This is a genomic window from Ensifer sp. ENS11 (assembly GCF_014851895.1).
Lineage (GTDB): Bacteria > Pseudomonadota > Alphaproteobacteria > Rhizobiales > Rhizobiaceae > Ensifer > Ensifer canadensis.
Window position 1 is genome coordinate 115,125 of record NZ_JACVAN010000008.1, and the last position, 55,253, is coordinate 170,377.

At 62.7% G+C, this 55,253-nt stretch carries 60 protein-coding genes and 1 tRNA gene (2 of these 61 cut by a window edge); 28 read left to right on the forward strand and 33 right to left on the reverse strand.

What is annotated here, in order from left to right; all coding sequences use genetic code 11:
- On the reverse strand, nt 1-104 hold the 5' end (the start) of the coding sequence (locus IB264_RS17285) for a GNAT family N-acetyltransferase (RefSeq protein ID WP_025425072.1). Its footprint begins 820 nt before the window's first position; only the first 104 of its 924 coding nucleotides appear in the window; its start codon is at nt 102-104; the stop codon falls past the left edge of the window.
- Between the two features lie 134 nt (nt 105-238).
- On the opposite strand from IB264_RS17285, the gene IB264_RS17290 reads away from it, so the two are divergent.
- Both IB264_RS17290 and IB264_RS17295 read left to right on the forward strand, forming a co-directional pair.
- The gene (locus tag IB264_RS17290; protein ID WP_025425073.1) at nt 239-1,174 is read left to right on the forward strand and encodes a tyrosine recombinase XerC; all 936 of its coding nucleotides are present in this window, start codon (nt 239-241) and stop codon (nt 1,172-1,174) included.
- Nucleotides 1,175-1,271: 97 nt separating this feature from the next.
- Nucleotides 1,272-2,351 (forward strand): TraB/GumN family protein, encoded by a 1,080-nt coding sequence (locus tag IB264_RS17295; protein ID WP_025425074.1) that lies wholly within the window; start codon nt 1,272-1,274, stop codon nt 2,349-2,351.
- A 233-nt stretch (nt 2,352-2,584) separates the two neighbouring features.
- Here IB264_RS17295 and IB264_RS17300 read toward each other — a convergent pair whose 3' ends face one another.
- The 18 genes from IB264_RS17300 to sdhC all read right to left on the reverse strand — a co-directional run bounded on the left by IB264_RS17300 (nt 2,585) and on the right by sdhC (nt 21,028).
- A complete protein-coding gene (locus tag IB264_RS17300; protein ID WP_025425075.1) occupies nt 2,585-3,064 on the reverse strand; it encodes a DUF2867 domain-containing protein in 480 nt (159 codons plus the stop codon).
- A 173-nt stretch (nt 3,065-3,237) separates the two neighbouring features.
- Nucleotides 3,238-4,644 (reverse strand): dihydrolipoyl dehydrogenase, encoded by a 1,407-nt coding sequence (gene lpdA, locus IB264_RS17305; RefSeq protein WP_025425076.1) that lies wholly within the window; start codon nt 4,642-4,644, stop codon nt 3,238-3,240.
- Nucleotides 4,645-4,669: 25 nt separating this feature from the next.
- Nucleotides 4,670-5,422: an SDR family oxidoreductase gene (locus tag IB264_RS17310; RefSeq protein WP_025425077.1), complete on the reverse strand. Its 753-nt coding sequence runs from the start codon at nt 5,420-5,422 to the stop codon at nt 4,670-4,672.
- Nucleotides 5,419-5,922, reverse strand: a complete 504-nt coding sequence (locus IB264_RS17315; RefSeq protein ID WP_025425078.1) for a hypothetical protein — start codon at nt 5,920-5,922, stop codon at nt 5,419-5,421. The genes IB264_RS17310 and IB264_RS17315 overlap by 4 nt, the downstream gene beginning before the upstream one ends.
- A gap of 2 nt (nt 5,923-5,924) precedes the next feature.
- A complete protein-coding gene (locus IB264_RS17320) occupies nt 5,925-6,566 on the reverse strand; it encodes a LysE family translocator (RefSeq protein ID WP_025425079.1) in 642 nt (213 codons plus the stop codon).
- Nucleotides 6,563-6,988, reverse strand: a complete 426-nt coding sequence (locus tag IB264_RS17325; protein WP_025425080.1) for a VOC family protein — start codon at nt 6,986-6,988, stop codon at nt 6,563-6,565. The genes IB264_RS17320 and IB264_RS17325 overlap by 4 nt, the downstream gene beginning before the upstream one ends.
- A gap of 116 nt (nt 6,989-7,104) precedes the next feature.
- Complete coding sequence (locus IB264_RS17330; protein ID WP_025425081.1) at nt 7,105-7,494, reverse strand: MAPEG family protein; 390 nt, start codon at nt 7,492-7,494, stop codon at nt 7,105-7,107.
- A 66-nt stretch (nt 7,495-7,560) separates the two neighbouring features.
- Nucleotides 7,561-8,802, reverse strand: coding sequence for a 2-oxoglutarate dehydrogenase complex dihydrolipoyllysine-residue succinyltransferase (odhB, locus tag IB264_RS17335; protein ID WP_025425082.1), 1,242 nt, complete (start codon nt 8,800-8,802; stop codon nt 7,561-7,563).
- A gap of 63 nt (nt 8,803-8,865) precedes the next feature.
- Nucleotides 8,866-11,862 carry a 2-oxoglutarate dehydrogenase E1 component gene (locus tag IB264_RS17340; RefSeq protein ID WP_025425083.1) on the reverse strand — a complete coding sequence of 999 codons (2,997 nt, stop codon included), beginning with the start codon at nt 11,860-11,862 and terminating at the stop codon, nt 8,866-8,868.
- A 270-nt stretch (nt 11,863-12,132) separates the two neighbouring features.
- Complete coding sequence (gene sucD, locus IB264_RS17345) at nt 12,133-13,035, reverse strand: succinate--CoA ligase subunit alpha (protein ID WP_025425084.1); 903 nt, start codon at nt 13,033-13,035, stop codon at nt 12,133-12,135.
- A gap of 17 nt (nt 13,036-13,052) precedes the next feature.
- Entirely contained in the window at nt 13,053-14,246 is a 1,194-nt protein-coding gene (gene sucC / locus IB264_RS17350) for an ADP-forming succinate--CoA ligase subunit beta (RefSeq protein WP_025425085.1), read from the reverse strand.
- A 109-nt stretch (nt 14,247-14,355) separates the two neighbouring features.
- Complete coding sequence (mdh, locus tag IB264_RS17355; protein ID WP_025425086.1) at nt 14,356-15,321, reverse strand: malate dehydrogenase; 966 nt, start codon at nt 15,319-15,321, stop codon at nt 14,356-14,358.
- A gap of 183 nt (nt 15,322-15,504) precedes the next feature.
- On the reverse strand, nt 15,505-16,659 hold the full coding sequence (gene zapE / locus IB264_RS17360) for a cell division protein ZapE (protein ID WP_025425087.1): 1,155 nt from the start codon (nt 16,657-16,659) through the stop codon (nt 15,505-15,507).
- 62 nt (nt 16,660-16,721) lie between these two features.
- Nucleotides 16,722-17,261, reverse strand: coding sequence for a protease inhibitor Inh/omp19 family protein (locus tag IB264_RS17365; protein ID WP_025425088.1), 540 nt, complete (start codon nt 17,259-17,261; stop codon nt 16,722-16,724).
- Between the two features lie 331 nt (nt 17,262-17,592).
- Nucleotides 17,593-18,372: a succinate dehydrogenase iron-sulfur subunit gene (locus tag IB264_RS17370; protein WP_025425089.1), complete on the reverse strand. Its 780-nt coding sequence runs from the start codon at nt 18,370-18,372 to the stop codon at nt 17,593-17,595.
- 18 nt (nt 18,373-18,390) lie between these two features.
- The gene (gene sdhA, locus IB264_RS17375) at nt 18,391-20,232 is read right to left on the reverse strand and encodes a succinate dehydrogenase flavoprotein subunit (protein ID WP_025425090.1); all 1,842 of its coding nucleotides are present in this window, start codon (nt 20,230-20,232) and stop codon (nt 18,391-18,393) included.
- 7 nt (nt 20,233-20,239) lie between these two features.
- Nucleotides 20,240-20,620: a succinate dehydrogenase, hydrophobic membrane anchor protein gene (gene sdhD / locus IB264_RS17380; protein ID WP_025425091.1), complete on the reverse strand. Its 381-nt coding sequence runs from the start codon at nt 20,618-20,620 to the stop codon at nt 20,240-20,242.
- 12 nt (nt 20,621-20,632) lie between these two features.
- Nucleotides 20,633-21,028 (reverse strand): succinate dehydrogenase, cytochrome b556 subunit, encoded by a 396-nt coding sequence (gene sdhC / locus IB264_RS17385; RefSeq protein ID WP_025425092.1) that lies wholly within the window; start codon nt 21,026-21,028, stop codon nt 20,633-20,635.
- Nucleotides 21,029-21,334: 306 nt separating this feature from the next.
- On the opposite strand from sdhC, the gene IB264_RS17390 reads away from it, so the two are divergent.
- A complete protein-coding gene (locus IB264_RS17390; protein ID WP_025425093.1) occupies nt 21,335-22,012 on the forward strand; it encodes a hypothetical protein in 678 nt (225 codons plus the stop codon).
- A 42-nt stretch (nt 22,013-22,054) separates the two neighbouring features.
- Here the strand turns inward: IB264_RS17390 and IB264_RS17395 are convergent, their stop codons facing one another.
- The 6 genes from IB264_RS17395 to tsaD form a co-directional block, all read right to left on the reverse strand.
- Entirely contained in the window at nt 22,055-22,462 is a 408-nt protein-coding gene (locus IB264_RS17395; protein ID WP_025425094.1) for a DUF1761 domain-containing protein, read from the reverse strand.
- Between the two features lie 60 nt (nt 22,463-22,522).
- A complete protein-coding gene (locus IB264_RS17400) occupies nt 22,523-23,194 on the reverse strand; it encodes a methyltransferase (protein ID WP_025425095.1) in 672 nt (223 codons plus the stop codon).
- Between the two features lie 67 nt (nt 23,195-23,261).
- The gene (locus tag IB264_RS17405; protein WP_025425096.1) at nt 23,262-23,693 is read right to left on the reverse strand and encodes an EVE domain-containing protein; all 432 of its coding nucleotides are present in this window, start codon (nt 23,691-23,693) and stop codon (nt 23,262-23,264) included.
- A gap of 6 nt (nt 23,694-23,699) precedes the next feature.
- Nucleotides 23,700-23,993, reverse strand: a complete 294-nt coding sequence (locus IB264_RS17410; protein WP_025425097.1) for a YciI-like protein — start codon at nt 23,991-23,993, stop codon at nt 23,700-23,702.
- A 17-nt stretch (nt 23,994-24,010) separates the two neighbouring features.
- Nucleotides 24,011-25,000, reverse strand: coding sequence for an NAD(P)H-dependent glycerol-3-phosphate dehydrogenase (locus IB264_RS17415; RefSeq protein ID WP_025425098.1), 990 nt, complete (start codon nt 24,998-25,000; stop codon nt 24,011-24,013).
- Nucleotides 25,001-25,031: 31 nt separating this feature from the next.
- The gene (gene tsaD, locus IB264_RS17420; RefSeq protein WP_025425099.1) at nt 25,032-26,126 is read right to left on the reverse strand and encodes a tRNA (adenosine(37)-N6)-threonylcarbamoyltransferase complex transferase subunit TsaD; all 1,095 of its coding nucleotides are present in this window, start codon (nt 26,124-26,126) and stop codon (nt 25,032-25,034) included.
- Nucleotides 26,127-26,200: 74 nt separating this feature from the next.
- Between tsaD and hemC the strand changes: the two genes are divergently transcribed.
- The 6 genes from hemC (at nt 26,201) to IB264_RS17450 (ending at nt 32,081) form a co-directional block, all read left to right on the forward strand.
- Nucleotides 26,201-27,130 (forward strand): hydroxymethylbilane synthase, encoded by a 930-nt coding sequence (hemC, locus tag IB264_RS17425; protein ID WP_025425100.1) that lies wholly within the window; start codon nt 26,201-26,203, stop codon nt 27,128-27,130.
- Between the two features lie 3 nt (nt 27,131-27,133).
- On the forward strand, nt 27,134-27,844 hold the full coding sequence (locus tag IB264_RS17430; protein WP_025425101.1) for a uroporphyrinogen-III synthase: 711 nt from the start codon (nt 27,134-27,136) through the stop codon (nt 27,842-27,844).
- A gap of 102 nt (nt 27,845-27,946) precedes the next feature.
- Nucleotides 27,947-29,185 carry a COG4223 family protein gene (locus IB264_RS17435; protein ID WP_025425102.1) on the forward strand — a complete coding sequence of 413 codons (1,239 nt, stop codon included), beginning with the start codon at nt 27,947-27,949 and terminating at the stop codon, nt 29,183-29,185.
- Nucleotides 29,186-29,196: 11 nt separating this feature from the next.
- Nucleotides 29,197-30,843 carry a heme biosynthesis protein HemY gene (locus tag IB264_RS17440; protein WP_025425103.1) on the forward strand — a complete coding sequence of 549 codons (1,647 nt, stop codon included), beginning with the start codon at nt 29,197-29,199 and terminating at the stop codon, nt 30,841-30,843.
- Nucleotides 30,844-30,868: 25 nt separating this feature from the next.
- On the forward strand, nt 30,869-31,351 hold the full coding sequence (locus IB264_RS17445) for a TerB family tellurite resistance protein (protein ID WP_025425104.1): 483 nt from the start codon (nt 30,869-30,871) through the stop codon (nt 31,349-31,351).
- Nucleotide 31,352: 1 nt separating this feature from the next.
- A complete protein-coding gene (locus IB264_RS17450) occupies nt 31,353-32,081 on the forward strand; it encodes a glutamine amidotransferase (protein ID WP_025425105.1) in 729 nt (242 codons plus the stop codon).
- A gap of 44 nt (nt 32,082-32,125) precedes the next feature.
- Here the strand turns inward: IB264_RS17450 and IB264_RS17455 are convergent, their stop codons facing one another.
- Entirely contained in the window at nt 32,126-33,367 is a 1,242-nt protein-coding gene (locus IB264_RS17455; RefSeq protein WP_192433867.1) for an MFS transporter, read from the reverse strand.
- Between the two features lie 133 nt (nt 33,368-33,500).
- Here IB264_RS17455 and IB264_RS17460 point away from each other — a divergent pair, with 133 nt between their 5' ends.
- Together IB264_RS17460 and IB264_RS17465 are read left to right on the forward strand one after the other, a co-directional pair.
- Nucleotides 33,501-33,794 (forward strand): YggT family protein, encoded by a 294-nt coding sequence (locus IB264_RS17460; RefSeq protein ID WP_025425107.1) that lies wholly within the window; start codon nt 33,501-33,503, stop codon nt 33,792-33,794.
- 4 nt (nt 33,795-33,798) lie between these two features.
- Nucleotides 33,799-34,116, forward strand: a complete 318-nt coding sequence (locus IB264_RS17465) for a DUF167 domain-containing protein (RefSeq protein ID WP_025425108.1) — start codon at nt 33,799-33,801, stop codon at nt 34,114-34,116.
- An 8-nt stretch (nt 34,117-34,124) separates the two neighbouring features.
- Here IB264_RS17465 and ppa read toward each other — a convergent pair whose 3' ends face one another.
- A complete protein-coding gene (gene ppa / locus IB264_RS17470; protein WP_025425109.1) occupies nt 34,125-34,661 on the reverse strand; it encodes an inorganic diphosphatase in 537 nt (178 codons plus the stop codon).
- 159 nt (nt 34,662-34,820) lie between these two features.
- On the opposite strand from ppa, the gene IB264_RS17475 reads away from it, so the two are divergent.
- Nucleotides 34,821-35,438 carry a hypothetical protein gene (locus tag IB264_RS17475; protein ID WP_025425110.1) on the forward strand — a complete coding sequence of 206 codons (618 nt, stop codon included), beginning with the start codon at nt 34,821-34,823 and terminating at the stop codon, nt 35,436-35,438.
- Nucleotides 35,439-35,552: 114 nt separating this feature from the next.
- Here the strand turns inward: IB264_RS17475 and IB264_RS17480 are convergent, their stop codons facing one another.
- From IB264_RS17480 to IB264_RS17490, 3 genes are all read right to left on the reverse strand, one after another.
- Nucleotides 35,553-36,059, reverse strand: a complete 507-nt coding sequence (locus IB264_RS17480) for a GNAT family N-acetyltransferase (protein WP_025425111.1) — start codon at nt 36,057-36,059, stop codon at nt 35,553-35,555.
- A gap of 207 nt (nt 36,060-36,266) precedes the next feature.
- Nucleotides 36,267-38,093 (reverse strand): translational GTPase TypA, encoded by a 1,827-nt coding sequence (typA, locus tag IB264_RS17485; protein WP_025425112.1) that lies wholly within the window; start codon nt 38,091-38,093, stop codon nt 36,267-36,269.
- Between the two features lie 201 nt (nt 38,094-38,294).
- The gene (locus IB264_RS17490; protein ID WP_025425113.1) at nt 38,295-39,857 is read right to left on the reverse strand and encodes an alkaline phosphatase; all 1,563 of its coding nucleotides are present in this window, start codon (nt 39,855-39,857) and stop codon (nt 38,295-38,297) included.
- 523 nt (nt 39,858-40,380) lie between these two features.
- Between IB264_RS17490 and IB264_RS17495 the strand changes: the two genes are divergently transcribed.
- Nucleotides 40,381-41,688 carry an amidase gene (locus IB264_RS17495; RefSeq protein WP_025425115.1) on the forward strand — a complete coding sequence of 436 codons (1,308 nt, stop codon included), beginning with the start codon at nt 40,381-40,383 and terminating at the stop codon, nt 41,686-41,688.
- A gap of 178 nt (nt 41,689-41,866) precedes the next feature.
- Here IB264_RS17495 and IB264_RS17500 read toward each other — a convergent pair whose 3' ends face one another.
- Complete coding sequence (locus tag IB264_RS17500) at nt 41,867-42,028, reverse strand: hypothetical protein (RefSeq protein WP_164474930.1); 162 nt, start codon at nt 42,026-42,028, stop codon at nt 41,867-41,869.
- Between the two features lie 237 nt (nt 42,029-42,265).
- Here IB264_RS17500 and IB264_RS17505 point away from each other — a divergent pair, with 237 nt between their 5' ends.
- The 4 genes from IB264_RS17505 to IB264_RS34660 all read left to right on the forward strand — a co-directional run bounded on the left by IB264_RS17505 (nt 42,266) and on the right by IB264_RS34660 (nt 45,120).
- The gene (locus tag IB264_RS17505) at nt 42,266-42,775 is read left to right on the forward strand and encodes a hypothetical protein (RefSeq protein ID WP_025425116.1); all 510 of its coding nucleotides are present in this window, start codon (nt 42,266-42,268) and stop codon (nt 42,773-42,775) included.
- Between the two features lie 648 nt (nt 42,776-43,423).
- On the forward strand, nt 43,424-44,536 hold the full coding sequence (locus IB264_RS17510; protein WP_025425117.1) for a DUF937 domain-containing protein: 1,113 nt from the start codon (nt 43,424-43,426) through the stop codon (nt 44,534-44,536).
- Between the two features lie 87 nt (nt 44,537-44,623).
- On the forward strand, nt 44,624-44,839 hold the full coding sequence (locus IB264_RS34655) for a hypothetical protein (protein WP_225906506.1): 216 nt from the start codon (nt 44,624-44,626) through the stop codon (nt 44,837-44,839).
- Between the two features lie 59 nt (nt 44,840-44,898).
- Nucleotides 44,899-45,120, forward strand: a complete 222-nt coding sequence (locus IB264_RS34660) for a hypothetical protein (RefSeq protein WP_225906505.1) — start codon at nt 44,899-44,901, stop codon at nt 45,118-45,120.
- 87 nt (nt 45,121-45,207) lie between these two features.
- Here IB264_RS34660 and IB264_RS17520 read toward each other — a convergent pair.
- Nucleotides 45,208-45,297: transfer RNA gene (locus IB264_RS17520), tRNA-Ser, on the reverse strand.
- A 302-nt stretch (nt 45,298-45,599) separates the two neighbouring features.
- On the opposite strand from IB264_RS17520, the gene rplU reads away from it, so the two are divergent.
- From rplU to IB264_RS17540, 4 genes are all read left to right on the forward strand, one after another.
- Nucleotides 45,600-45,971: a 50S ribosomal protein L21 gene (rplU, locus tag IB264_RS17525; RefSeq protein ID WP_025425118.1), complete on the forward strand. Its 372-nt coding sequence runs from the start codon at nt 45,600-45,602 to the stop codon at nt 45,969-45,971.
- Nucleotides 45,972-46,004: 33 nt separating this feature from the next.
- On the forward strand, nt 46,005-46,274 hold the full coding sequence (gene rpmA, locus IB264_RS17530) for a 50S ribosomal protein L27 (protein WP_025425119.1): 270 nt from the start codon (nt 46,005-46,007) through the stop codon (nt 46,272-46,274).
- 131 nt (nt 46,275-46,405) lie between these two features.
- Nucleotides 46,406-47,038 carry a GNAT family N-acetyltransferase gene (locus IB264_RS17535; protein ID WP_025425120.1) on the forward strand — a complete coding sequence of 211 codons (633 nt, stop codon included), beginning with the start codon at nt 46,406-46,408 and terminating at the stop codon, nt 47,036-47,038.
- Nucleotides 47,035-47,619, forward strand: coding sequence for a GNAT family N-acetyltransferase (locus tag IB264_RS17540; RefSeq protein ID WP_025425121.1), 585 nt, complete (start codon nt 47,035-47,037; stop codon nt 47,617-47,619). Before IB264_RS17535 ends, IB264_RS17540 begins: the two co-directional genes overlap by 4 nt.
- 42 nt (nt 47,620-47,661) lie before the next feature.
- Here the strand turns inward: IB264_RS17540 and IB264_RS17545 are convergent, their stop codons facing one another.
- On the reverse strand, nt 47,662-48,522 hold the full coding sequence (locus tag IB264_RS17545; protein WP_025425122.1) for an endonuclease/exonuclease/phosphatase family protein: 861 nt from the start codon (nt 48,520-48,522) through the stop codon (nt 47,662-47,664).
- Nucleotides 48,523-48,607: 85 nt separating this feature from the next.
- Here IB264_RS17545 and obgE point away from each other — a divergent pair, with 85 nt between their 5' ends.
- From obgE to IB264_RS17580, 7 genes are all read left to right on the forward strand, one after another.
- Nucleotides 48,608-49,618, forward strand: coding sequence for a GTPase ObgE (gene obgE, locus IB264_RS17550; protein ID WP_057210849.1), 1,011 nt, complete (start codon nt 48,608-48,610; stop codon nt 49,616-49,618).
- A gap of 1 nt (nt 49,619) precedes the next feature.
- Nucleotides 49,620-50,789: a glutamate 5-kinase gene (gene proB, locus IB264_RS17555; RefSeq protein ID WP_025425124.1), complete on the forward strand. Its 1,170-nt coding sequence runs from the start codon at nt 49,620-49,622 to the stop codon at nt 50,787-50,789.
- On the forward strand, nt 50,782-52,065 hold the full coding sequence (locus tag IB264_RS17560; protein WP_025425125.1) for a glutamate-5-semialdehyde dehydrogenase: 1,284 nt from the start codon (nt 50,782-50,784) through the stop codon (nt 52,063-52,065). Before proB ends, IB264_RS17560 begins: the two co-directional genes overlap by 8 nt.
- A 16-nt stretch (nt 52,066-52,081) precedes the next feature.
- Nucleotides 52,082-52,690: a nicotinate-nucleotide adenylyltransferase gene (locus IB264_RS17565; RefSeq protein WP_025425126.1), complete on the forward strand. Its 609-nt coding sequence runs from the start codon at nt 52,082-52,084 to the stop codon at nt 52,688-52,690.
- A gap of 44 nt (nt 52,691-52,734) precedes the next feature.
- The gene (gene rsfS / locus IB264_RS17570; protein WP_025425127.1) at nt 52,735-53,226 is read left to right on the forward strand and encodes a ribosome silencing factor; all 492 of its coding nucleotides are present in this window, start codon (nt 52,735-52,737) and stop codon (nt 53,224-53,226) included.
- A gap of 265 nt (nt 53,227-53,491) precedes the next feature.
- On the forward strand, nt 53,492-53,974 hold the full coding sequence (gene rlmH, locus IB264_RS17575; RefSeq protein ID WP_025425128.1) for a 23S rRNA (pseudouridine(1915)-N(3))-methyltransferase RlmH: 483 nt from the start codon (nt 53,492-53,494) through the stop codon (nt 53,972-53,974).
- Nucleotides 53,975-54,199: 225 nt separating this feature from the next.
- Nucleotides 54,200-55,253: the 5' portion of a murein hydrolase activator EnvC gene (locus tag IB264_RS17580; RefSeq protein ID WP_246811782.1), read on the forward strand. It continues 362 nt past the right edge of the window; only the first 1,054 of its 1,416 coding nucleotides appear in the window; its start codon is at nt 54,200-54,202; the stop codon falls past the right edge of the window.

The following is a 55,253-nucleotide window of genomic DNA, read 5'->3' on the forward strand; positions in this document are numbered from 1 at the left end:
TCGGCAATGAGTGTATCGACGATGTGGCCGGGCTGCCCTTGCGAGACCAGGGCGATCACTTCAGCAAAATGCGCGAATCCGTTCACCGAATCCCGTCCCGCCATGGTTTCATCCGATTCTTTGCGGCTGAACATCGCAACTCAATATGATCGAAGGATGACAAAATCCAAGGCTACGTTAGCAAAAACATAAGAGGCTTCAGGGCATTGTCGATGACCGACCACCTTGGAAAGCGACAATGAACGAGCTGCTCGTCATCGGCCATCCAGACCTGCTTGCAGAGCGCCAGAGATGGCTGCAAGGGCTCTTGCAGGAGCGCCGCCTGTCCGACAATACCGTCGACGCCTATGAGCGCGACACGCGACAATTCCTCACATTCCTCACCGGCCATCTCGCCGGCCCGCCCCGTCTTTCAGACATCAGCACATTGCGGCCGGCCGACCTTCGCGGCTTTCTCGCCCAGCGTCGCAAGGGCGGTGCGGGCGCGCGCACGCTCGGCCGGGGCCTAGCCGGCCTGCGCTCCTTTCTGCGCTATCTCGAACGCATCGGACTTGCCAATGCCGCCGGTGCCGCGGCCGTCCGTTCGCCGAAGCAGCCGAAATCGCTGCCTAAGCCGCTGACGGACCGCGAGGCACTCAATGTCGTCACGACGGACGCGCAGCTTGCCGAAGAGCCGTGGGTGGCCGCGCGCAACGCCGCCGTGCTGACGCTGCTCTACGGCTGCGGCTTGCGCATTTCCGAGGCGCTCGATCTGACGCCGGGCGATTTCGCCGGCACGCCATCCTCGCTGCGCGTCACCGGCAAGGGCGGCAAGACCCGCATCGTGCCGCTCATGGCTGTGGCGCGCGACGCGGTCGCGACCTATCTCAAGCTCTGCCCCTACCATGCCGGCGCCGGCGAGCCGATGTTCCGCGGCACGCGCGGGGCGAAACTTCAGCCGGCCATCATCCAGCGCGAGATGCAGAAGCTGCGCGGCGCCCTCGGCCTGCCCGACACGGCCACGCCGCATGCGCTGCGCCACTCCTTCGCCACGCATCTGCTGGCCGGCGGCGGCGATCTCAGAACCATCCAGGAACTGCTGGGCCACGCCAGCCTGTCAACGACACAGGTCTATACCGGCGTCGACTCGACGCGGCTGCTGGAGATCTACGACCGGGCTCATCCGCGCGCCTGAATTTGGGCGGAGGGGCAGGTTAACCATACCTATTAAGGAAGCCGTGACCAACGAAGCGTAGGGTCCGCTAGACTCGGCAGAACATTAGGAAGTGATCATGTATTCGATCGCCAAGCCCGCCCGTAACCTCGCGGCCAGGGCCGCCGATATGGCCCTCTGGCTGATCGCGCTTATCCATCTGCTGCTCGCGGCCAGCCTCATTGCGATGGTCGCCTCGATCTCGCAGGCGCACGCCGCGACCGAAGCCATCTGCGGCGGTACGAACATCATCACCGGTCTCGAAAAAACCGACCCCGCAAAACTCGCCAGGCTGAAAGCCGAAGCCGACGCCATCCCGAACGGCAAGGGCATATTCTGGAAGATCGAGAAGGATGGCATCGCCCCCTCCTGGCTGCTCGGCACCATGCATGTCACCGATCCGCGCGTACTGGCGATGCCAACGGGTGCCGCCGATGCCTTCGCCACGGCATCGACCGTCATCATCGAATCGGACGAGATCATCGACGAGAAAAAGTCGGCCGCCGCCATCCTGATGCGGCCCGACCTCACCATGTTTGCCGATAACAAGACCATCAACGATTTTCTCAACCCTGAAGACCGCGAGCGGCTCGAACGCGGCCTCAAGGAGCGCGGCATACCGCTGACGCTGGTTGCCAAGATGAAGCCCTGGATGATTGCGAGCTTCGTCGCGCTGCCCGCCTGCGAGATGACCCGCAAGGCCGCCGGCGCATCCTTCCTCGACAAGAAGCTTGCCGAAGACGCCGTCAGCCACGGCAAGACGCTGAAGGGGCTTGAAACCCTCATCGAGCAGTTGGCCGCAATGGATTCGCTGCCGACCGAACTGCACCTGCGCGCCCTCATCGAGACGCTCGCCCTTGGCAAGACGATCGACGACGTGCTCGCCACCACCACCGACCTCTACCTCTCCGGCGACACCGGCATGATCATGCCGATGATGAAGGCCGTTTCTGAAGATGTGGCAAGCGAAGACGCCAGCTACGCCGACTTCGAACAGCGCATCATTATCGATCGCAACAAGACGATGGCGACGCGCGCCGAACCGATCCTCGGCAACGGCAACGCCTTCATGGCGGTCGGTGCCCTGCATCTTGCCGGCGACGAGGGCCTGGTCGAACTGCTTAAGCGCCAGGGCTTCTCCGTCACCCGCGCCAACTGACGGACCGGCCGGCAGGGATGCCGGCCACGGGCGCGTTCCGTCTTCAAGCTCCTGAATGTTTCCTTAAATCCTATTCGATTTAAGGAAACATGCAGAAATTCAAAGTGCTACAGCGACCTTTGCGCGTCTAATAAGACGCGCGGCGCTGTGGTGTTGACACAAGAGCCGGTCCCCAAGTCTGCCGCCGCGGCATGATCGGTCTCTATCCTCGACAGGCGCGGCGGTGTTGCCGCTCAGCCAGGCGGGCTCGCTGCGCCTGCCAGCAGCGTCGGCACGATGACCTTGTGAAACGGCATGACGGCCGCCAGGTAGACGCGCCCGAGCGTGTTGTGACGCCGGATCAGTGTCGTCATGCCGATGATCTGGTTGACGGCCGATCCCGCCCTGACGTCAACGACGATGCGAAAATCGAGATGGGCATCGTTGAAGCCGAGCACGACCTCATCGTCGCTTCGAGACAGAACCGGAAACGGGCCGATAAGGCCAAACTTGCCCGGTGAAGGCGCCTCCGACTTGAGGCCGACCACCGATACCACCCGGTTGCGAAGCTTAAGCAGGGTGCGGACCCAGGCGGGCGAATTGCCGAGCGAGCGCTCGGCCACCTCGATCGCCGTCAGCCCCTTTCCGTTCAGGGCAAGCTCGAAACGATCAGCCCAATCGGCATCCGGCAGATGCGGGCTCGGCAAAAGAACGGTGGCGGGTCTAGGTTTCATGATCCCTCGTGGCGGCAGCCAGAGCAATTCCAGGAAACGTGTGAAACGGTTTTCCCGGGAATTGCGCAATTGCCAAGAGCGACGGCTTTCCGTCGCAAGCGCATGGGGTCGATGATCGCGCCTAATGTCGGCGCAAGACAGGGGGCCGCTTGTCGCAGCCCCCTGCCAAATCGTCACATATGGATCGGCTTGAAGAAGGTCGACAGCGCCGCTTCCTTGACCGCTTCCGACATGGTCGGATGCGCATGGCAGGTGCGGCCGAGATCTTCCGACGAGCCACCGAATTCCATCAGAACGGCAATCTCGTGGATCATCTCGCCGGCGCCGAAGCCGACGATGTGGCCGCCGAGAACCCGGTCGGTTTCCTTGTCGGCGAGGATCTTGACGAAACCATCGGTCGCCTGCATCGCCCGCGCACGGCCATTTGCCGTGAACGGGAACTTGCCGACCTTGTAGGCGACGCCCGCTGCCTTCAGTTCTTCCTCGGTCTTGCCCACGGAAGCGACTTCCGGCTGGGTGTAGACGACGCTGGGGATGACGTCGTAGTTCACGTGGCCGGCCTGACCTGCGAGGATCTCGGCAACCGCAACGCCTTCGTCTTCGGCCTTGTGCGCCAGCATCGGGCCGCGCACGACGTCGCCGATGGCGTAGACGCCGACAACGCTCGTCTGGAAATGGTTGTCGATCTCGACGCGGCCGTGCTTGTCCATGACGACACCGGCTTTGGCAAGGCCAAGACCGTCGGTGTAGGGCTTGCGGCCGGTGGCAATCAGAACGACATCGGCATCGAGCGTCACGGCGTCACCGCCCTTGACAGGCTCGTACGTCACCTTGGCGCCCTTGCCGTCCTTGACGACGCCGGTCACCTTGGCACCGAGCTTGAACTCCATGCCCTGCTTCGCGAGCATGCGCTGGAACTGCTTGGAGACTTCGCCGTCCATGCCGCCGAGGATCGCGTCGAGATATTCGACCACGGTCACCTTGGAGCCGAGACGGGCCCAGACCGAGCCGAGCTCGAGGCCGATGACACCGCCGCCGACGACGATCATGTTCGCCGGCACCTTTTCGAGCGCGATGCCGCCGGTCGACGAGATGATCACCTTCTCGTCGATCTCGACCGACACGCCCGGGATGCCAGCAACGTCGGAGCCGGTGGCGATGACGATGTTCTTCGTCTCCAGGACCTGCTCTTCGCCCTTGTCGTTGGTCACCGAGACCTTACCCTGGCCGAGCACCTTGCCGGTGCCCTGGATGCCGTCGATCTTGTTCTTCTTGAACAGGAAGGAAACGCCCTCGACGTTGGACTTAACCGTCGCGTCCTTGTGCGCCATCATCTTTTCGAGGTTGAGCTTCGGCGCGCCGACTTCGACGCCGAGCGTATCCAGGCCGTGGCCGGCCTGGTGGAACATTTCCGAAGCGTGCAGCAGGGCCTTCGACGGAATGCAGCCGATGTTGAGGCAGGTGCCGCCATAGGTGGCGCGCTTTTCAACGACGCCAACCTTCAGGCCGAGCTGTGCCGCCTTGATAGCGCAGACATAGCCGCCCGGGCCGCTGCCGATAACGATGAGATCATAAGCCATTGGATTATCCTTCCTTCAGGGACGGTTACCGTCCGCCGCTGACATTGAGAATGGCTCCCGTCACGTAAGTCGCCTTATCGGACAGGAGGTAAAGAACCGCATCCGCCACTTCCTCGGCCGTGCCGGGTCGCTGGACGGGGATGGTTGACGCGAGATCGCGTGCCCGGTCCGGCAGGCCGCCGGACGCGTGGATTTCGGTGTCGATGATGCCGGGGCGAACCGCGTTGACGCGCACGTTCTCGGTGGCGACTTCGCGCGCAAGACCGATCGTGAACGTGTCGATCGCGCCCTTCGAGGCGGCATAGTCGACATATTGCGCCGGGGAGCCGAGTTCGGCCGCAACCGACGAGATATTGACGATCACGCCGCCCTTGCCGCCGTGACGCGTCGACATGCGGCGAACGGCTTCTGCGGCGCACAGGATCGAACCGGTCACGTTGATGCGGAACATCCGCTCGAGCCGCTCAACCGACATTTCGTCGATGCGCTGGGTCGGGCCGACGATTCCGGCATTGTTGACCAGCCCGTCGAGCCGGCCGAAAGCCTTGTCGACGGCGGCGAACATCGATTTGATGTCCGCATCGGACCCGACGTCGCCCCTGACCGCGACCGCCGAGCCGCCGCCCTTCCGGATCGTGGCCACGACCGCATCTGCCGCCTCGGCGTTCGATGCGTAGTTCACGACGACGGACCAGCCGGCTCTGGCGGCGCCGAGGCAGACAGCTGCCCCGATGCCACGGCTGCCGCCGGTGACGAGAACAACGGGCGCAGCACTCATGCGGCGCACCCCTTGAGAGTGAAGGCGTCCCAGCTGTCTGTTTCGGCCTTGCCCTTGCCCCAGGCGCTCGACGCGCGAAGGGCGGGGCCGAAATCCGGCAGCAGGATCTGGTGTGCAGCCGGCGCGGTTTCGGCCGGAATCGCGTCGATCGCACCCGTCTTGCCGACGGAATAGACAGGCCCCTGCCAGACGGTGCATTTGCGAAGCTCTTCGCCGGTGACGTCACCGGTGGGGCACTTGTGCATGACGATGCCGGTCGCGCGTTCCGGCTCGCCGGAAGGCATGACGACACCGTCGAGCAACAGGCCCGGTTTCAGAACCGCGATCTTGAAAAGATTGCTCGTCACCGCACTTTCCGATCCCACCGGCTCGAAGCGCAGTTCATAGGCGCCGTCGCGGTCGCCATAGATGGCGCGCGCCTGGCTGCATTCCTGGCCAAGCGCCGGCGTGGCGACCACGGCGCCGAGTGCAGCGACGAGCAGAGAGCGGACAATGACCATGATCAGACGGCCTTCTCGGTCGCGAGCTTCAGGCCGAGCGCGATGAACACCAGGCCGCTGGTGCGGTCGATCCACTTGCTGGCGCGGGTGAAGGCGGTGCGCATGCGCGGCGTGGTCATGAACAGGCTGACGCCGACGAACCACAGGATGAGGCAGGTTGCCATCACCAGTCCGTAGCCAAACTTGATCATGATCGGCGTGTGGGCGCCAACGACCGTCGAGAAGATCGACAGGAAGAAGAACACCGCTTTCGGATTGAGCGCATTGGCCGCAAAGCCGAGGCCGAACGCCTTGATCGCGGACTGGCTCCTTGCCGGTTCGCCTGATGGTGCGGCGTCGACCGAAATCTCCGTCTGGCCGGCCCGCAGCGCCTTGATCCCGATATAGATCAGGTAAGCCACACCGCACCATTTGACGATGTTGAACAGATAGATCGACTGCGAAATGATCAGCCCGAGACCGAGGATCGTATAGGTCACGTGGAACATCAGCGAGCTGCCGATACCGAAGGATGTGATGATCGCCTGACGGCGGCCATGGACGATCGACTGGCGCATGACCATCGCCAGATCGGCGCCGGGCGAGACGATGGCGAAGGTGAAGATCGCCATCAGCGATGCGAGTTCGAAAAGATATTGGCTCATGATTGTGCGACCGGTGCGTTGAAGGCCCAGACGTGGCCGAAGGGATCCCTGATGCGCGCATAACGCGCCTGCCAGAACGTATCCTGCGGCTCCAGAACTGTCGATGCCCCGGCCGCCATGGCCCGGACATAGGCCGCATCGACATCGCCCGCTTGAGGCAGGTTGATGCTGATCGCCACGCCGGTGCCGCCGACGGTCAGCGGCGACAGCACGCTGCCGCCGAATTCGGGAAACTCGTCATGCATCATGACCTCGCCGCCGAACAGCGCCAGGTTGGCGTGCATCACGCGCTTGCCGTCTTCGGCCATCTGATGGAACGTGTTCACCGCACCGAATGCCTTCTCGTAGAAGGCGATTGCCGCCAACCCGTCCCTGACGCAGATGTGTGCCTGGATAGGCGGTACGTCGGATCCGAATGCCATGTCGTGCTCCTCCGTCTAGAGCATTTCCAGGAAAAGTACGAAGCGATTCCGTCAGGAAATGCGTAAAAACAAATAGATAGAGCGTTTCCAAGACTCCGTTGAAAAACGGAAACGCTCTAGACGAGAATACCTGCCAGCATCAGTATGAGCCCGGCGGCAGACACCGTCCACACAGCCGAGCGGACAAGCCCGAGACCGCCGATATAGATCGGCAGATAGGCGACCCTTGCCCAGAACCAGATCATCGCGCCCCATTGGCTGAGCGCGTCGCTTCGACCCGAAAACTCGATCACGACGGCAAGCGCAATGAAGACCGGATAGGTTTCATGGAAGTTGCGCAGCGCCCGGGTGGCCCTTCCCGTGAGGACGTTCGGCTCGGGCGCCATATCCCGATTGGTGTCGGCTTCGATGATGCCGTTCTGCAGCCTATAGGTTCCCGCCTGCGCCATTACATAGACGAAGGCGAGGACGGCACTCCAGAGCAGGTAGGTCAGTTCCAGCGACATCAGGGGATCCGGAAAGAACGGGCCGGAGAAGGAAACGGGGGCTGCGATTGCGCCCCCGTCATTGCCTTAGAGATCGAGAACCAGACGTTCCGGATCCTCGAGGCTGTCCTTGACGCGGACGAGGAAGGTAACCGCTTCCTTGCCGTCGACCATGCGGTGGTCATAGGACAGCGCCAGGTACATCATCGGACGGATGACGATCTGACCGCCGACCACGACCGGACGGTCCTGGATCTTGTGCATGCCGAGAATGCCCGACTGCGGCGCATTCAGGATCGGCGAAGACATCAGCGAACCGTAGACGCCGCCATTGGAGATGGTGAAGGTGCCGCCCTGCATGTCGGCCATGGAGAGCTGGCCATCGCGAGCAAGCTTGCCCAGGCGGCCGATGTCCTTCTCGATCTCGGCGATCGACATCTGGTCGGCATCGCGAACGACCGGTACGACAAGACCCTTGTCCGTGCCGACGGCGACGCCGATGTGGCAGAAGTTCTTGTAGATGACGTCGGTGCCGTCGATCTCGGCGTTGACGGCAGGGATTTCCTTCAGCGCATGGGTGACGGCCTTGGTGAAGAAGCCCATGAAGCCGAGCTTCACACCATGCTTCTTCTCGAAGATGTCCTTGTACTTGTTGCGCAGGCTCATGACCGCGCTCATGTCCACCTCGTTATAGGTAGTGAGCATGGCGGCGGTGTTCTGCGCATCCTTGAGGCGACGGGCGATCGTCTGGCGCAGGCGGGTCATCTTGACACGCTCTTCACGAACGACGTCCTCGGTAGTCGACGGCGCGCGGGCCTGGACCTTGACCGGCTCGGAAGCGGCCGGTGCCGAAATGCCCTTGGCGACCGCGGCGAGCACATCACCCTTCAGGACCTGGCCGCGCTTGCCCGAACCATCGACCTGGTCGGCCGAGAGGTTGTTTTCGGCAAGCAGCTTGCCGGCGGACGGAGCCGGCGGCATCGACGATGCAGCCGGTGCGGCAGCGGCAACGGCGGGCTGGGCAGCCGGAGCGGCAGCAGCCGGCTCGGCCTTCTTCTCGGCAGCAGCGACTGGCGCGGCCGCAGCACCGGAACCAGCAGCGATCTGGCCAAGCAGCGCACCGAGACCGACGGTTTCGCCGGCCAGGGCAACGATTTCGGAGAGAACGCCGGCCGAGGGAGCCGGAACTTCGATCGTCACCTTGTCGGTTTCGAGTTCGAGCAGCGGCTCGTCTGCCTTGATGGCATCGCCGACCTTCTTGAACCAGGTGCCGACGGTCGCTTCACTGACGGATTCGCCAAGGGTGGGAACGCGGATTTCTGTTGCCATGATTTTTGTTCCGTTGATCAGATATCTGTTTCTATCGATTGGCTCGGCGCCAAGGGGGCAGGATCAGCCCCCCAGCGCGTCCTCGAGGAAGGCGGCCAGCTGCGCCATGTGCTTCGACATCAGGCCCGTTGCCGGCGATGCCGCAGCCGGACGGCCGGTGTAGCGCACGCGCTGATACTTGGCGTCGATATGAGCCAGCACCCATTCCAGGTACGGGTCGATGAACGACCAGGCGCCCATGTTCTTCGGCTCTTCCTGGCACCAGACCATCTCCGCGTTGCGGAAACGGCTGAGCTCGTTGATCAGCGCCTTGGCCGGGAACGGATAGAGCTGTTCGACGCGCAGCAGGTAGACATCGTCGATGCCGCGCTTCTCGCGCTCTTCGAGCAGATCGTAGTAGACCTTGCCGGAGCAGAGCACGACGCGGCGGATCTTCGAATCCTTCTGCAGCTTGATCGGGCCGTCCTTGATGACCTCGGCGTCATCCCACAGCAGACGGTGGAACGAGCTTTCGCCGGCCATTTCCGACAGGCTCGAAACCGCACGCTTGTGGCGCAGCAGCGACTTCGGCGTCATCAGGATCAGCGGCTTGCGGAAGTCGCGCTTCACCTGGCGGCGCAGGATGTGGAAGTAGTTCGCCGGCGTCGTGACGTTGGCGACCTGCATGTTGTCTTCCGCGCAGAGCTGCAGGAAGCGTTCGAGGCGGGCGGAGGAGTGCTCCGGACCCTGACCTTCATAGCCGTGCGGCAGCAGGCAGACGAGGCCCGACATACGCAGCCACTTGCGTTCGCCCGACGAGACGAACTGGTCGAACACGACCTGTGCGCCGTTGGCGAAGTCGCCGAACTGGGCTTCCCAGAGTGTCAGCGCGTTCGGACGGGCCAGCGAGTAGCCGTATTCGAAACCGAGCACGGCCTCTTCCGAAAGCATCGAGTTGATGACTTCGTAGCGGGCCTGGGTCGGCGTGAGGTTGGCAAGCGGGATGTAACGGTCTTCGGTCTGCTGATCGTAGAGAACCGAGTGACGCTGCGAGAAGGTGCCGCGTTCGCAGTCCTGGCCCGAAAGGCGGATCTTCGTGCCTTCCGTGACGAGCGTACCGAACGCAAGCGCTTCTGCCATCGCCCAGTCGATCCCCTCGCCGGTCGAAACCATGTTGGCGCGGTTTTCCATGAAGCGCTGGATCGTGCGGTGCGCATTGAAGCCGGCCGGGATCTCGGCGATCTTGCGGCCGATTTCCTTGAGCTGCTTCATCGGCACGGAGGTCTTGCCGCGACGCTGTTCGTCCTGGTTGTCGGCCGAACGCAGGCCCGACCAGACACCATCCAGCCAGTCGGCCTTGTTGGGCTTGTAGGACTGGCCAGCCTCGAACTCCTGCTCGAGATGGGCGCGCCAATCGGCCTTCATCTTCTCGACTTCGCCTTCGCTCATCAGGCCTTCGGCGACCAGGCGGTCGGAGTAGAGCTGGACGACGGTCTTGTGGGCGCGGATGACCTTGTACATCTTCGGCTGCGTGAACGCAGGCTCGTCGCCTTCGTTGTGACCGAAGCGGCGGTAGCAGAACATGTCGATGACGACAGGCTTGTGGAACTTCATCCGGAATTCGGTGGCGATCTTGGCAGCGTAGACGACCGCTTCCGGATCGTCGCCGTTGACGTGGAAGATCGGCGCCTCGATCATCTTGGCCACATCCGACGGATAGGGCGACGAACGCGAGAAGGCCGGGTTCGTGGTGAAGCCGATCTGGTTGTTGATGATGAAGTGGACCGTGCCGGCAACGCGGTGACCGCGCAGGCCGGACAGGCCGAGGATTTCGGCAATGACGCCTTGGCCGGCAAACGCCGCATCGCCGTGCAGCAAGAGCGGCATGACCTTTGAGCGTTCGCGCAACGGGATGATGTCGCCTTCGAACACTGTCGCCATCTGGTCCTGCTTGGCGCGGGCCTTGCCCATGACGACAGGGTTGACGATTTCCAGGTGCGACGGGTTCGCCGTCAGCGACAGGTGAACCTTGTTGCCGTCGAATTCGCGGTCGGAGGAAGCGCCGAGGTGGTACTTCACGTCGCCCGAACCTTCGACGTCATCAGGAGCGTAGGAGCCGCCCTTGAATTCGTGGAAAATGGCGCGGTGCGGCTTTGCCATCACCTGGGAAAGCACGTTCAGGCGGCCGCGGTGGGCCATGCCGAGAACGATTTCCTTCAGGCCTTCCTGGCCGCCGCGCTTGATGATCTGCTCGAGCGCCGGAATGAGCGATTCGCCGCCGTCGAGACCGAAGCGCTTGGTGCCCTTGTACTTGACGTCGATGAACTGCTCGAAGCCTTCCGACTCGATCAGCTTCTGCAGGATCGCCTTCTTGCCCTCGGGCGTGAACTCGACGCCCTTGTCCGGACCTTCGATGCGTTCCTGGATCCAGGCTTTCTCTTCCGGGTTTGACATGTGCATGAATTCGACGCCGATCGTCGAGCAATAAGTGCGCTCGAGGATTTCGACCATTTCGCGAATGCTCGCGTATTCGAGGCCGAGCACGTTGTCGATGAAGATCTTGCGGTCGAGATCCTTCTCCTCAAACCCGTAGTTCGAGGGCGAAAGCTCGTTGTAGTCATCGACCGGGGCAGCAAGGCCGAGCGGATCGAGCTTGGCATGCAGGTGGCCACGCGCACGATAGGCGCGGATCATCATGATGGCGCGAACGGAATCGCGCGTCGCCTGATGGATATCTGCCGCGCTCACGGCGGTGCCGGTGACGGCAGCGGCTTCTTCCGCCTTCGCCTTGACCTTCTTCTCGATGACCTTTTCGACCCTACCCCAGTCGCCATCGAGCGCCGAGACGAGTTCGCCATTAGCGACGATCGGCCAGTTGGGCTTCTTCCAGGAGGCGCCCTTGGCGGCCTTCACCACGTCTTCCGGCTTGTCGGCCAGCGCCTTGAAGAAGGCCTGCCATTCAGCCGAGACGGACGACGGATCCGTTTCGTAGCGTGCATAGAGCTGCTCGATATAGGCGGCGTTCGCGCCGTCCAGAAACGATGTGAGCTGGAATTGCTCGTTGGCCTCTTGCCTTGCCATGGGTTCTCGCGGACGTTTTGGTCCGCCTCCTGACTTAAGTTGGGATGCCGGGTTTTCCCGGTCGTTCATCATTGTCAGACGCATCCAGTGCGCCCTGCTTTTGGGTCCTTGCAGCGCCGTGCGTCGATCAGGACGCGCGAAGGGCGCTGTAACACTTTCAACCTGCTGCATGATCTTGTCCTTAAATCGATGCCGACCGAAGGACTTGTGCAGGCAGTGCGGTCATCGGGGCCGGCTTTGATGGCCGGCCCCGATGACGCAATTCTGAGGTCAGCCCTTGAGGACTTCGACCAGCGTCTTGCCGAGGCGAGCCGGCGATGGCGACACGCGGATGCCTGCCGATTCCATCGCAGCGATCTTGGATTCCGCATCGCCCTTGCCGCCGGAAACGACGGCACCGGCGTGACCCATGGTGCGGCCCTTCGGCGCGGTACGGCCCGCGATGAAGCCGGCCATCGGCTTCTTGCGACCCTTGTTGGCCTCGTCGATGAGGAACTGCGCCGCATCCTCTTCGGCCGAGCCGCCGATTTCGCCGATCATGATGATCGAGGTCGTGGCCTCGTCGGCGAGGAACATCTCGAGCACGTCGATGAACTCGGTGCCCTTGACCGGGTCGCCGCCGATGCCGACGGCCGTCGTCTGGCCGAGGCCTTCGTTGGAGGTCTGGAACACGGCTTCATAGGTCAGCGTACCGGAGCGCGAGACGATGCCAACCGAACCCTTGCGGAAGATCGAGCCCGGCATGATGCCGATCTTGCATTCTTCCGGCGTCAGGATACCGGGGCAGTTCGGGCCGAGCAGGCGCGACTTGGAGCGGTCGAGACGAGCCTTGACGCGCACCATGTCGGCAACCGGGATGCCTTCGGTAATGCAGGTGATGAACGGGATTTCCGCATCGATCGCCTCGATGATCGCGTCCGCGGCGCCTGCCGGCGGAACATAGATCACGGATGCGTCCGCACCGGTCTTCTCACGGCCTTCGGCAACCGACGCGAAGATCGGCAGGGTTTCGCCCTTGGAACCGGTCCAGGTTTCGCCACCCTTCTTCGGGTGAATGCCGCCGACCATCTGCGTGCCATAGTAGGCAAGCGCCTGTTCGGTATGGAAGGTGCCGGTCTTGCCGGTCAGGCCCTGAACGAGGACCTTGGTGTTCTTGTTAACGAGAATCGACATGAGGTCTGGTCCTTCAGTTAGCCGTTGATCGCGGCAACGATCTTCTTGGCAGCGTCGTCCAGATCGTCGGCGGCGGTGATCGCCAGGCCGGATTCGTTCAGGATCTTCTTGCCAAGCTCGACATTGGTGCCTTCGAGACGCACGACCAGCGGAACCTTGAGGCCGACTTCCTGCACGGCCGCAACGACACCTTCAGCGATGACATCGCACTTCATGATGCCGCCGAAGATGTTGACGAGGATACCCTCGACCTTCGGGTCGGCCGTGATGATCTTGAAGGCTGCCGCGACCTTCTCCTTGCCGGCGCCGCCGCCGACGTCGCAGAAGTTCGCCGGCTCCTTGCCGTAGAGCTTGATGATGTCCATCGTCGCCATGGCAAGACCCGCGCCGTTGACCATGCAGCCGATGTTGCCGTCGAGCGCCACATAGGCGAGGTCCCACTTGGAGGCCTCGATTTCCTTGGCGTCTTCTTCGGTTTCGTCGCGCAGCGCCTTGATGTCGTCGTGGCGGAACAGGGCGTTGCCGTCGAACGAGACCTTGGCATCGAGAACGCGCACGCGGCCGTTCTTCATGACGATCAGCGGGTTGATCTCAAGCAGGCTCATGTCCTTCTCGACAAAGGCCTTGTAGAGGATCGGGAAGAGCTTTTCGGCGTCGGCCTTGGCTTCGCCTTCGAGCTTCAGGGCCGAGGTGAGCTTGGCGAGATCAGCGGCGGTGACGCCAGCTTCCGGATTGATCGCGACGTTGACGATCTTTTCCGGCGTGTCGTGCGCAACAGCCTCGATGTCCATGCCGCCTTCCGTCGAAACGACGAAGGCAACCTGGCCGACCGAGCGGTCAACGAGCAGCGAAAGATAGAGTTCGCGATCGATGTCGGCGCCGTCCTCGATGTAGAGGCGGTTCACCTGCTTGCCGGCAGGGCCGGTCTGCGCCGTGACGAGCGTATTGCCGAGCATGTCCTTGGCATGAGCCTTGGCTTCATCGATCGAGAAAGCAAGACGAACGCCGCCCTTGGCGTCGGCGGAGAGTTCCTTGAACTTGCCTTTGCCGCGACCGCCGGCATGGATCTGGCTCTTGACGACGTAGAGCGGGCCCGGGAGCTTCTTGGCAGCCGCTTCTGCTTCGTCGGCGGAGAAGATCGCGACACCTTCCGCGACCGGCGCGCCGTAGCTCTTCAGGAGAGCCTTGGCCTGATATTCATGAATGTTCATGGTGTTTTTCCTGTCTGGAGCATTTTGCAGGCGGGGAAATACCCGCCCGCGAAAATGCGGCAAAAACAAAAGGTCGAGCGAATGCAGGCATCCGCTCAACGGGACGCGATTACTGCTTCAGGCTCGGCGCAATGCCGATGCAGGCTTCGCAAAGGCCGGCGACCGAAGCGACCGACTTGTCGAAAGCTTCCTTCTCGGCCTTGTTGAGGTCGATCTCGATGATGCGCTCGACGCCGCCGGCACCGATGACGGTGGGAACGCCGACATACATGTCCTTGACGCCGTACTGACCGGTCAGGTGTGCCGCGCAAGGCAGAACGCGCTTCTTGTCCTTGAGGTAGGCTTCAGCCATTTCGATCGCGGAGGCGGCCGGTGCGTAGTAGGCAGAGCCGGTCTTGAGCAGGCCGACGATTTCGGCGCCGCCGTCACGGGTGCGCTGGATGATTTCTTCGAGGCGTTCCTTGGTGACCCAGCCCATCTGGATGAGGTCGGTCAAAGGAATGCCGGCAACGGTCGAATAGCGGGCGAGCGGCACCATGGTGTCGCCGTGGCCGCCGAGAACGAAGGCGGTGACGTCCTGAACCGAAACGTTGAATTCCTGGGCGAGGAACAGGCGGAAGCGGGCGCTATCGAGAACGCCGGCCATGCCGACGACCTTGTTCTTCGGCAGGCCGGAGAACTTCTGCAGCGCCCAGACCATGGCGTCGAGCGGGTTGGTGATGCAGATCACGAAGGCGTTCGGGGCGTACTTCTTGATGCCCGCGCCAACCTGTTCCATGACCTTGAGGTTGATGCCGATCAGATCGTCGCGGCTCATGCCCGGCTTGCGGGCGACACCGGCGGTGACGATGCAGACATCGGCGCCTTCGATGGCGGAATAGTCGCTGGCACCCGTCAGGTTCACGTCGAAGCCTTCGACCGGGGAGGACTGGCCGATGTCGAGGCCCTTGCCCTGGGGGATGCCGTCGGCAATGTCGAAGAGGACGATGTCGCCCAGTTCCTTCAGGCCGGCGAGATGCGCCAGCGTGCCACCAATCATCCCTGAACCGATAAGTGCGATCTTGTTGCGCGCCATGAAAGTGCTTCCTTTGTGATCCCAAACTGATCGAGGCCTGAAACGCCGCAAACGCCAAACCTTCGCCGGAAGCCATTAAACGGCAATCGTTAAAATATCAATCGATACTTTTGGATGGAACAATTTCAATCGGTTAGATCATAAAATTCTTACGTAAACGTAAAAATTATCGTCATTCGCGCGTCACGAAACCGCAATATTTTCAGGATGTTCTGCCGCATATTCCGCGCTCTGCATCTCGATCAGCCGCGAAACGGTCCGGTCGAACTCGAAGCCTTCCGTGCCCTTCTTCAGCGTCAAAAGGTTCTGCGGTTCGGCAGCGGCCGAGGCAAAGAGGCGGGCGCCGTTGTCGTAGAGCGTGTCGACCAGCAGGATGAAGCGCTTGGTTTCGTTGCGCACATGCGGCCCGAGATGCGGCACGTGATCGACGAAGAGGGTGGAATAGCGCTCGAGGATCGCAAGATAGTCGGCAGCACCGAGCGGCTGCTGGCAAAGGTCGGTGAAGCTGAAACGGGCCGCCTTTCCGGCTGCTGCCGGCACCGGAATCTTGCGGCCCTTGCGCGGCACCTCGGCGGGCGCGACGGCGGCCCCTGCCGTTTGCCTGTTCCAGGCCTGCGCCATCGCCGCGTCGGCCTCGGGTCCGAGCGGTGAGATCCACACCGGGCTGCCGTCCGTCTTCATCAGGCGGTAGTCGGTATCGGTGTCGAGCGAGATGATCTCGGCATTCGCCTTCAGGAGATCGATGAACGGCAGGAAGAGCCCGCGATTGAGACCGTCGCGGTAGAGATTGTCAGGCGCCACATTGGAGGTTGCGATCAACACGCAGCCCTTGGCGAAGAGTTCGCTGAAAAGCCGGGCGAGGATCATCGCATCGGCAATGTCTGTCACCGTGAATTCGTCGAAGCAGAGGAGCCGCGCCTCGCCGAAGAGGTCGGAGGCAACCGGCGGAATGGGATCGGCCTGCTTCGTCTCGCCGTTCTTCAGCTTCTGGCGGTGCCTGTAGATCCGCTCATGCACGTCGGCCATGAACTCGTGAAAATGCGCCCGGCGCTTGCGCTGGATCGGCACCGCCTCGAAGAACATGTCCATCAGCATGGTCTTGCCGCGACCGACACCGCCATGGATGTAGAGCCCCTTGACCGGGGGATGATCCTTCTTGCGCGAGGCAAAGAGCCAGCCGAGCGCATTGGTCTTGCGCGATGGCCTGCTTGCCAGGAGCTCGGCCGAAAGATGATCGAATCGCCGGGCGATCGCGAACTGGGCCGGATCGCGTTTTCGCTCGCCGCTCTGAACGAGTGTTTCGAGCTTGCGGTAGATGCTGTCGTCAGGATTGAGCACGTCTCACCCGAGGTGGACCGGAAAACAAGAAGCCCGGCGATTAGCCGGGCTGGACCAGGTCATTAGCGGCTGAGGCTGACCGGCTGGCCGCCATTGGTGGAGCCGTCGAAGCGCGCATCGGCCGTCTTGTAAAGGCGAGCGATGGCGTTGCCGGTGCGGTCCTTGAGGACGACCTGCTTGCCGGCCACTTCCCAGGAACCCATAGCCGTCAGCTCGCCGGCGCAACCACGCGTGCCGCCGCGCGAACCGCTGCCGAGGTTGGTCAGCGTCAGGAACATGTCGCAGGAGCTGCCGGCGCTCGAAACGCGCCAGTTGCCGACCATCGATTCCTTGGTCACATCGAGCGCGTTGGTGGCTGCTGCTACCTGGGTACCAGGTTGAGCGGCACCGGCCATTGCCGTTCCCGCCGTCGGTGCAGCCGGGAATTGTGACGTGTTGCCGGTGGGATCAGGGAGTTGGTTCGACGAGACCGACGGTACGGGCTGGGCCTGGAGGGGAGCAGGTGAAGAATCCTGGGAGCTGAAGCCACCCATGGATGTCCGCTGGCATCCGGTCAGCGCAAGCACAACCGCCAGCCCCGCCGCCGCATGAATAACCCGCATATCTTTACTCCCGATGTGTTCCGCGAACCATGATGCAACGCGATAATATAGGCCGAAATACAGCAAATCCACCTGTCAAATCAAGGGACGACGATTCATGTCTACCTGTTGCAGGATTGAAACGTCTGCGCGAACGGGACAATGACGACTTCTGGCCCGGCAGCATGTTGCTTCAGGTGACCGAAATGACTGTCTTGCGCCGGCACAATCAACGATTGCCGGACGGACAAACAAGGCCGTTCGAGGAAGCTCCTTCACCCGGCGAAGAAAAAACGCAAACGGCGGGCACAGGGCCCGCCGCAACATGCGATAGCGCGTCGATTACCTCGGATCAGACCCGACGCTCGACCAGCATCTTCTTGATCTCGCCGATCGCCTTGGCCGGGTTGAGACCCTTCGGACAGGCCTGCGCGCAGTTCATGATCGTGTGGCAGCGATAGAGGCGGAACGGATCCTCGAGATTGTCGAGGCGCTCGCCGGTCGCTTCATCGCGGCTGTCGATCAGCCAGCGATAGGCCTGCAGCAGAACAGCCGGACCGAGGTAACGGTCGCCGTTCCACCAATAGCTCGGACAGGAGGTCGAGCAGCAGGCGCACAGGATACATTCGTAGAGGCCGTCGAGCTTCAGACGGTCCTCATGGCTCTGCTTCCATTCCTTGGCCGGCGTCGGCGTGACCGTCTTCAGCCAGGGCTCGATCGAGCGGTGCTGGGCATAGAAGTGGGTGAGATCCGGCACCAGGTCCTTGACCACGGGCATATGCGGCAGCGGATAGACCTTCACCGTGCCGTTGACCTCATCCATGCCCTTGGTGCAGGCAAGCGTGTTGGTGCCGTCGATGTTCATCGCGCAGGAGCCGCAGATGCCTTCGCGGCAGGAGCGGCGCAGCGTCAGTGTCGGATCGATCTTGTTCTTGATGTAGAGCAGACCGTCGAGCACCATCGGGCCGCAATCGTCGATATCGATATAGAAGGTATCGATGCGCGGATTGGCGCCGTCATCCGGGTTCCAGCGGTAGATGCGGTATTCGCGAACATTGGTCGCGCCTTCCGGCTTCGGCCAGACCTTGCCTTCGGTCATCTGCGAGTTCTTGGGGAGAGCGAGTTCAACCATGTGCCTAATTCCTCAAGATCAGTAGACGCGAGCCTTGGGCTCGATCTTTTTCGGATCGATGCCTTCGGCGATCAGGTCGGTATGAACAGGGCGATAGTCGAGCTTGACGTCGCCGGCCTCGTTGACCCAAGCGAGCGTGTGCTTGCGCCAGTTGACGTCGTCACGGCCGCCAAGCGCCCCGCCGGTATAGTCTTCGCGGGCGTGCGAGCCACGGCTCTCCTTGCGCGCTTCGGCGCCATAGATCGTGGTGATGGCGTTGGCCATCAGGTTCTGCAGTTCCAGCGTCTCGACGAGATCGGAGTTCCAGATCATCGACCGGTCCGTGACCTTGACGTCGGGCAGTTCCTTCCAGATCGCCGAGATGCGCTTGCAGCCCGATTCCAGCGATTCCTGCGTGCGGAACACGGCCGCATCTTCCTGCATGGCGCGCTGCATCTTTTCGCGCAGCACCGCCGTCGGCGTCGAGCCGTTGGCGAAACGCTGGGCGTCGAAGCGGGCCATGATCTTGTCGCAGGCGGCAACGTTGATCGCCGGGATCGCTTCGTTGCGGTCGATGACCTGGCCGGCGCGGATGGCGGCGGCGCGGCCGAAGACCACCAGGTCGATCAGCGAGTTGGAGCCGAGACGGTTGGCACCGTGCACCGAGGCGCAGCCGGCCTCGCCCACGGCCATCAGGCCGGGCGCGGTGCGCTCCGGGTTCTGGCTGTCGGCGTTCAAGACTTCGCCCCAGTAGTTGGTCGGCACGCCGCCCATGTTGTAATGCACGGTCGGCAGGACCGGGATCGGCTCGCGGGTCACATCGACGCCGGCGAAGATCTTTGCCGATTCCGAGATACCGGGCAGGCGTTCGTGCAGCACGGCCGGATCGAGATGGTCGAGATGCAGGAAGATGTGATCCTTGTTCTTGCCGACGCCGCGGCCTTCACGGATTTCCATCGTCATGCAGCGCGAAACGACGTCGCGCGAAGCAAGGTCCTTGGCCGACGGCGCATAGCGCTCCATGAAGCGCTCGCCTTCGGAGTTGACGAGATAGCCGCCTTCGCCGCGCGCACCCTCGGTGATCAGGCAGCCTGCGCCGTAGATGCCGGTCGGGTGGAACTGGACGAATTCCATGTCCTGCAGCGGCAGGCCGGCGCGTGCGATCATGCCGCCGCCGTCACCGGTGCAGGTATGAGCGGAGGTTGCCGAGAAGTAGGCGCGGCCGTAACCACCGGTCGCAAGCACCACCATCTTGGCGGAGAAGCGGTGGATGGTGCCGTCGTCGAGGTTCCAGGCGACGACGCCGGTGCAGCGGCCGTCGTCCGACATGATCAGGTCGAGCGCAAAATACTCGATGAAGAACTCGGCGTTGTTGCGCAGCGCCTGGCCATAGAGCGTGTGCAGGATGGCGTGACCGGTGCGGTCGGCGGCAGCGCAGGTGCGCTGCACCGGCGGGCCTTCGCCATAGTTCTGCATGTGGCCGCCGAACGGCCGCTGGTAGATCTTGCCTTCCTCGTTGCGCGAGAAGGGCACACCGTAGTGCTCGAGCTCATAGACCGCCTTCGGCGCTTCCATGGCGAGATACTGCATGGCGTCGACGTCGCCGAGCCAGTCGGAGCCCTTGACGGTGTCGTAGAGGTGCCACTGCCAGCTGTCCGGCGTCATGTTCTGCAGCGAGGCGGCGATGCCGCCCTGGGCGGCAACCGTGTGCGAGCGTGTCGGGAAGACCTTGGTGATGCAGGCCGTCTTCAGGCCCTGCTCCGCCATGCCCAGCGTGGCGCGCAGGCCGGCGCCGCCGGCGCCAACGACGACGACGTCGAAGGCGTGGTCGACATACTGGTAGGCCTTGCCGTTTGCAGCGGGTGAACTGTTCGATGCCATGACGAAATTACCCTGCAAAAGCGATCTTCAGGATGGCGAAAAGACAGAGCCCGCCAACCACGATCGCGAAAAATGTGTTGAGCATGAGAAGGGCGATCTTCGCGCCTTCACCGTGCACGTAATCCTCGATGATCACCTGCATGCCGAGCTTCATGTGGATCAGTCCCGAAAGCAGGACCAGGCCCATGACCACGGCGACGAAGGGGTTCGAAAGGGCCGAAACGACCTCCGCATGGGGAGCGCCGGCATAACGAACGAGGAAGATGACGAAGAAGATCAAGAGCGGAACGTTGGCGACTGCCGTGACGCGCTGGCGCCAGAAGTGGTCAGTGCCTTCCTTGGCGGAGCCGTAGCCGCGGACCTTGCTGAGAGGTGTGCGCATGTTCATGGTCCTGTCCCCTCAGTACCGCACGAGATAGCCGACCACCCAGATCAGCACGGTAAGCGCTACCGACCCGACGATCGTTGCCTTGGCCAGCTTGGTGGCGAAGTGCTTCTCGTAGCCGTAGCCGAGGTCCCACATGAAGTGGCGCAGGCCGCCGAGCATATGGTGCACCAGCGCCCAAGTGTAGCCGAAGAGCACCAGCTTGCCGAGAAGCGTGCCGAACAGCCAGCTGACCCAGTCGTAGTACGCTTCGCCGGACGCGGCGGCGATCAGCCACCAGGCAACGAGGATGGTGCCGAAGTAGAGCGCGCCGCCGGTAATGCGGTGCACAATGGACATCACCATTGTCGGGATAGGCTTATAGATTTGAAGATGCGGCGACAGCGGCCGGCTTCTTGTGACATCCGTCATCGGAACCTCACGGAAATGCCCGGATTCACGCCCAAAAAGTGGACGATTTTAGTCCGGTATCGCACCTGATTGTGCGCAATTCAGTCCTTCGGACCTTTAATCACCATATTGCTTAACGACAAGTGTGTTTGCAGTGCAAAATCAATTTAATCGATTAGACGAAAAGCGGCATTTTCAGGTCCGACCGAGACGTGGCGCCCAGTTAACGATACGGGCGAAAACCATAACCAAATCCGTGACTTTCCAGCGGAATTGCCCCAGAGTGCGGTTAACGATTTGTTAAGCGTTTTGCGGAGGACGGACAGAATGACTCTGTTGCGGGCATTCCATGCGACCAAAGTTCTAGCACTTGCGGGCCTGCTTGTCGCGACTGCCTGCCTGCCGGTGCGGGCGGGAGACTGGGGCGGGCCACGGGAAGTGCAGACGCGCACCCGACACATCAGGCTGTATTCGCATCGTTCCTTCAGTCGCCACGAGTTCGACCGCATGGGCTACGGCACAACGTACAGCCGCAATCGCCTGCCACGCAACCAGTGGGCCGCCGAGAACGGACCGCCAGAAGTCGAGACCCGGACCCGGCATATCCGCTTTCCCCGGTATCGTCCTTACGACAGGCAATATAGCGAACGCCTGCGCTATCGCGACGGCTGGGGGCGGGACCAGGCAGTGCGTAACATCTGGACATCAGGCGACCGCTATGATCATCGCCCGGATAGCTACGGCGGTGAACGGCTTGATATCTACGGCGGCGATGGCTTCCCGGACACGATCGGTAGCATCGGCACCTATGCCGGCGGCATTTCGGCCTATAGGGATCCCGGCAACGGCATCTACTTCAGCCAGGAGGGCAACTACAGCTACTATGACGACGGCCAGTTTACGCCGCCGCCGCAGGTGAAGCGCGCAAAGATCATCGTGATGTCGCCGAAAACGTTCAATCGCGCCTGCGCCTGGGAGCACGGCGTCTGCGTGATCCGGCGATAGCGGTGACGGCTCCCACCGAGGAGCCACCGGGCCTGCGCGCGGTCACACGCCCATGGCGCCGATGATGGCGCCCATCGCCGACAGCACCAGCAGCCAGTGCACGCCGTCGATCAGCGACAGGCTCCAGCCGAATCCCTGGTAGCGGTGATTGACGACCATGCTGGTTGCGACGAAACCGAGCCACAGGAAGAACGCGGAGACAATGCCGTTAAAAGCGGTGACCTGGGCCGGGCCGAGATGGCCGACGACACCGGCGACCATCGTCGCCATCACTAGTTCTGAGACAAAGGAAATCGCGAAAAGAACCGGCGACATCTGCGCCGTCGCGGGGTCGATGCGCGCCGCCTTCATCCAGGGTTTGCCGAGAACGCCGTAATAGCCGGCGCCAATGACGAAGGCCGCAATGGCGGCAATCAGCACCGCCAGATAGTTCATGCCCGCAAAAGCCATCTTCGTTCCCCTCATCCCCTTATCGTTTTTAGGAAGTTGGAAGCGAATGCGTTGCCGCTGTCAATCGGGCACGGAAGGAGCCGTTGATGCGCCGAACTGCCAGACCGTCGTGCGCTTGACCTCGCTGTCTTCAAGCGCCCTTGTGACCGGCACTTCGTAGGTCGCCAGCGCCGTCATCCTGTCGCGCGGACAATAGGAGCGGCCGGGATCGCCGACGATGACGGTCGCGCCGCCGGAGCTGAGCGCCGTAAACCAGGGCAGCAGGCGCTCGGCAAAGGACTTGTCGTAGAAGACGTCGCCGGCAAGGCAGAGGTCGGCGGCCAGATCGCGGCCGGTAATATCCTCTGCGGTGTAGGCAATATCGACGCCGTTCAGTTCGGCATTGAGCCGCACCGCCGTCTCGGCCCAGGGATCGATATCGGCCGCAAGAACAGAAGCCGCCCCCGCCTTCATCGCGGCGATGGCGACCAGCCCGGAGCCCGAGGCAAAGTCGACGACGCGTCGGCCGCGAACGACCTCCGGATGATCGATGATATAACGCGCGAGCCCCTGCCCGCCGGCCCAGGCAAAGGCCCAGAACGGCGGCGGCAGACCGATTTCCTCCAGCTCCTCCTCGGTTTTCAGCCAGAGCTCATGCGCTTCCGTCGCCAGATGCAGCCGGATTTCTGGCACATGCGGCGGCGACAGAACGTCGGTGTTGGCGCGGATGAAGCTTTCGGGATCGGTCTTCAAGAAACACTCCGAGCGTGATCCGAAATGCGGGAGCCGGTTTTCGGATAAATCACGCGGAAAAACAAAGCTACCGTGGCGGACTGTCGAACCCGGCCATGCGGCAGACCTCGATCCATTCGTCCTCGGTGACCGGCTGGACTGAAAGGCGCATGCTGGTGACCAGCGCCATGTTGGCGAGCTTGGGGTTATCCTTGATCTCCTTCAGCGTCACCGGGCGCGGCACGTCGCGAACAGCGCGAATGTCGACGCAGTCCCAGCGGGCATCGCCCTCGGCGGTCGAATCCGGATGCGAAAGCGCGCAGACCTCGGTGATGCCGACGATTTCAAGCCCTTCGTTCGAGTGGTAGAAGAAGCCCTTGTCGCCGATCTGCATCGCCCGCATGTTGTTGCGTGCGAGGTAGTTGCGCACGCCGGTCCATTCGGTGCCCTTCGCGCCGGCATCCTTCTGCATCTGCCAGGACCACTTGAAGGGCTCGGATTTGTAAAGCCAGAATGCCATCGCGCCTCAAGCCTCCGGGTTGTTGAAGACCCAGTTGAAGGCCTTGATTTCGACGTTGGAGAACAGGCCGGCCTTGGCGTAGGGATCGGCTTCGGCGATGGCGCGCGCATCGTCGATCGTCTCGGTCTTGACGATCACCAGGCTTCCGGTCGGCTTGCCGTCGTCGCCGAGGAAGGGGCCGGCCATCTTCAGAATGCCCTTGGCATTGAGGTCGTTGAGATAGGCGACGTGATCCGGACGCGTGTCCAGCCGAAGCTGCAGCGCGCCTGATTTGTCGGTGCATTGAAGTGCGAAGAGCATGCTTCCTCCTGACGAAGTCATTCCTGGGTGATCGGACGGGACATCAATTGTTCAAGGGCGGTGCGCACATCGAGCTTGCCGTCGATGATGGCGGCGACCGCCTCGGTGATCGGCATCTCGACGCCAAGATCGCGGGCGACGCGGGCGGCGACCGAGGCTGCAAAGGCCCCCTCGACGAGTTCGCCCTGGCGTCCGCTGCCGCGGCCATCCTTGCCGAGCGCAATGCCGAAGCGCAGGTTGCGCGACTGGTGGCTGGTTGCCGTCAGCACGAGATCGCCGAGCCCCGAGAGGCCGCGAACGGTATCGGCATCCCCGCCTTCGGCGACGACGAAGCGGGACATCTCCGCAAGGCCGCGCGAGATCAACGCCGCCCGGGCGCTGTCGCCCAAACCTGCGCCTTCGACGATGCCGCAAGCGATGGCAAGCACATTCTTCAGCGCGCCGCCAAGTTGCACGCCGATGCGGTCTTCTGAAGGGTAGAGACGGAAGGTCGGGCCTGACAGAGCCTCCGCAAGCAGCGTCGCCGTGTCGTTGTCGGCGGCAGCAACCACCATCGCCGTCGGCAGCCCCTTGGCGATGTCAGCTGCAAAGCCGGGGCCGGAGAGCACGCCGATGCCGTGGCCCGGCAATTCTTCCGCCAGCACGTCGGTCAAAAGCCGCCCCGTTGCCTGCTCCATGCCCTTAGCGCAGGTGACGATCGTCGCCGCGGCATTGATCGACGGACCGTATTGCCGCGCCGCATCGCGGTGTGCCTGCGATGGCATGACGAACAGCACGATCTCAGCGTCGCCAAGCACCGCAGCATCCGCGCTGTGCTTGAGCCCTGCCGGCAGGTCGATGCCCGGGAGCGACGGCTCGTTGCGGCCGGTCAGCCGGCATTCATCCGCGGTTTCCTCGCGCCGGGCGAGAAGGGTCACATCGCTGCCGTTAGCGGATGCGGCGACGGCCGCAAGCGCCGTGCCGAAGGCACCCGCTCCGACCACCACGATCTTCGGGTTGGTGTTCATATCCTGTCCATCATGCCCTGGCTGCTTTCCGTCATGCCTTGGCGCCGCGCTTGCCCGAACCAAGCAAGGTCTGCGCCTTTTGGTCGAGCGGCCAGCGCGAGCGCGGCGCGACATCGAGACCATCCGCCGGCAAACCGGCGGCAAACCGTTCGGCACCCGCCCAGGCGATCATCGCGGCATTGTCGGTACAAAGCGCAAGCGGCGGCGCGATGAAATCGAAGCCGTTCTTGTTGCAGAGTTCCTGGAGCGTTGTCCTGAGCACCTGGTTGGCGGCAACGCCGCCGGCAACGACCAGCGCCGGCCTTTCCACGGACGCGTGATCCGTCTTGAACCGCTTCAACCCGCGCCCGATCCGATCCTTGAGCGTGCGCGAGATCGCGCGCTGGAAGGAGGCGCAGATGTCGGCAATATCCTGGTCCGTCACCGGCTCCAGCGACTGCGCCGCCTGGCGCACCGCCGTCTTCAGCCCGGAGAATGAGAAATCGAGCCGGGCATCGCCGACCAACGGGCGCGGAAAATCGAAACGCTCGCCATTGCCATTGCGGGCGGCACGCTCGACGGCCGGCCCCCCGGGATAGGGAAGACCGAGCAGCTTGGCCGTCTTGTCGAAGGCCTCGCCGAGCGCATCGTCGATCGTCGTGCCCCAGCGCTCGTAGTCGCCGACGCCCTTGACCAGGATCAGCTGCGTGTGGCCGCCGGAAACGAGCAGCATCAGATAGGGAAAACTCAGACCATCGGTGAGCCGCGCGGTCAGCGCGTGACCTTCCAGGTGATTGACGGCATAGAGCGGCTTGCCGGTTGCCCGCGCGATCGCCTTGCCCGTCATCAGTCCGACGATGAGGCCGCCAATCAGACCGGGACCACTTGTCGCAGCAATCGCATCGATGTCGTTGAGCGTCACGCCGGCCCGCAGCAGCGCCTCCTCGATCAGGGTGTCGAGCGCTTCGACATGGGCGCGCGCGGCAATCTCCGGAACCACGCCGCCATAGGCGCTATGCTCTTCCAGCTGGCTCAGGACGACGTCGCCGAGGATGCTTCCCCTGCCGTTTTCGTCGCGCAGCACGACGGAAGCCGCGGTTTCGTCGCAGCTTGTTTCTATGCCGAGGATGCGCATGGGCGGAGACATCAGGAACTACTCAAAGATTGCGGTCGCACCGAAAGGTGGGTACACGGAACTCCGGTAACAATGGATAGCCTTTGATGCAAACAAAACCTTTCCGGATCGGCACGCGTGGCAGCCCACTGGCGCTCGCTCAAGCCCATGAAACGCGCGATCGCCTCGCGGCCGTGCATGGTCTGTCGCCGGAAATGTTCGAGGTTGTCATCCTTTCCACCAAGGGCGACCGCATCACCGATCGGTCGCTGGCCGAGATCGGCGGCAAGGGCCTGTTCACCGAGGAAATCGAGCAGCAGCTCCTGTCGGGCGAACTCGATTTCGCCGTGCATTCCTCGAAGGACATGCCGACCAAGCTTCCAGATGGCCTGTTTCTTTCCGCCTTCCTGCCGCGCGAGGACATTCGCGACGCCTTCATCGGCCGCACCGCACCCAGGCTCCTGGAATTGCCCGAAGGCGCGACTGTCGGCTCGTCGTCGCTGCGCCGGCAGGCGCTGATCCGGAGGCTCAGGCCCGACATCAACGTCATCACCTATCGCGGCCAGGTCGAGACGCGGCTGCGCAAGCTCGCCGAAGGCCAGGTCGATGCGACGCTGCTTGCCTATGCCGGCCTGAAGCGGCTCGGCATGGCCGACGTGCCGACAGAACTGCTCGACCCGGAAGAGTTTCCGCCGGCACCGGCGCAGGGCGCGATTTGTATCGAGAGCAGGATCGGCGACAAACGCGTCAACGACCTGCTCGCCGCCATCGACGATAGCAGAACCCATGAGGCGGTCGCCTGCGAACGCGGCTTCCTTGCGACGCTCGACGGCTCCTGTCGAACGCCTATCGCCGGCCTGGCGGTCTCGGACGGCACGCATCTGCGTTTTTCCGGCATGATCCTGACGCCGGATGGCAGCACCCATCACCGCATCACGGTCGAAGGCAAGGCTGCCGATGCCGAAGCCCTCGGGCAAAAGGCCGGCGAAGATATCCGCGCGCAGGCGGGACCGGGCTTCTTCTCGAGCTGGACTTGAGCCATGCGGCTGCTCGTGACCCGGCCGCAGCCCGCCGCCGAGGCTACGGCCCGCCGTCTGGAAGTCATGGGTCATCAGCCGCTGCTGTTGCCGCTGGCGCGGGCGGAACATTTGCCAGAGGCGGCACGGAAAGCACTCGAAAGACCACATGCCGCAGTCGCGCTGACCAGTGCCGAAGCCGTACGGGCGTTGGGCGAACTTGGCGCCGATCTGGAGCCCTATAAAGCGGAACCCTGCTTCTGCGTCGGCGAAGCGACGGCCCGGGCGGCGCGCGATCTCGGCTTTACCTCGCTCCACACGGGAGAGGGAACCGGCAGGAGCCTTGCCGAAACGATCGCCGCCACGCTTTCTGCATCGCGGGCGCCCCTCCTCTATCTCGCAGGTTCCCCCCGCTCCGACGGACTTGAAGCCACGCTACGGCAGCTTCGCATCGAGCATGTCACGGTCGAATGCTACCGGATGCAGCCGATCGCCCATCCGCCCGACATATTGGCGCGCCTGATATCGGCCGGCCGGCCGGACGCGGTGCTGCTCTATTCCCACGACACCGCGCGACGCTTCGCCGCGCTGCTTGTCGAAGCCGGCCTCAAGACCGCCGCTTTCTCTCCGCGCTATCTCTGCCTCAGCGCCGCCGTTGCCGGAGCGCTCCCGGATGGAGCCTCAGTCGAGGTCGCAGCAAGACCAGACGAAGAAAGCCTTTTCAGCCTTCTCTAATGCTATTTCGATCAAAAACGGAAGCAAGGGGGCTTTCCCTCACCGGCCAGCCTGACTAGGTTTGTTGCAAGAACCGACAGGCAACAACGGTAAGAGGTCACCATGGTATCGGAAAACCCGCCGCGCCGCTCGAAAGCCGAGAAAGAGCCGCTGACGATCGACCTTGAAGCGGAAAAGACCGTGACGGAAAATGCCGAAACGACGGCAAACCCCGCGGCAACCGCCGATGAACCGACCGAAATCCCCGAAGCCGATGGCGCAGCGGAAGCCCGCGTCGAAGAGGAAATCGAGGAGCAGCGCGCCGATGCGGCAGCCGCCGCCTTCAACGAGGAGCCGCCGCATTTAAGCCGTGAGCCTGAAGCAAGCCCCGTACAAAAGCCGCCGTCCAATTCCGGTTCACTGGCAGCCGGGATCCTCGGCGGCCTGGTGACGCTGCTCGGCTTCGGCGTGCTGCAATATGCCGGCTATGTGCCGGGGCTCGGCCCCGACCGCGGCACGTCTTCCACAGAGCTGACGCTTTCGAGCGAGATCCAGGCCCTGCGCGATCAGGTGGCCGGCATACAGGCGCCAACCACAACCGTCGACATTGCACCGCTCGAGAACCGCCTCGCCGCATTGGAACAGACGGCAGCACAACCGGGCGCCGGCGGAGTGGCGACCGGCGAGATGACGGCACTCAAGGCCGAAGTGACGAACCTCACCAAGGAGATCGCCGCGCTGAAATCAGGCCTTGCCGAAGCGCAGCAATCGGCAACGACGGCCAGAGCCGAACTGGCAAGCCGCATCGATTCCGCCGAACAGAAACTCAACGAACCCGCCAACGATATCCAGGTTGCCAAGGCCGTCGCCGTCACCGCGCTTAAGACCGCGATCGATCGTGGCGGGCCGTTCCTGGCTGAACTCGATGCGCTTCGCAGCATCGCCCCTGATGAAACGGCCGTCACCGCCCTCGCTCAGGATGCGACGACGGGCGTGGCAACGCGCGCCGACCTTCGCCGGGATTTTGCAACCACATCCAATACCATGCTCGACGCGCTTAATCAGCCGGACCCGAACGAGGGCATCTTCGATCGCCTCGTCTCCAGCGCCATGTCGGGCATTCGCGTGCGTCCCGTCGGCAGCGTCGAAGGCGACACGCCGGAGGCCGTCGTCGCCCGCATCGAGGACAAGCTCAACAACGGCGATCTTAAGGGCGCGGCATTGGAATGGGACGGTCTTCCGGCTGCGGCCAAGACCGCCGGTGAACCGTTCAAGGTCAAGCTTGACCAGCGTCTCCGGGTCGAAGGCATCATCGATGCGGCGGTCGCGGCAACGATGAACAAGTCCACCACCCAGGGCTGAGGAAGACAGACATGATCCGCATTTTGATCTTCATCCTGATCGTTCTGGGTCTCGGCCTCGGCTTCGCGTGGCTCGCGGATCGGCCGGGCGAACTGTCGCTCGTCTGGCAGGGCCAGCTCATCGAAATGAGCCTGATGCGCGCGGCATCGCTGCTGATCTCGCTGGTCGCCGCCGTGCTGATCGCCATCTGGCTGGTGCGCACCATCTGGCTGTCGCCACACACCGTCACCCGCTATTTCCGCGCCCGAAAGCGCGACAGGGGCTACCAGGCACTGTCGACTGGCCTGATCGCCGCCGGCGCCGGCGACGCCAACCAGGCGCGCAAGATGACCGCCCGCACCCGCGGCCTGATCAGCGCCGATCAGGAACCGCTGATCCACCTGCTCGAAGCCCAGACGTTCCTGATCGAAGGCAAATACGACGACGCGCGCAAGAAGTTCGAACTGATGGCCGACGATCCGGAAACGCGCGAACTCGGCCTGCGCGGTCTCTATCTCGAAGCCAAACGCCTCGGCGCACACGAGGCGGCGCGTCAATATGCCGAGCGGGCAGCCGAAAAAGCGCCGCACCTGCCCTGGGCGACACTGGCAACGCTCGACAGCCAGAGCCAGGCCGGACAATGGGATGACGCACTGCGCTTGCTCGACCAGAGCAGGACAGCCCATGTGCTTGAGCGCAAGGAGGCCGACCGCAAGAAGGCCGTGCTTCTGACCGCCCGCGCCATGACGCGCCTCGACGGCGATGCCAAGGCGGCCCGCGACGACGCGCTTGCAGCACTCAAGCTCGACGAAAATCTGGTGCCCGCCGCACAGGTGGCGGCAAAGGCGCTGTTTCGCGAGGACAACCTGCGCAAGGGAGCATCGATCCTCGAAAAGGCCTGGAAACATGAGCCGCATCCCGATGTCGCCCGCCTCTACGTGCGGGCACGCGGCGGCGACACGGCGGTCGACCGGCTGAAGCGGGCGAGAAAACTCGAATCGCTGCGCCCGAACAACGCGGTGGCCATGGCAGCCGTCGCCGAAGCAGCACTCGAGGCGCGCGAGCTTCTGCTTGCCCGCACCAAGGCGGAGGCCGCAGCCCGGCTGGAGCCGACCGAAAGCATCTTTCTGCTGCTTGCAGATATCGAGGAGGCCGACACCGGGGACGAGGGTCGCATCCGCCACTGGATGGCCCAGGCCCTGAAGAGCCCGCGCGATCCGGCCTGGACGGCCGACGGCGTGACTTCCCCGACCTGGCTACCGGTCTCGCCGGTCAGCGGACGGCTCGACGCCTTCGAATGGAAGGCACCGGCCCTGCAACTGGCCGCACAGGTCGAGGATGGCCACCTGAGCGCCGATGAAGCGATCCGCAGCCTGCCCCCTGTCATGGCTGAGCACCATCCCGTAGGCCACGGCACGGCTCCGGCCAAACCGGTCGTCGATACGCCCGTGATCATCGAAGCCGCAGCCGAGACGCCGCGCGAGCGCGCCGAGCCGATCAAGGTGGTGGAAACGAAAAGACCTGCCCCGATCGTCGAGAGGACACGCGAGAAGGACGGCGCCTCCAATGGCGAGCCGGTCGCCGACCCGTTCTTCGGCCGTCCTCCGGATGATCCCGGCGTGCGGGAACCGGCTGTCGGCAAAAAAGTGTCGGAAAAGACCACTTTCCGATTGTTCTGAGTTTTGAGGGGCTGTGGGCGAAAACATGTTTGAACGCTTCCGGACGTTTCTTGAGGGCCTGACCGGCCCGACGACGCGGATCGAGAGGGGTGATCCGCGCGTGGCGGTCATCGCGCTCTGCATTCAGGTGATGGAGGCGGACGGCAAGATCCTCGCCTCCGAGCAGCGCAAGATGCGCGCCATCATCAAGCAGCACTATGAACTCGACGATGCAGCACTCGACGCGCTTGTCGAAGCCGGCAAGTCCGCCGAAAGCGAGGCCATCGACTTCTATCAGTTCACCGCCGAAGTGAAGCGCCACCTCTCCGAAGAGCAGCGCATCGAATTGATCGGCATGCTCTGGGAGGTCGTCTACGCCGATGGCGAGCGCAGCGAGATGGAAGATCACGTGATCTGGCGGATCGCCGATCTACTCGGCGTCTCCGGGCGGGACCGGGTTTTGAAGCGACGGGAGGTCGCGGCCAGGATCGATGCGGCGGAAGAAGGCGAACCGCAACAGGAAAGCTGAAATGCCGATAGCCGCCGAGACCGACAGGAAGCCCATCCTCATCGTCCTGCACCAGGAGCGATCGAGCGCCGGCCGTGTTGGCCAGATCCTCGCGCAGAAGGGTTTTTCCCTCGACATCCGTCGTCCGGCGCTTGGCGACGAGCTGCCACCGACGCTCGAGCACCACGGCGGCACGATCATCTTCGGCGGGCCGATGAGCGCCAATGACGAGGAGGATTTCGTCCGCCGCGAGATCGACTGGCTATCGGTGCCGCTCAAGGAAAACAAGCCCTATCTCGGCATCTGCCTGGGCGCGCAGATGCTGGCGCGCAACCTTGGCGGCAAGGTCGCGCCGCATCATGAAGGCATGACGGAAATCGGCTGGTACCCGCTGGTCGCCACCGACGCCGGGCGGGCACTGATGGACTGGCCTGACATGGTCTATCACTTCCATCGCGAGGGGTTCGATCTGCCTGCAGGTGCCGAGTTGCTGGCAACCGGCGAAACCTATCCGAACCAGGCCTTCCGCTATGGCGAAAACGCCTGGGGCATCCAGTTCCATGGCGAGCTGACGCGCGCGATGATGCATCGATGGGTGGTGCACGGCGCGCACCGCTTCGAACTGCCCGGCGCCCAGATGGGCAAGGCCCATCTCGACGGGCGCATGCAGCACGATGCGCCGTTGCGCACCTGGATGGAAAATTTCCTCGATCTCATTTTCGTGCAGGCGGGCTCCAGGCAGGCGGCCTGACGCCAAGCTTTGCAGCTCGAACCCGCGCATTTCCTGGAAAGGCTCTAACGATGATGCTCCGGCACGTCGAGCGTGTCGATCTTGCGCAACTGCGGGAAGCCGAGCGCCCAGAGCGCTGACACCAGCAACGTGCCTGCGCCGCCGAAAGCGACGGCAAAGATTGCGCCAAAGCCGGATGCCATCATGCCGGCCCGGAACTCGCCGAGCTCGTTGGAGGCGCCGACGAACACCATGTTGACGGCATTGACGCGGCCGCGCAGCTCGTCCGGCGTCCACAGCGTGATCAGGATCTCGCGTACATAGACCGAAATCATGTCGGCAGCGCCCATGACCACCAGTGCAGCGATCGATATCCATGGCGTTGCCGACAGGCCGAAGACGACGGTGCCGAGGCCGAAGAGCGCGACGCCGGTGAACATGTAAAAGCCGGCGCGGTGGCGAATGGGGTGGGCGGCAAGCCACACCGCCATGCCGACGGCGCCAACGCCGGGGGCGGCGCGCAGCAAGCCTAGGCCCCATGGGCCAAGATCAAGGATATCGCGGGCAAAGACCGGCATCAGCGCGACAGCGCCGCCGAGCAGCACCGCGAACAGATCGAGCGAGATCGCACCGAGCACCACCTTCTCCGCCTTGATATAGCGGAAACCGGCTGTGATCGTTTCCCAGCTGTGAACCGGTGCCTTGGAGCGCGCCGCCGGCTTGGGGATGGCAAACACCATCAGCGCCGCGGCGGCGAAGAAGCAGACGCCGACGGCATAGGGCGCAACGGAGCCGAAGCCATAGATCAGGCCGCCTGCAACCGGACCGACGATCATCGCCGTCTGCCACGAGGTCGAATTCCAGGCGATCGCATTGGGTAGATCTTCGGGCGGGACGAGATTGGGTGCCAGCGACTGCGAGGCGGGGGCGAGAAACGCCCGCTCGATGCCGAAGACGACCAGGATCGCATAAACAGGCCAGGGCGAGAAAAGCCCCGTGACCGTCAACGTGAGCAGCGCCACGGCACACAGCGTGCTGACGGCCATGCAGATGCCCATGATCATGCGCCGGTTATAGCGATCGGCAACTGACCCCGTGACCAGAATCAGCACCAGCGACGGCAGGAACTGGAAGAGCCCGATAAGCCCGAGGTCGAACGGATCGCGCGTCAGGTCGTAGATCTGCCAACCGACCGCGACTGAAATGATCTGAATGGCAAAGTAGGCAAGGAAGCGCGAGAAGAAATAGCGGCGATAACCGACATGCCCGAAGGCGGCAAAACGGTGGGTGGTATGAACGGCAGACATAGGGGAAACGCTCCTCGATGGTACCGATCTTTGTCCGATCCGCATTAAACATGATCGCGCACGGTAAATCGGCGTACTTGCTCGTTTAGGTCTCAATGTCTACATGTCTGTCAATAACGATTTGGAGACCGGCATGATTGCTGTCATCGGCACCTTGAACTTTATTATCAACATCGCGTGGTTTCTGATCATCGCGTCAGCCATCTTTTCGTGGCTCTATGCGTTCAACGTCATCAACGTGAACAACCAGGCGATCAACATGATCGGCCGCTCGCTCTACCAGCTGACCGAGCCGCTCTATCGTCCGATCCGCCGGGTCCTGCCCAATATGGGCGGCGTCGACCTTTCGCCGCTGGTCGTGCTGGTGATCCTCTATTTCATCCAGCTTTTCCTGAACACGACGATCGCGCCGGCGCTCCTGCGCTGATCCATTGACGCAGCAAGCGTTCACCGCCCACGGAGATCACGTGCGCGTCACCGTTCGACTGACACCGAACGGCGGACGCGACGGGATCGATGGGGTGGAGAGCGGCGCCGACGGGCAGGACCATCTCAAGGTCCGCGTGCGCGCCATTCCGGAAAAGGGCAAGGCCAACCAGGCCCTGATCGCCGTCCTCGCCAAAGAGATCGGCGTCGCCAAGAACCGCATTTCCTTCATCTCAGGCGAAACGCAGCGCAAAAAAATCCTCCGGATCGACGCCGACCCGGAGGATGTTTTGAAACGGCTTGCCGAACTGGTCGGCAAATAGCCAGATGCTTACTTCTTTTCGCCCTTGGCGCGCTCGACCGCTTCCTTGATCAGTTGCTTGGCGACGGAGGCATCCTTCCAGCCGAAAATCTTGACCCACTTGCCGGGCTCCAGATCTTTGTAGTGCTCGAAGAAGTGCTCGATCTGCTTGAGCGTGATTTCCGGCAGGTCGGTGTATTCATGCACCTTGTCGTAGCGCTGCGTCAGGTGACCCGACGGAACCGCGATGATCTTTTCGTCCTGGCCGGAATTGTCTTCCATCATCATCACGCCGATCGGGCGGACGTTGATGACGCAGCCCGGAACGAGCGGACGGGTGTTGCAGATCAGAACGTCGATCGGATCGCCATCATCGGAAAGCGTGTGCGGCACGAAGCCGTAGTTCCCCGGATAGGTCATCGGCGTGTAGAGGAAACGGTCGACGACGAGCGTGCCGGCTTCCTTGTCCATCTCGTACTTGATCGGATGGCCGCCAACAGGAACTTCAACGATGACGTTGACATCTTCCGGTGGATTCTTTCCGATGGAAATCGCATCGATACGCATGGAATACTCCCAGGGTCGGTTGAGAAATTTGCCCGTCGGATAAAGGGAAACATGCCGCGATGCAACATAACTTTCGTCCGGAGTGCAGATTCACCTTGCCAACCCGCCGTGACCTGAAGTTGATTGCATCAGAGGATTTCTCGTAAGGAGGGATTTTGGATGACCGCAAAGGCCGCATGTTTCCTTGCTGCAGCACTTGCCGCCACGCCGGTTCTGGCCAACGACAGCGTCTATTCGGATGTCAGCCGCGACAAGTGCACTATTGTGGAGGAAGTCGAAGGCATCTTCATGTCGATGACCTGTCCTGGCCCTGACGGCTACCCCGCCCACTTCAAGGAATCCGATATCCGGCAAAGCTTCTTCTTCGGGCATCTGAATGCGCGATACCTGAAGGAAGGTTTCGAAACCTTCGGCCCCTTCAACCACGCCGGCACGATGGTGGAGTGGCGCCTGAACAAGGACAAGGTGCCGGTATCGGCCATCCTGCGCTGGGTGATCGAGAACGGCGATCCGAAAACCGGCGAAGGCAACTCGGCCTATGACGGCCAGGTCCTGGTGATCTCAAAGGTTGCGCAGAAGGAAGACGGGATCGGCTGCGTCGCCGGCTATGTCGATGCACTCGCCAATCCGGATCCGAACACGCTCGCCCGCAAGATCGCCGACGACATTGCCCCGGGGTTCCGGTGCGGTATCGACGAAGCAGCCTACCATGGCAAGCGCGGTGAGAAGGCGAGCGGGTCGCGTCACCAATTGCCTACCGCGCCGCGCGTCAAATAGGAGGCGCAAAGGACGCTGTAGCGCTTTAAATTTGCTGCATAATTTTGTCCTTAAATCGGATCCGATTTAAGGAATTATGCAGGAGGTGACATCGAGGTCAGACGCAAGCAGGCGTCAGTTCCAGGCAAAGCCGATCTTCTTGAGGTGCTTGTCGCCGAAATCTTCCATGCCCTCGGCGATATCGCTGCCGCCAGCCCCCTGGAAGAACTGATAGGCGTTATCGCTGTCTTCGAGGCACCAGACGACCAGTCCCCTGCAGCCGAGCGACCGCAGCAGGCTCTTGGCTTCGCCGAAGAGAACCCGTCCAAGGCCGATGCCCTGATATTCCGGCCGCAGGTAGATCTCGTAGATTTCGCCTTCCTGCGGCAGCGCCTTGGCGCGGCTGAGGCCGAGGGTCGCATAGCCGGCAATCGTTCCGGCCACGTCGACGACCAGCAAGGTCGCCGGACCCCGCGTCGCCTTGCGCCACCAGACCTCGTCTCGACGATTGACCATCTGGACCAGGGGGCGGTGCGGAATGATGCCGCCATAGGCTTGTAGCCACGAAACGCGATGCACGTCGGCAATCGCCGACGCCTCTTGCGGTTCTCCAGGCCTGACCTCGATCGAAACAGTCTTCATGACTCACGACTCTAAACGCACACAGGGCGAACAGGAATCCCACCCGGGGGCCGCGTCGCGTTAACCCACAGGCAACTTTAACGGCATCCCATGGAAGGTTAACGCCTTTTTAACTTTATCCGCAAGCCGCCCCCCGCTGGCACACACAGCAAAAAACCCCGGATTGCTCCGGGGTTTCGCTAATCGCTCGCTTTTGTCGGTGGGCGCTTAAGCGGCGCCAGCCGTACGCGACTTCTCGAAGCGCTTACGGTCGTTCGAGTCGAGGTACATCTTGCGCAGACGGATCGACTTCGGCGTGACTTCGACCAGCTCGTCGTCCTGGATCCAGGACAGCGCGCGCTCGAGCGTCATGCGGATCGGCGGCGTCAGCTTGACGGCTTCGTCCTTGCCGGATGCACGCATGTTGGTGAGCTTCTTGCCCTTCAACACGTTGACTTCCAGGTCGTTGTCGCGCGTGTGGATGCCGATGATCATGCCGGCATAGACCTTCTCGCCGGCTTCGATGATCATCGGGCCGCGGTCTTCCAGGTTGAACATGGCGTAGGCGACCGATTCGCCGGCGTCGTTGGAGAGCAGCACGCCGTTGACGCGGCCGCCGATCTCACCCTTGTACTGCTGGTAGGCGTGGAACAGACGGTTCATGACCGCTGTGCCGCGCGTATCCGTCAGCAGTTCCGACTGGTAGCCGATCAGGCCACGGGTCGGTGCGAAGAACACCAGCCGGACGCGATTGCCGCCGGACGGACGAAGCTCGACCATCTCGGCCTTGCGTTCGGACATCTTCTGAACGACGACGCCGGAATGCTCTTCGTCGACGTCGATGACCACTTCTTCGATCGGCTCGAGCAGCTGGCCGTTCTCATCCTTGTGCATGACGACGCGCGGACGCGAGACGGCGAGTTCGAAACCTTCGCGGCGCATGGTTTCGATCAGAACCGCGAGCTGCAATTCGCCACGACCGGAGACGAAGAACGAATCCTTCTCGGAGGATTCCTCGATCTTCAGCGCGACGTTGCCTTCGGCTTCCTTGAACAGACGGTCGCGGATGACGCGGCTCGTCACCTTGTCGCCTTCGGTGCCGGCAAGCGGGCTGTCGTTGACGATGAAGGACATGGTGACGGTTGGCGGGTCGATCGGCTGTGCGGTCAGCGCTTCGGAGACCGACGGGTCGCAGAAGGTGTCGGCGACGGTGCCCTTGGTCAGGCCGGCGATCGCGACGATGTCGCCTGCATGGGCTTCTTCGATCGGCTGACGCTCGATGCCGCGGAATGCGAGGATCTTCGAGATACGGCCGTTTTCAAGCAGCTTGCCGTCCTGGCCGAGAACCTTGACCGGCTGGTTCGGCTTCAGCGAACCCGAATGGATGCGGCCGGTGATGATACGGCCGAGGAAGGGGTTTGCTTCCAGGATCGTGCCGATCATGCGGAACGGGCCCTCGCCGACCGTCGGCTCGGGAACGTGCTTGAGCACGAGGTCGAGAAGCGGTGCCATGCCCTGGTCCTTCGGGCCTTCAGGCGCAACGTTCATCCAGCCTTCACGACCCGAACCGTAGAGGATCGGGAAGTCGAGCTGCTCGTCGGTGGCGTCGAGGTTCGCAAAGAGGTCGAAGACTTCGTTGATGACTTCTTCGTGGCGTCCATCAGGACGGTCGATCTTGTTGATCGCGACGATCGGCTTCAGGCCGACCTTCAGCGCCTTGCCGACGACGAACTTCGTCTGCGGCATCGGGCCTTCGGAGGCGTCGACGAGAACGATGGCGCCGTCCACCATCGACAGGATGCGTTCGACTTCACCGCCGAAGTCGGCGTGGCCGGGGGTGTCGACGATGTTGATGCGCACACCCTTCCACTCGACCGACGTCGCCTTGGCAAGAATGGTGATGCCGCGCTCTTTTTCGATGTCGTTGGAGTCCATGACGCGTTCGGCAACGCGCTGGTTTTCGCGGAACGAGCCCGACTGCTTCAGAAGCTCGTCGACAAGGGTCGTTTTCCCATGGTCGACGTGCGCGATAATCGCGATGTTACGAATGCTCATTTTTCGTCTCGGAAGGTTTAGGGCACGCCCCAATGGGCCACGCCGCTTTTTCAATGGTCGGGCTCATACAGGTTTTTTTGCGATTGCGAAAGGGGGGCGCGCGCAAGAGCCCGGCTCCGAAGTCCCGACAGGCCATGGGTTTGCAACCGGAAAGGGTCGCGCCAACCGGGTTTGGAAAGGGTTCAACCAAAGCCAAAACGCTCATGCGACGGCGGCCGGGTCGAGCGTCACGCGCCACAATTCCTGGTCCTGCCGATCCATCAGCCGCACGGTCATCTGCTTGGTCTGGCCGTTGATATCGACGATGCCGAAGAACTGCAGCCCGGCTGATGGAGGCAGGTTGCTGTCCACACCTCCACCGGACGCCTTGATGAAGCGCACGTCCGGGCCGAACGTCATGTCCAGCTCCTTCGGACCATAGGTACCGGAATGCAAGGGACCGGAAACGAACTCCCAGAATGGCAGGAAATCCTTGAAGGCCGCCCGCGACGGATCGTAGTGATGCGCGGCCGTATAATGCACATCCGCCGTCAGCCACACGAGGTTGTCGATGGCATTGTCCCTGATGAAGCGGAGCAGCTCGGCAAACTCGGTTTCGCGACCCGTCGGTGGACCATTGTCGCCATTGGCGATTGCATCGGAACCACGCCGGTTGGCATAATCGTCCCAGACGACGAGACCAACAGGCATATCGCAGGCGATCACCTTCCAGACGGCGCGCGACGCGGCAAGCTCCCGCTTCAGCCAGTCCGCCTGGCGCCAGCCGAACAGGCCACCATCACCCTCCCCCTGGTTGGGGCCGCGATAGGACCGAAGGTCGACGAAGAAGACATCGAGCAGCGGACCGTAGGCAATCTTGCGGAAGATGCGGCCGGGCTGCGTCGGCGGCGTGCGGACCGGCGTCATCTCGTTAAAAGCGCGCCCCGCGCGCGCGGCGTAGACCGCAACGTCCTTTTCCGGATAGCGCGGATCGTCGCTGAGGTCTGTCGAGGCCGACCAGTTGTTCAGGACCTCGTGATCGTCCCACTGATAGAAGGTCGGGCAGACGGCGTTGAGTTCACGCACATGGTTGTCGAGCAGATTATACTTCCACTGGCCGCGATATTCCTCGAGCGTGCGCGCCACATCGCGCTTCTCATGCGTCACCACCCGGTTCTTCCAGATGCCGCCGTCGCGCAAGGCTATCTCGTCGGGAATGGGATTGTCGGCGTAGATCGTGTCGCCGGAATGGATGAAGAAGTCCGGCTCGTGCAGGCGCATGGTCGAATAGGTCTTCATGCCGACATCGTCGATGCCCCAACCCTGGCCGGCCGTGTCGCCGGACCAGACGAAGCGGACCGAGCGCTTGCGCAACGGCGCGGTGCGAAACCGCCCGACGACCGGCTCGGACACCCGGTTGATGTCGTAAAGATCGGTCGCGGTGAACCGATAGAAGATGTCCTGGTCCGGAAGCAGATCCTCCAGCGCGCATTTGACCGCACAATCCGTCTGCGGTGTTGCGGTGAGTTCGGCGAGACGAACCGGATTGGAAAAGCTTTCGGTCGTCGAATAGTCGAGCGTCACCCGCGACGGCCTGTCGACCCGCGTCCACACCATGCCGGAACTCGTGTCGACATCGCCCGACTGCACCCCGTGGATGAATTCCGGACGGCCGTAGCCGCGGGCATAGAACGGTGTTGCAAGACCGGAGGACGCAACGAGGCCGGCAGCACCGGCAGACAGAAGGAAGGAACGGCGGGACAGCGTGGTGAGGATTTCGGCCAAACAAGCCTCCGGTTCGAGCCCTGCGAAAGCGGATTTCGCGTGCCGGACCTTTAGCTGTTCGTATGTCAGCGACTTAACAGTGGCGTGAAACTATTTGAACGGTTTCGCGACAATTCGGTGAATACAGGGCCTTCGAAGGTGGCTCGTCTTCGACGGCGACTGGGCCGGGCCGAAGGCAGTCGGACGTTTCTCGACCTGGGCGATCCGCCAGGGATCGAAGGCTGCCGGCTTCGAGACCATCGAACGCGCCTCGCACCAATCGATCGCCGCCGCACAGCGCAAATCTGCAAACCTGCGAAACTGCCTGCGCACTTTCGTCTATCGTCGGTTCATTCTCTGCGCGCATAAACCCTGCTGAATATCCACTTGCATGGAGGCGGTGCGGCGGGTGCAACCTCATGGCATTTGCCGCAAGCCCTGCTATGAAGAATCTCGTCCGCGGCCGCGGCCCCCCTTGCTGCGCTACGGACGAAACGCTTCAGCTCGCCGCCCGGCGACGTCAGATATCGGCAGGTTCCTTATCGTGTCCCATTCGAACACTCCCGTGCGTGATCACCTCGAACAGATCCTGAGCCGGCTCGATGCCCGTCGGGAGAACGAGAAGACCTATGTCAAGCTCTATGCCGACAGCGCCCGCATCGAGGCCGATGCCGCCGACCGCCGCCTTCAGGCCGGCGCCACGCTCGGACCGCTCGACGGCAAGATCGTTTCGATCAAGGATCTTTTCGACGTTGCCGGAGAACCGACGCTCGCCGGCTCGATCATCAAGCGCACGGCAGCCGTGCCGCAACAGGACGCCGTCGTGGTCAGGAGATTGCGCGCCGCCGGCGCCGTGATCGTCGGCAAGACCCATATGACCGAATTCGCCTTCACCGCGGTCGGCCTCAATCCCCATTATCCGGTTCCCGGCAACGCGACCGATGAAAGCCTGATCCCCGGCGGCTCGTCCTCGGGCGCGGCCGTGTCGGCGGCGGAAGGCACCTGCGATATCGCCATCGGCTCCGACACCGGCGGTTCCGTGCGCATCCCGGCGGCGCTGAACGGCCTCGTCGGTTTCAAACCGACCGCCAGCCGCGTGTCCCTCGACGGCGCCTTCCCGCTTGCCCCGAGTCTCGATTCTATCGGGCCGCTCGCCCACACGGTCAGCGACTGCGCAGCTGTCGATGCCGTCATGGCCGGCGAGCCGGTAACAGCGCTTGTTCCCCAGCCGATTGCCGGCCTGCGGATCGGCGTGCCACGCGGCCAGCTCCTGGCCGCGCTCTCAACCGAAATAGCCACACACTTTACGGCATGTCTCGACCGCCTCACTGCTGCGGGCGCCGACCTTGTCGATTGCGGTATCGACGACCTTATCGACCGGTTGAAGAAGGCGACCGCGATCGGCTCGATCGCCGGCCTCGAGGCGAGCCGTCTGCATGCCGACTGGCTTTCGGATCACGACGCACCGGTCGACATCAGGGTTTCATCGACGCTTCGACGTCGTTTGCTGACGCCGCAGGCAGCACTAGATGCGCTGTTGGAAACGAGAGCAGGCCTAGCAAGTGCCATGGACGATCGGCTCTCCGCCTACGATCTCATCGTCTTGCCGACGACGCCGATCGCCGCAGTGCCGATCGCCTCCGTGGAGGCGAATGAGGCAGAATATGATCGCGTCGAGGGCTTGCTCTTGCGCAACTGCCAGGTCGCAAACCAGTTCGATCTCACGGCCATAACCTTGCCGATGCCGGGGCCGACCCGCCCGGCTGGCCTGATGTTGGTGGGCAGGAACGGAACGGACGGGACGCTGCTGGCGGTAGCGGCCTCGGTCGAGGCGCTGTTACGGGAAAGGTGATGCGTCCGGTTCGACCCGAACCAAACCCCGGCACATAATCAGTTGAGGGCGCTCACGCGAGGGCGCCCGTATCGTATATATGAAGCCTGGCCAGCGAACCGAACGGCTTTGCAGTTGGCGGCCAGTTGCAAAGCCCACGCCTGTGCTTGCATAGCGAACTGGGCCTCGCCGTCTCGCCTCAGTGCATCGTTTCGCCGGAAACCTCGTCGCGAAGGATGCGGAACGCATCCTCGAGTGCTGCGACCAGCACATTGGTTAGCTCTTCGCCGTCATTGTTCGTGAGGTAGAGGGCAACGGCCGAATCCTGCGGATCGGTATAATGCTCGATATCGCTTGACATATCATCGTCCTTTGTTCGCCGTGTCACATCCCGGCTCTTGGCGCGATGGTATAAAGCCCGACTTGTGCAAAGCTTGACGGGCAGAGCTTTGCATGACGCTCTGGTCGCGGCTTGGCATCGGGCTCGGCCTCTCGAAACAAGTGGCCCGATATACGCGGCTTGGCGGCATCGCCTTTTTACTCGCCCTCGCCCGCGCGGCGCGCTAGAGGACGCAGGAGATGAACGTCGGAACTGAAAATGTCGAAAAAGCCGAAGCGCGATAACGCCCATTATGAGCAGCGGTTGAAGGCCGAGTTCCCGGACATCCACAGTGATGTGCTCACCGGCAGGATCTCCTCGCTTCGCAAGGCTCTCGTCATCGCCGGCCTGAAGCCGCAGCGGACCCGCCTTGAGAAACTCAAGAATTCGTGGGCAAAGGCCACCCCTGGCGAGCGCGACGGCTTCCTGACCTGGCTGGCGATATCAGGCGTGTTGCCTGTTGCCACTCCAGTTCCGCCCACGGCCGCCGTGCCTTCTCCCATACCCGCAGGTGCCCCCATCGCCAGCGGACGTTACCTGCTTCCCTCCACGATCACCCGGATCAAGGCGATCATGGCAAAGCAACGCCTGAAGCCCGACGACGTCATGCACGAGATGGGTTTTTTGTCCGATGGACAGTCCCTTGCCCGAGCGCTTGCCAAGAACGCAAGCCTGAGGCTCGCGGTGATTGCCGGGCTGGAGGCGTGGCTGCGCACGCATGAAGAGTGACATCGTCATCGCAGCGGTATCCCTGGACTACAGCGCCGCGCGTCTTTATTACACGCGCAAATGTCGCTGTAGCACTCTGAATTACTGCATGTTTCCTTAAATCGAATTCGATTTAAGGAAACATGCAGTAGACACGAGATCACTCCCGGCCGTCGAGGCTCGCTTGAGCAGCGCGTTTCAGTTCCCGGAACGTTCGCACATGCCGTCCATAGGCGGCGGTCATCACGCCTGAATCCGGCACAGAAATGTTCCGGCGCATCGTCCGGGCCGCCCTCTAAGAGAAGGAGAAGACGGACAAACGGGAGAGGCGAGGCAAGGCCCGGGTGGGCGACAAGCGACACAACACGCTTATTTCCGAAGGTTGTTGCGAACTGGCGCAATACACCTACAGGTGCTAGTATTTCTGCGCCTACTGCATGTTTCCTTAAATCGAATTCGATTTAAGGTTAAAAACATGCAGCAATTCAAAGTGTTGCAGCGACCTTTGCGCATCTAACAAGACGCGCGGCGCTGTAGAGTTCCTGGCGAACAAATCTCGCAGTCGATAATCAGTTAAACGCGAATTGCTTGCAGCCAATTGCCGCGCCGTCGAGCCCCGCTCGATGACCAGAGTCGTTGTTCGACGACATCAACGTGGAGGAAAAGCCAATGGCCAGCAATCTTGTTTCCTACATCGCGCAGATGCTTACCCCTGACATGATCGCGCGCATCGCTTCAGTGCTTGGCCTGGATAGCAGCAAGGTGCAGAGCGCCGTCGCCGCTGCCGTACCGGCAATTCTGGCGGGCCTGACCGGCGTCGCCGCGCAGCCGGGCGGCGCGCAAAAGATCGCCGACAGCGCCAAACAACAGAGCGGCTCGCTCGACAATCTCATGGGAATGCTGGCGGGTGGCGACCAGGTTTCGCTTGCCCAAAACGGCTCACAGATCATCTCATCGCTGTTTGGCGCCAAGGACGGCAGTGCGCTGGCAACGGCCATAGGCGGGGTTTCCGGCATGGATCAAAGGGCGAGCGGCTCGCTGCTGGCAACGCTTGCTCCGCTGGTCATGGGCGGCCTCGCCCAGCAGAGCGGAGGCGACCTGAGCGCCAACGGCATCGCCGGTCTGCTCGCCAGCCAGAAGGACAATATCGCCGCCGCATTGCCATCCGGCGTCAGAGACCTGCTCGGCGGCACCGGCCTGCTCGGCTCGCTCGGCGCTCCGGCACAAACCGCTGCAGCCTCTGCCAGCCAAGCGACCCGCAGCGCTGCCGCTTCGGCCTCCGCAGTCGGTGGTGCCGGCCAACGCGCAGCGGCAGCAGCGGCCGCCGCGCCAGCCTCGTCGCGCAACTGGCTTTATTGGGTGATTGCCGCCCTGGTGATTGCCGGCGTGCTTTTCTACCTGTTCGGCAGGCCAAAGGAACCGGTCGCACCCCAGGCCGGCACGCCTGAGCAGAGCTTGACGGTCGGCGGGGTCGATGTCGGCCAGCAGGTCAAGGACGGCATGGCCAGCCTGCAGACAGCGCTGACGGGCGTTACCGATGCGGCCTCCGCCACGGCGGCCTTGCCGAAGCTGGAGGATGTCTCGAGCCAGCTCGACAAGGTCAGCGGTGTGGCCGGGCAACTCTCAGCCGGGCAGAAGGCAGCCCTCACGGCCCTGATCACGCCGATGATGCCCACGCTCAATGGGCTGTTCGACAAGGTTTTGGCCATCCCCGGCGTTTCGGACATTCTGAAACCCACTATCGATGCATTGAAGACGAAGCTGACGGCCCTGTCGACCTGATGTTTCGAGAAACCGTCGGCACTCGGCGCGCCGCGTGGATCGGCAACGACTGTCATGAACACGAAATCGAACGAAGGAGGGTCAGCCATGGCTGACAAATCGGCATTCACCCCGGAGGAATGGACGTTGCTTCTGGAGAGCGTGATGATGGCGGGCATAGCCGTGACCGCGGCGGAGCCGAGCGGCCTGTGGGGCATGCTCAAGGAGGGCCTCGCCAACAGCCGCGCCCTGCTGCAGGCAAAAACGATGCCGCGGCCAATCCGCTCGTCAAAGCGCTCGTCGCCGACTTCGAAACCTCGGTAGGACGAACGACGGCACGCGACGGCCTGCAGGCGAAACTGAAAGGCTCCAAGCCTGAGGACATGAAGGCCAGATGCATCGAAACGTTGCAGCAGGCGCGAACGGTCGTCGAAACCAAGGCTCCGGATGATGCCAGCGCCTTCGCCGCATGGCTGTATCAGATCAGCCAGCGCGTAGCGGAAGCCGCCAAGGAAGGTGGATTCCTGGGTTTCGGCGGTGTCGCCGTCAGCGAAGCGGAGAAAGCGACCCTATCGGAAATATCGGCCGCGCTGAAAATCGCCTGACGCTGCGCCGGCAATGCCCGCTTCGTCGCCTGAAGCTACTCTGGCGAGCTGGGAGGAATTCGGGCTAAAGCAGGATTGAAGTCCCGATGGCGGAGAGGGTGGGATTTGAACCCACGATACCCTTGCAGGTATGCCGCATTTCGAGTGCGGTGCATTCGACCACTCTGCCACCTCTCCGCATAGTCGGTCGGCGCTTGTTCGGCGCGGTCGGGTTCATAGCGGCAGATTCGGGTGCTGGCAAGGGCCTCGGTGAAGATTATCCAATGCGGCGAGTGCCTTCTTCTTGACAGAGGAGCGCGTTTCCCGTAATTCGCGCAATGAAGTGGTGTGGCTTGCCCTCACCGCAGCGGGTGTGATTTGCGCCCATTCACCGGCAGGGCTTCGGGAATGATCCCGGAGTTCTGCTAAAAATGTCGACTGACAAAAAGACGGCCTTGCCCCTGGGGTAAAGAGCCGGCCCGAACATGAAAGGATAAAGAATGTTCGCAGTCATCAAGACCGGCGGTAAGCAGTACCGCGTGGCAGCCAACGACGTCGTAACCATCGAAAAGCTGGAAGGCGTAGCAGGCGACAAGATTGAATTCACCGAGATCCTGATGGTCGGCGTCGGCGCCGATGCAACCATCGGCGCTCCGTTTGTCGAAGGTGCCGTTGTCAGCGCCGAAGTCGTTGAACAGGGCCGCGCCAAGAAGGTCATCGCCTTCAAGAAGCGTCGCCGCCAGAACTCCAAGCGCTCGCGCGGTCACCGCCAGCACCAGACGACCGTCCGCATCCTGGACATCGCTGCTGCCGGTGGCAAGGCAAAGAAGGCTTCCAAGAAGTCTGAAGCCGCCGCTGAAGCTGCAAACTGAGTTTTGGGATCGAAGGTTTAAAGGAGAACACCAATGGCACACAAAAAAGCTGGCGGTTCGTCGCGCAACGGTCGCGATTCCGAGTCCAAGCGCCTTGGCGTGAAGAAGTTCGGCGGCGAGAAGGTCATCGCCGGCAACATTATTCTGCGTCAGCGCGGCACCAAGTGGCATCCGGGCGCCAATGTCGGCCTCGGCAAGGACCATACGATTTTTGCGCTTACGGCAGGTAACGTGGACTTCCGTACGAAGGCCAATGGCCGCGTGTACGTGTCTGTAATGCCGAAAGCGGAAGCAGCGGAATAAGCCGGTAGCGCTCTAAAACAGCCGGCGTCTCATCGACCCGGCTGACGCACCTAACGGTTCCAAGCCAGACCTAAAAAGGGGAGATGGGGCAATACCCAACTCCCCTTTTTTTCGTTTCTGGAGGACGAACCATGCAAACCGAGCTACTGAGGGAAGACCAATCACGGTCTCCCGAACAAAGGCTGAGGCCCCAACGGTCAAGGACCGATTGCCCGATATTGTTGTCACCCCGGCTCGTTCTGCGCGCGCCCCATGAAGACGATATCGACGCCCTTGCCCATCTTGCCAACAATGCCAATGTCGCCACCATGGTCTCGCGCATGCCGCACCCGTATACGACGGCCGATGCCGCCGATTTCGTGCGACGCGCCAAAGCCGGCACGATTGGCAAGTGCGTCTACGCGATTACCAAAGCGGATAATGGCGCATTCCTCGGTTGTTGCGGTATCGAGCCGCACCCCGATGGCAAGACGGCGGAACTCGGCTACTGGCTGGGCGAACCCTATTGGAACCAAGGCTATGCCACAGAGGCTGCCCAGGCGCTCACCGACATGGCCTTTCGCACCCGTGACATCGACCAGATCGATGCGCGCTGCCGGGTCATGAACCTCGCCTCGCGCCGGGTCATCCAGAAGTGCGGCTTCCAGTTCCAGGGCAGCGGCATGGTCGGCAGCCTGGCGCTCGGCGGCTCGATCTCTGTCGAATGGTATCGGCTCGACCGCAAGACCTGGGTTTCGCTCAGAAGCTGGGGAGGCATGCGATGAACGCGCTCACCTCCGAACGCTCGCGCACCGCGATCCGTCCCGGCCCCGGGCCCTGCCCGGTCATCGAAACCAGGCGGCTGGTGCTGAGGCCCCACAGCCGAAGCGATGCCGAGGCGATCGCTCAGTCGCTGGGCGATTTCCAGGTGGCGCGCATGCTCTCGCGTGTGCCTGCACCTTACGACCAGCAGGATGCGCTCGATTGGCTGGCAAGCCAGACCTCGGGACTCACCCCCGACTGGACGCTGGCGATCACCACCGGCGACGACGTGCATATCGGTTGCATCGGCATCGAGCTCAGGCACGGCCAATGGCATGTCGGCTACTGGCTGAACCGGTTCTACTGGGGCAAGGGCCTGGCGAGCGAAGCAGCCTATGCGGCGATCGAGCGCTTCTTCCGGCGCATGCCGGAAACGACCCTGCATTCCGGCGTCTTCGCCGACAATCCGGGGTCGCTCAAGGTCCAGGAAAAGCTCGGCTTCCAGATCACCGGCTGCAGCCAGATCTATGCGCTCGCCCGCAATGCCATGGTCGCCCATATCGAGACCCGGCTGAGCGCGGCAGATCTGCGCCGGCCACACTGAAGAAACAATCCCCGCGAAGCCATGCCTTTGCGGGGATATTCGTCAAGCGAGTTCAAAACCAACAGGAAGATGATCGGACCCCTTGGCGTCGTAATCGGTCCAGGCGTCCTTCAGCTGCGGCACCAGGCCGGTGCTGATGAAGCCATAGTCGAGATGCATGCGCTTTTGAGGATTGTCGGGATGAACCCAGCTATAGCTTTCCGGCGTCAGCCGGTTGAGATGGGCGAGCACGTCGACCGGATTTTCGAGCCGAAGCGAGCGTCCGTAATAAGCGTCGCGCGAGCCGGCCATCGCGCAATATTCCGGCGTCTCCGGCTCCATGTTGAAGTCGCCCATGACGACGAAATCCTCCGGATGCGGCGGCTCAGCAAGACCGAAATCGGCAGCCCCGGTAATGCCGCCGCCCTCAAGCGGATAGCCGAGCAGCCGCTCCTTGAGGAAGCGGATCTGGGCGATGCGCTCGGCGGGAAGCACATGGTCGAGATGCACGGAATAGACGCGCAGCGGCCCGCCCGGCGTGGCGACCAGCGCTTCGGTGGCGCCGCGCTGCAGGTTCATCGGGCTGATGGTCCGGGTGCGCGGCAGCGATATCAACCGGGTCGACAGGATCGGCCAGCGCGACAGGATCATGTTGCCGAACTGGAAGCGCCGGTTGACGGCGCGGCCGCCCTCGATCGAAGAGCCGATATCGATGTCGCAAGGGGCATGAAAGGCTGAGAAATGACCGGGGAAGAGCGCTTCGAAACGGGCAACCAGATCGACGTGGCCGTTGCGGTGAAAACCGCGTGTCACTTCCTGCAGCGCGATGATGTCGGCGCCGCCAAGCGACGCAGCAATGCGCTCGGGTTCAAACTGGCCGTCAAGACCGATGCCGTATTGGATGTTGTAGCTGGCAAAACGCACGATATTCTTTGACCTCCGGATGAACCGCCTATATCGATGGCGGCAAAATACGACCGCGCAAATACACCGAACAGATGGCAGTCCAATGAAATTTCTAGACGAAACGAAAGTCTACATACGCTCCGGCGACGGCGGCGCAGGCGCCGTGTCGTTCCGTCGTGAAAAATTCATCGAATTCGGTGGACCTGATGGCGGCGACGGCGGCCGCGGCGGCGACGTCTGGGTCGAGGCGGTCAACGGCCTCAATACCCTGATCGACTTCCGCTACCAGCAGCACTTCAAGGCCAAGACCGGCACGCACGGCATGGGCCGCAACCGCACGGGCGCCGGCGGCGCCGACGTGACGCTGAAGGTTCCGGTCGGCACCCAGATCTTCGAGGAAGACAGCGAGACGCTGATCGTCGACATGGTCGCCGAAGGCCAGCGCTACCGGCTTGCCGCCGGCGGCAATGGCGGCTTCGGCAATGCCCATTTCAAGTCCGCCACCAACCAGGCGCCAAGCTGGGCCAACCCCGGCCTCGAAGGCGAAGAAAAAACCATCTGGCTGCGGCTGAAGCTGATCGCCGATGCCGGCCTCGTCGGCCTGCCCAATGCCGGCAAATCGACCTTCCTTGCCGCCTGCACCCGGGCGCGGCCGAAGATCGCCAATTACCCCTTCACCACGCTGCACCCGAACCTCGGCGTCGCCACCATCGACGGCAACGAGTTCATCATCGCCGACATTCCCGGCCTGATCGAAGGCGCGCATGAAGGCGTTGGTATCGGGGACCGTTTCCTCGGCCATGTCGAGCGCACGCGCGTGCTGCTTCACCTCGTCTCGGCCCAGGAAGAAGACGTCGCCAAGGCCTACAAGACCGTGAAACACGAACTCGTAGCCTATGGCGGCGGGCTCGAAGACAAACCCGAGATCGTCGCGCTGTCGCAGATCGACGTGCTCGACGAGGACGAATTGAAGGTGAAGGCCAAGGCGCTGGCAAAGGCCTGCGGCGAGCAGCCTCTCCTGCTTTCGGCCGCCACCAGCAAGGGCATGACCGAGGCATTGCGGGCGCTACGCACCGTCATTGTCGCGGCAAAGTCCGGAGAAGAGACCGCCTGACATGACGAAGACCCGCAAGCCGCTTCAGAAGTATCGCCGGGTCGTCATCAAGATCGGGTCGGCCCTGTTGGTCGATCGCGCGACCGGGCTGAAAAAGGCCTGGCTCGACGCCATGTGTGCCGACATCGCCGCCCTCAGGGCCAAGGGCGTCGACGTGCTCGTCGTCTCCTCCGGCGCCATCGCGCTCGGCCGCACCGTACTGAAACTCCCTTCTGGCGCGCTAAAACTCGAGGAAAGCCAGGCGGCCGCGGCCGTCGGCCAGATCGCGCTTGCCCGCGCCTGGTCGGAAAGTCTTTCGACAGACGCGATCGTCGCCGGCCAGGTGCTACTGACGCTCGGCGACACCGAGGAGCGTCGACGCTATTTGAATGCCCGCGCCACGATCAACCAGCTGCTGAAGCTCGGCGCCGTGCCGATCATCAACGAGAACGATACGGTGGCGACCACCGAAATCCGCTATGGCGACAACGACCGCCTGGCCGCCCGCGTCGCCACCATGGTCGGCGCTGACCTCCTGGTGCTGCTTTCCGACATCGACGGCCTCTATACGGCGCCGCCGCATCTCGACCCCGATGCCCGTTTCCTCGACACGATCGCGGAGATCACGCCCGAGATCGAGGCGATGGCAGGGGGGGCTGCCTCCGAGCTGTCGCGCGGCGGCATGCGCACCAAGATTGATGCCGGCAAGATCGCAACCACCGCCGGCTGCTCCATGATCATCGCCTCGGGCAAACCCAACCATCCGCTGGCGGCCATCGAGGAAGGCGCTCGCTCGTCCTGGTTTGCACCATCGGGCTCACCGGTGACCGCACGCAAGACCTGGATTGCCGGGCAGCTGCTGCCGGCCGGCACGCTCGCCATCGATGCCGGCGCCGAGGAGGCGCTGCGCTCCGGCAAGAGCCTGCTGCCTGCCGGCGTGCGCGAAGTGAAGGGCACCTTCAGCCGCGGCGACACCATTGCCATTCTCGGCGCAGCGGGCCGCGAAATCGCCCGTGGTCTTGCCGGCTATGACGCCGACGAGGCTCGCCAGATCGCCGGCAAGAAATCCGCAGAGATCGCGGCGATCCTCGGCTATGCCGGCCGCGCCGCCATGGTGCATCGCGACGATCTGGTGATGACCGGCAAGCGCGCCGACGAGAAGGACGGCCGGAGGGATGAAGTCCATGCTTGATGAAGTCAGGAATAAGGATGACGTCGAAGGCGTCATGCTGGAGATCGGCCGCCAGGCGAAGGCGGCAAGCCGGCCGCTTGCCGTCGCCACCGCCGAACGCAAGCATGCGGCCCTCGTTGCCATGGCCGAGATCATCGTCAATCGCCGCGACGAGATTCTTGCCGCCAACGCGATCGATCTTGAAAACGCCCGCCAGTCCGGCATCGCCGCGTCCTTCATCGACCGCCTGACGCTGACGGAGAGCCGGATCCGCGACATGGCCAACGGCATTCGCGCGATTGCCGACCTCAAGGATCCGGTTGGCGACGTCATTGCCGAGTGGGATCGCCCCAATGGCCTGCACATCGAGCGCGTGCGTACGCCGCTCGGCGTCATCGGCGTGATCTACGAAAGCCGCCCGAACGTGACGGCAGATGCCGGTGCACTGTGCCTGAAGGCGGGCAATGCCGTCATCCTGCGGGGCGGCTCCGACAGCTTCCATTCCTCGCGCGCCATCCATGCCTGCCTCGTCGAAGGCCTGAAGGCTGCTGGCCTGCCCGAGCATGCGATCCAGATGGTGCCGGTTGCCGATCGCGCTGCCGTCGGCGCCATGCTCTCGGGCCTCGGTGGCACGATCGACGTCATCGTTCCGCGCGGCGGAAAAAGCCTCGTCGCACGGGTCCAGAACGAGGCGCGCGTGCCGGTGTTCGCCCACCTCGAAGGCCTCTGCCACATCTATGTCGACGCATCCGCTGATCTCGCCATGGCCGAAAAGATCGTCGTCAATGCCAAGATGCGCCGCACTGGTATCTGCGGTGCCGCCGAGACACTGCTGATCGACAGCAATGCTGCGGACAAGCTGGCAAGGCCGCTACTTCAGGCGCTGCTCGCAGCCGGCTGCGAAGTGCGGGTGTCCGAAGAGCTTGCCGGAACCATCGATGGCTTGCGGCCGGCGACGGACGCGGATTGGTCGACGGAATATCTCGACGCGATCATCTCTGTCCGACTGGTGGACGGGATTTCCGGCGCGATCGAACATATCAACACCTGGTCCTCGGCGCATACCGAGGCGGTAATCGCCGAGGATGCCGATGTCGTCGAGCGCTTCTTCGCCGAAATCGATTCCGCCATCCTGCTGCACAATGCCTCCACCCAGTTTGCCGATGGCGGCGAATTCGGCATGGGCGGCGAGATCGGCATTGCCACCGGCAAGATGCACGCCCGCGGCCCCGTTGGCGTCGAGCAGCTGACATCGTTCAAGTATCGCGTGCGCGGCGCCGGACAGGTCAGGCCCTGACGTGACGTCCAGCGAAGTGAACGGCCGCTATCTGCGCATGCCCCATGTCGAAAGCGGCATGGTGGTCGGCCTGTTCGGCGGCTCGTTCAATCCGCCGCATCAGGGGCATGTGCTGGTCGCCGAAACGGCGATCCAGCGCCTCGGCCTCAACCAGCTCTGGTGGATGGTCACCCCCGGAAACCCGCTGAAGAACCACAATAATCTGGCGCCGCTTGCCGATCGCATCGCGCTCAGCGAGAAGATCGCCCCGAATCCGCGCATCAAGGTGACCGCCTTCGAAAAGGCGCTGGGGCAGAGCTATACCGCTCGCACGCTCGAGATGGTAAAGGCCCGCAACCGCGATATCCGCTTCGTCTGGATCATGGGGGCCGACAACCTGCGCAGCTTTCACCGCTGGCAGAATTGGCAGAAAATCGCCCGCACGGTTCCGATCGCCGTCATCGATCGGCCGGGCTCGACGCTTGCCTATCTCTCCTCGCGCATGGCCAAGACTTTCGACTATGCCCGCATCGACGAAGACGATGCCCGGCGCCTTGCTTTTCACCCGGCACCCGCCTGGACCTTCATACACGGGCCGCGCTCCTCGATGAGTTCGACGGCACTTCGATCCGCCAGAACGGCGTGAAATCGAATGATTCATTTCTCGTGTCTTGAAACCGTTCTGGTTTGATGCCTACATTTACTGACGGTTCGAGCGAAACAGTCGAATCGGAAGTGCCTGTTCTGTTCACCTGGAAAGGAAAAACCCTGACAACAGCACACGCCAAGGGATATGCGGCCTCCGCGTTCCCACGCAGCACGGGATCTAGCGACGAAGCCGCTGTCCGTGCGCTTCAACTGGTCCTCGAAAGCCTAGAGGACTCGAAGGCAGAAGATATCGTTACCATCAACATTGCCGGCAAGTCGGCGCTGGGGGACTTCATGGTCGTTGTCTCCGGGCGATCGAGCAGGCATGTGGCGGCGATTGCCGACCATCTGACCACGGACCTGAAGGACGAGGGCTTCGGCAACGCCCGCGTCGAAGGTCTGGAAACGGGTGACTGGGTGCTGATCGATACCGGCGATGTGATCATTCACATCTTCAGGCCGGAAATCCGGGAGTTCTACAACATCGAGAAGATGTGGGCGACACCGGAGATCGAGGACGGCACGCTGCATTGAGATCGCACGGTTCGTCGGGCGTCTGAGCCGCCGCACGCACCGTATTGCGATCATACATATTGGGAATGTGGCTGTCATCGCCGAAGCGGCGTTCGCAGCCAGGATAATTGTTGCGACTGATCGTAGCTTGCAGCGCCGCGTCTGGCATGACGTGCAAATGTCGCTGTAACGCTTTAGTGCGCTGCATGACCTTCTCCTTGAATCGGCCCCGGTTTCAGGAGGTGTGCAGCAGTGCGGTCCAGCGCAGGCGGAGACGGATTGGGTCATGCGTATCGGACTTTTCGCAGTCGGCCGCCTCAAGGCGGGGCCGGAAAAGGATCTTGCGGCCCGCTATCTCGATCGTTTTGCCAAGGCCGGTCCGGCGATCGGTCTCGAGCTTTCCCGCGTGGTCGAAGTCAACGAAAGCCGCGCCTCCAACTCCGATACGCGCAAGCGGGAGGAGGCAGCCCAGCTTGAAAAAGCGCTCACTGACGGCAGTCTGCTGGTGCTGCTTGACGAACGCGGCAAGGCGCTCGATTCCGAAGGCTTCGCATCGCTGCTCGGCAGTTTTCGCGATAGCGGCAAACGCGACCTGATGATCGCGATCGGCGGCGCCGACGGGCTCGACCCTGGCCTTCATTCGCGCGCCGACGCCGTGCTCAATCTCGGCAAGATGACCTGGCCGCATCAGCTGGTGCGCATTCTGATCGCCGAACAGCTCTATCGCGCCGTGACCATCCTTTCCGGACATCCCTATCACCGTGTCTGAGACGCGCCATGCACCGGCGATAACGAGAATATGTGTTGGTCGCATCCGCCAAATCAGATTAGGCTTTTTGAGGAGAGCGTCACGCACCGGGGAAAGATGCCCGGCGAGCGCTCAGAAACGTTGAAACTGCGCATGACGCTTTCCGAAAATCGGTTCCGGTTGGCGGAAGTAAGCGCGAAGCATTTCCAGTTGGATGCATAGGGACGAATGACGCGCCGAAGCATGATGAGCGCTTTCAGCAAGATCGGTGGCGAAGCATGGCGGCCCGGCCGCAGTGCGGCGCTGCTGGCGCTTGTGCTTGTTGCTGCGCTTCCGGCAGCCGCCCAGGATGCACCGGCGACGCCAGCGGCATCAGCGGCGGACCAGCAGCAGGGGCCGCCCGATCCGGCGGCAAACCTGACGCTTCGTCGAGACAGCACCCGCAGCGAGCTCGATGCGCTGTCGAAAACCATCACGCTGTCGCAGGAGCGCGCCGACGAGCTGGCGGCGACCATCGCCGAGATCGACAAAAACAATGAGGCATTGCGCGCCGCCATCGTCGATTCTGCCAGGAAGCGGCAGGGTCTGGAGCAGCAGATCGTCGATGGAGAGAAGAAGCTGAGCGAGTTGCGCTCCAAGGAAGATACCGTGCGCCGATCGCTGCGCGCCCGGCGTGGGGTGCTTGCCGAAGTGCTCGCCGCACTTCAGCGCATGGGCCGCAACCCGCCGCCGGCGATCCTGGTGACGCCTGAGGATGCGCTCGGCTCCGTTCGCAGCGCCATTCTGCTCGGCGCTGTCGTACCCGGAATTCGCGAGGAAACGGACAACCTCGTCGCCGACCTGAAGGCGCTCGCCGATATCAGAACCGGCATCGGCAAGCAGCGCGAAGAGCTGACGGCAGCGATGACGGCCAATGCCGAGGAAGAGCGTCGCATGTCGATGCTCGTGGCCGAAAAGGAAAAACTGCGCCAGAAAAGTGCGGCCGAACTCGCCGCCGAACAGCGCAAGGCGCAGGAACTCGCCTCGCAGGCGACCAATCTCGAAGGCCTCATCGGTTCGCTCGAAAATGACATCGCTTCGGTGCGCGACGCGGCTGCCGCCGCACGCGCGCAGGAAGAGGAACGCCTGCGCATGAGCGAGGCCGAGCGCGAAGCGGCGCGGGAGCTCGCCCGGAGCGCCGTGCCCGACAAAAACCGCATTGCGCCAGCATACGTGTTCTCGGAGCTGAGGAATAAGCTTGCCTATCCGGCCGCGGGATCGCTTTTGCGAAAGTTCGGTGATGCCGATGGTACAGGGCACT

Bases quoted from the DNA above. Each gene is read 5' to 3' on its own strand.
- IB264_RS17430 (WP_025425101.1), top strand. From the start codon at position 27,134: ATGCGGCTGCTCGTGACCCGGCCGCAGCCCGCCGCCGAGGCTACGGCC.
- IB264_RS17325 (WP_025425080.1), bottom strand. From the start codon at position 6,988: ATGGCATTCGGATCCGACGTACCGCCTATCCAGGCACACATCTGCGTC.
- IB264_RS17455 (WP_192433867.1), bottom strand. From the start codon at position 33,367: ATGTCTGCCGTTCATACCACCCACCGTTTTGCCGCCTTCGGGCATGTC.
- IB264_RS17315 (WP_025425078.1), bottom strand. From the start codon at position 5,922: ATGGTCATTGTCCGCTCTCTGCTCGTCGCTGCACTCGGCGCCGTGGTC.
- sucD (WP_025425084.1), bottom strand. From the start codon at position 13,035: ATGTCGATTCTCGTTAACAAGAACACCAAGGTCCTCGTTCAGGGCCTG.
- IB264_RS17370 (WP_025425089.1), bottom strand. From the start codon at position 18,372: ATGGTTGAACTCGCTCTCCCCAAGAACTCGCAGATGACCGAAGGCAAG.
- odhB (WP_025425082.1), bottom strand. From the start codon at position 8,802: ATGGCAACAGAAATCCGCGTTCCCACCCTTGGCGAATCCGTCAGTGAA.
- IB264_RS17390 (WP_025425093.1), top strand. From the start codon at position 21,335: ATGACTCTGTTGCGGGCATTCCATGCGACCAAAGTTCTAGCACTTGCG.
- IB264_RS17310 (WP_025425077.1), bottom strand. From the start codon at position 5,422: ATGAGTGCTGCGCCCGTTGTTCTCGTCACCGGCGGCAGCCGTGGCATC.
- IB264_RS17440 (WP_025425103.1), top strand. From the start codon at position 29,197: ATGATCCGCATTTTGATCTTCATCCTGATCGTTCTGGGTCTCGGCCTC.
- rlmH (WP_025425128.1), top strand. From the start codon at position 53,492: ATGCGTATCGGACTTTTCGCAGTCGGCCGCCTCAAGGCGGGGCCGGAA.
- rplU (WP_025425118.1), top strand. From the start codon at position 45,600: ATGTTCGCAGTCATCAAGACCGGCGGTAAGCAGTACCGCGTGGCAGCC.
- IB264_RS17365 (WP_025425088.1), bottom strand. From the start codon at position 17,261: ATGCGGGTTATTCATGCGGCGGCGGGGCTGGCGGTTGTGCTTGCGCTG.
- IB264_RS17475 (WP_025425110.1), top strand. From the start codon at position 34,821: ATGACCGCAAAGGCCGCATGTTTCCTTGCTGCAGCACTTGCCGCCACG.
- IB264_RS17340 (WP_025425083.1), bottom strand. From the start codon at position 11,862: ATGGCAAGGCAAGAGGCCAACGAGCAATTCCAGCTCACATCGTTTCTG.
- lpdA (WP_025425076.1), bottom strand. From the start codon at position 4,644: ATGGCTTATGATCTCATCGTTATCGGCAGCGGCCCGGGCGGCTATGTC.
- IB264_RS17510 (WP_025425117.1), top strand. From the start codon at position 43,424: ATGGCCAGCAATCTTGTTTCCTACATCGCGCAGATGCTTACCCCTGAC.
- IB264_RS17330 (WP_025425081.1), bottom strand. From the start codon at position 7,494: ATGTCGCTGGAACTGACCTACCTGCTCTGGAGTGCCGTCCTCGCCTTC.
- IB264_RS17300 (WP_025425075.1), bottom strand. From the start codon at position 3,064: ATGAAACCTAGACCCGCCACCGTTCTTTTGCCGAGCCCGCATCTGCCG.
- sdhD (WP_025425091.1), bottom strand. From the start codon at position 20,620: ATGAACATGCGCACACCTCTCAGCAAGGTCCGCGGCTACGGCTCCGCC.
- ppa (WP_025425109.1), bottom strand. From the start codon at position 34,661: ATGCGTATCGATGCGATTTCCATCGGAAAGAATCCACCGGAAGATGTC.
- IB264_RS17290 (WP_025425073.1), top strand. From the start codon at position 239: ATGAACGAGCTGCTCGTCATCGGCCATCCAGACCTGCTTGCAGAGCGC.
- IB264_RS17405 (WP_025425096.1), bottom strand. From the start codon at position 23,693: ATGGCATTCTGGCTTTACAAATCCGAGCCCTTCAAGTGGTCCTGGCAG.
- IB264_RS34660 (WP_225906505.1), top strand. From the start codon at position 44,899: ATGAAGGCCAGATGCATCGAAACGTTGCAGCAGGCGCGAACGGTCGTC.
- IB264_RS17415 (WP_025425098.1), bottom strand. From the start codon at position 25,000: ATGAACACCAACCCGAAGATCGTGGTGGTCGGAGCGGGTGCCTTCGGC.
- sucC (WP_025425085.1), bottom strand. From the start codon at position 14,246: ATGAACATTCATGAATATCAGGCCAAGGCTCTCCTGAAGAGCTACGGC.
- IB264_RS17295 (WP_025425074.1), top strand. From the start codon at position 1,272: ATGTATTCGATCGCCAAGCCCGCCCGTAACCTCGCGGCCAGGGCCGCC.
- IB264_RS17500 (WP_164474930.1), bottom strand. From the start codon at position 42,028: ATGTCAAGCGATATCGAGCATTATACCGATCCGCAGGATTCGGCCGTT.
- rpmA (WP_025425119.1), top strand. From the start codon at position 46,005: ATGGCACACAAAAAAGCTGGCGGTTCGTCGCGCAACGGTCGCGATTCC.
- hemC (WP_025425100.1), top strand. From the start codon at position 26,201: ATGCAAACAAAACCTTTCCGGATCGGCACGCGTGGCAGCCCACTGGCG.
- IB264_RS17410 (WP_025425097.1), bottom strand. From the start codon at position 23,993: ATGCTCTTCGCACTTCAATGCACCGACAAATCAGGCGCGCTGCAGCTT.
- proB (WP_025425124.1), top strand. From the start codon at position 49,620: ATGACGAAGACCCGCAAGCCGCTTCAGAAGTATCGCCGGGTCGTCATC.
- typA (WP_025425112.1), bottom strand. From the start codon at position 38,093: ATGAGCATTCGTAACATCGCGATTATCGCGCACGTCGACCATGGGAAA.
- IB264_RS17540 (WP_025425121.1), top strand. From the start codon at position 47,035: ATGAACGCGCTCACCTCCGAACGCTCGCGCACCGCGATCCGTCCCGGC.
- IB264_RS17460 (WP_025425107.1), top strand. From the start codon at position 33,501: ATGATTGCTGTCATCGGCACCTTGAACTTTATTATCAACATCGCGTGG.
- IB264_RS17445 (WP_025425104.1), top strand. From the start codon at position 30,869: ATGTTTGAACGCTTCCGGACGTTTCTTGAGGGCCTGACCGGCCCGACG.
- IB264_RS17560 (WP_025425125.1), top strand. From the start codon at position 50,782: ATGCTTGATGAAGTCAGGAATAAGGATGACGTCGAAGGCGTCATGCTG.
- IB264_RS17320 (WP_025425079.1), bottom strand. From the start codon at position 6,566: ATGAGCCAATATCTTTTCGAACTCGCATCGCTGATGGCGATCTTCACC.
- sdhC (WP_025425092.1), bottom strand. From the start codon at position 21,028: ATGACGGATGTCACAAGAAGCCGGCCGCTGTCGCCGCATCTTCAAATC.
- IB264_RS17435 (WP_025425102.1), top strand. From the start codon at position 27,947: ATGGTATCGGAAAACCCGCCGCGCCGCTCGAAAGCCGAGAAAGAGCCG.
- sdhA (WP_025425090.1), bottom strand. From the start codon at position 20,232: ATGGCATCGAACAGTTCACCCGCTGCAAACGGCAAGGCCTACCAGTAT.
- IB264_RS17395 (WP_025425094.1), bottom strand. From the start codon at position 22,462: ATGGCTTTTGCGGGCATGAACTATCTGGCGGTGCTGATTGCCGCCATT.
- obgE (WP_057210849.1), top strand. From the start codon at position 48,608: ATGAAATTTCTAGACGAAACGAAAGTCTACATACGCTCCGGCGACGGC.
- IB264_RS34655 (WP_225906506.1), top strand. From the start codon at position 44,624: ATGGCTGACAAATCGGCATTCACCCCGGAGGAATGGACGTTGCTTCTG.
- mdh (WP_025425086.1), bottom strand. From the start codon at position 15,321: ATGGCGCGCAACAAGATCGCACTTATCGGTTCAGGGATGATTGGTGGC.
- rsfS (WP_025425127.1), top strand. From the start codon at position 52,735: ATGCCTACATTTACTGACGGTTCGAGCGAAACAGTCGAATCGGAAGTG.
- IB264_RS17450 (WP_025425105.1), top strand. From the start codon at position 31,353: ATGCCGATAGCCGCCGAGACCGACAGGAAGCCCATCCTCATCGTCCTG.
- IB264_RS17535 (WP_025425120.1), top strand. From the start codon at position 46,406: ATGCAAACCGAGCTACTGAGGGAAGACCAATCACGGTCTCCCGAACAA.
- IB264_RS17505 (WP_025425116.1), top strand. From the start codon at position 42,266: ATGTCGAAAAAGCCGAAGCGCGATAACGCCCATTATGAGCAGCGGTTG.
- tsaD (WP_025425099.1), bottom strand. From the start codon at position 26,126: ATGTCTCCGCCCATGCGCATCCTCGGCATAGAAACAAGCTGCGACGAA.
- IB264_RS17480 (WP_025425111.1), bottom strand. From the start codon at position 36,059: ATGAAGACTGTTTCGATCGAGGTCAGGCCTGGAGAACCGCAAGAGGCG.